Origin of the sequence: Eubacterium ventriosum, from assembly GCF_025150745.1 — a bacterium.
Lineage (GTDB): Bacteria > Bacillota > Clostridia > Lachnospirales > Lachnospiraceae > Eubacterium_G > Eubacterium_G ventriosum.
Map to the genome: position 1 here is coordinate 1,314,901 of NZ_CP102282.1, position 57,671 is coordinate 1,372,571.

Consider the following 57,671-nt stretch of genomic DNA (forward strand, 5'->3'; position numbering starts at 1 on the left):
AAGAAAATGGCAGAGGCAACTAAGAAGAAAGAAAGCCGTATTAAGACTTGGTGGACAGGTGTTAAGGCTGAATTTTCAAGAATTATCTGGCCGGATAAAGCAACAATTATTAGACAGACAGTTGTTGTTGTGGTAATCACAATTATCGTAGGTGTTCTTATTTCTCTCATTGATAGTGTTGTACAATTAGGATTAGATGCTATTATTGGAAGATAAGAATTAAAAATATGAGGTGATTAAATGTCAGAAGCAAATTGGTACGTTGTTCATACTTATTCAGGGTATGAGAATAAAGTTAAGACTACTATTGAACAGACAATTGAGAATAGAAAATTGCACGATCAAATATTAGAAGTATCAGTACCTACACAGGAAGTTGTCGAACTTAAAAACGGCGTAAGAAAAGTTTCTGAGAAAAAACTTTTCCCAGGTTATGTGCTTATAAACATGGTTATGAATGATGATACATGGTATGTTGTAAGAAACACAAGAGGTGTTACAGGGTTTGTAGGTCCTGGATCTAAGCCGGTTCCACTTACTGATACAGAAATGCTTTCTCTTGGAATCAAGAATGAAAAAGTTGAAGTTGATTTTAAAGAAGGCGATATGATTGCAGTCATCGGTGGCGTTTGGTCAGGTACAGCAGGCGTGGTTAAACGTATTGATGAGAACAGACAGACAGTCACAATTAATGTTGACATGTTTGGTAGAGAAACTCCTGTAGAATTAAACTTTACAGAAGTTAAAAAGATGAATTAAGATTCACATTGTGAATTTTAATAATGCACATAAGTGCTAATAGAAGAAGGTTTTGCAATGAATAGCAAGGCCGTGGGAGGGATTCCCGCTAATACCACAAATTTAGGAGGTGCCGAAAGATGGCAAAGAAAGTAGAAGGTTACATTAAATTGCAGATCGAAGCTGGCAAAGCAACACCAGCTCCACCAGTTGGTCCAGCACTTGGACAGCATGGATTAAACATCGTTCAGTTCACAAAGGACTTTAACGCAAGAACAGCTGATCAGCCGGGAATGATTATTCCAGTTGTTATCACTGTTTACCAGGACAAGAGTTTTAGTTTCGTAACAAAAACTCCTCCAGCAGCAGTATTATTAAAGAAAGCTTGCAAGATCCAGAAGGGTGCAGGCAATTCATTAAAAGAAACAGTTGCTACAATCTCAAAGGCTGATTTACAGCAGATCGCTGAAACAAAGATGCAGGATTTAAATGCTGCAAGCATTGAAGCTGCTATGAGCATGATCGCAGGAACAGCTAGAAGTATGGGAATTAAGGTTGAAGACTAATTTTAAAATGAATTGAAAAAAGTGGGAGGTATATCCGCTATTACCACTAGGAGGTTTAAATGAAAAGAGGAAAGAAATATACAGAGGCAGCAAAGTTAATCGATAGAGCTGCACAGTATGACACAGAAGAAGCTATTTCTTTAGTAAAGAAAGCAGCAGTTGCAAAATTTGATGAAACAATAGAATGTCACATCAGAACAGGTTGTGATGGACGTCATGCAGATCAGCAGATCCGTGGTGCTGTAGTATTACCTAACGGTACAGGTAAAACTGTTAAAGTTTTAGTTTTCGCTAAAGGTGCTAAGGCTGATGAAGCTCAGGCAGCAGGCGCTGATTTTGTAGGCGGTGAAGAGTTAATACCAAGAATCCAGAATGATGGATGGTTAGACTTCGACGTTGTTGTTGCTACACCAGACATGATGGGTGTTGTTGGTAGACTTGGTCGTGTACTTGGACCTAAGGGCTTAATGCCAAACCCTAAAGCAGGTACAGTTACAATGGACGTAACAAAAGCTATTGATGATATTAAAGCTGGTAAGATTGAATATAGATTAGACAAGGCTAATATCATTCATGTTCCAGTTGGAAAAGCTTCATTTACAGAAGAACAGTTAGTAGAAAACTTCAATGCACTTATGGGTGCTATTAATAAAGCTAAACCAGCTGCAGTTAAGGGTGCTTACTTAAAGAGCGTTACTCTTACATCAACAATGGGACCTGGAGTAAAGGTTAACCCAACTAAGTTAGTAAACGCTAACGCATAATTTAAGGTTGTTACTGAACAATCAGTTGACAATAAAATAAGAATGTGCTATTATGCACAAGTGGTTTAATACCAATTGCCGAAGACAGTAGGTGCCTACGGGGATTTATCCTTGACAAGGGCGTAAACTTAGTACCTACCGAGGAATGAAGTTATAAGTATGACTGACAATACCTCTCTGTTTCGGCAGAGAGGTTTTTTATACTATTGTATAATATTCGGCGCAATGTTTGGTTGCAGACCTAAATTTTATAAGGAGGCAAAACAATCATGGCAAAAGTAGAGTTAAAGAAACCTGTCGTTGAAGAGATTTCAGAATTACTCAATGGTGCAGCTACAGCAGTTGTTGTAGATTACCGTGGACTTACTGTTGCAGAAGATACAGAACTTCGTAAGCAGTTAAGAGAAGCTGGTGTTGTATACAAAGTATACAAGAACACTATGATTAATTTTGCAATCAAAGATACTGAATTCGCAGATTTAGCTCAGCATCTTGAAGGACCAACAGCTATTGCAGTATGTAAAGATGATGCTACAGCAGCAGCTAGAGTATTAGCAAAATTCGCTAAGACAGCTGAGGCTTTGGAAATCAAAGGTGGCGTAGTTGACGGAATTTACTACGATGCAGTAGGAATCGGTCAGATTGCATCTATCCCATCAAGAGAAGTACTTCTCTCAAAATTACTTGGATCTATGCAGTCACCAGTTACAAACTTCGCTCGTGTTATTAAGCAGATTGCTGAAAAGAACGAAGAAGTTGCATAATCAGGCATAACCTGATAATGAATGCTAAGCATTCACATTAAAGATGGATTTAATAACATCGAAACAATTATAAAGAATTATTAATGGAGGAAATTACAATGACAACAGCAGAAATCATTGAAGTAATCAAAGGATTAACAGTTTTAGAATTAAACGATTTAGTAAAAGCATGTGAAGAAGAATTTGGCGTATCTGCAGCAGCAGGTGTTGTAGTAGCAGCAGCTGGAGCAGAAGGTGGAGCAGCTGAAGAAAAGACAGAATTCGACGTAGAATTAACAGAAGTTGGTGCTAACAAGGTTAAGGTTATCAAGGCTGTTAAGGATGCTACAGGATTAGGATTAAAGGAAGCTAAGGAAGTAGTTGACGGAGCTCCTAAGGTAGTTAAAGAAGGTGCTACAAAGGAAGAAGCAGAAGCATTAAAGGCTCAGTTAGAAGAAGTTGGAGCAGTTGTAACATTAAAATAATCGCGACAAACTTTTCGCAGAGCGTGCGCTCGAACATAAAAAGAGAGACAGGGTTGTGTTTACACAAAACCCTGTCTCTCTTTTTATGTTTGCACGCGTACATTCTACAAATGTACGTGTGCTTTCTTCGATACCAAGCTGATAGTGTTTAAAAATATAACCCCAATAATCAAACAGAAATATTCAATAAAAAAGCCCTTGACACCAATTGTTTCCTATGGTAAAATTCTACTGTTATGCTTAAAAGTAGGCGTAGTGCGCCCTTTTGACAACAATGAAAGTGCTAAAACAGTACAAAAACTTAATTTTATTAAGCAAAAGTAACTAAAAAAGTAATAAAATAAAGACAAGGAGTGAAATGTCAATGGAGAAAAACAGAATTCGCCCTGTGAAATCAGGAAAAGGCATACGTATGAGTTATTCAAGACAAAAAGAAGTTCTTGGAATGCCTAATCTTATTGAAGTTCAGAGAGATTCATATGAGTGGTTCCTGAGTACAGGTCTTAAGGAAGTATTGGAAGATATATCTCCGATTGAAGATTACGCACAAAACTTAAGCCTTGAGTTTGTTGACTTCAAATTATGCGAAGATGAGAAGAAGTACACAATCGAGGAATGTAAGGAAAGAGATGCAACATATTCTGCACCTTTAAAAGTTAAAGTAAGACTTCATAACAAGGAGACAGGTGAATTTACAGAACACGATATTTTCATGGGTGATTTACCACTTATGACTGCAACAGGTACATTCGTTATCAATGGTGCAGAACGTGTTATCGTAAGCCAGTTGGTTCGTTCACCAGGTATCTATTACGTTATCGGTCATGATAAAGTAGGTAAGGAATTATATACATCACAGGTTATTCCTAACAGAGGTGCATGGCTTGAATACGAAACAGATTCAAATGATATTTTCTATGTTCGTGTAGATAGAACAAGAAAGCTTCCTGTAACAGTTCTTATTAGAGCTTTAGGAATTGGAACAAATGCTGAAATCACTGAATTATTCGGTGAAGAAGAAAAACTTACAGCAACATTTGAGAAAGATCCAAGTACAAGCTATGAAGAAGGCCTTTTAGAACTTTACAAAAAGATTCGTCCGGGCGAACCTCTTAGCGTTGACAGTGCTGAATCAATCGTTGCAGGTATGTTCTTTGATGCAAGAAGATATGACCTTGCAAGAGTTGGTCGTTATAAATACAACAAGAAATTGGCTTACAAGAACCGTATTAAAGGTTTACCATTAGCTGAAGATGTTGTAGATATGACAACAGGAGAAGTTTTAGCAGAAGCCGGAACTGTTGTAACAGAAGAACTTGCTATTAAGATTCAGAATGCAGCTGTTCCATCAGTAATGATTCAGACAGATATTAAGAATGAAAAAGTTCTTTCAAACCTTGCTGTAGATATTAATGCATATGTTGACTTTGATTGTAAAGAATTGGGAATTAATGAAGAGGTTTATTACCCTGTTCTTGCTGAAATTCTTGCTGAAAATGAAACAGAAGAAGAATTAAAAGATGCAATTAAGAGAAACGTACACGAATTGATTCCAAAGCATATTACTAAGGAAGATATTTTCGCTACAATCAACTATTGTATGAATATTGAATATGGAATCGGTTCAGAAGATGATATTGACCACTTAGGAAACAGACGTATCCGTGCAGTTGGTGAATTACTTCAGAATCAGTATAGAATCGGTCTTTCAAGAATGGAAAGAGTTGTTCGTGAACGTATGACAACTCAGGATCTTGAAGGAGTTTCTCCACAGACATTAATTAATATAAAACCTGTAACTGCAGCTGTTAAGGAATTCTTCGGAAGTTCACAGTTGTCACAGTTTATGGATCAGAATAACCCATTGGGTGAATTAACACATAAGAGACGTTTATCAGCCTTAGGACCAGGTGGTCTTTCAAGAGATCGTGCCGGATTCGAGGTTCGAGACGTTCACTATACACATTACGGTAGAATGTGTCCTATTGAGACACCTGAAGGTCCTAACATCGGACTTATTAACTCATTTGCATCTTTCGCAAGATTAAATGAGTACGGATTTGTTGAGGCTCCATATAGAGTAGTAGACAAGTCAGATCCTGAAAATCCAAGAGTAACAGATGAAGTTGTTTACCTTACAGCAGATGAAGAAGATAATTACACTGTTGCACAGGCTAATGAACCATTGGATGCAGAAGGACATTTTGTACACAATAACGTATCAGGACGTTATAGAGAAGAAACATCACAGTTTGATAAGAAGAGAATTGACTTAATGGACGTTTCTCCTAGAATGGTATTTTCAGTTGCAACATCAATGATTCCATTCTTACAGAACGACGACTCAAACCGTGCCCTCATGGGATCAAACATGCAGCGTCAGGCCGTTCCACTTATTACAACAGAAGCTCCTGTTGTTGGTACAGGTATGGAAGCAAAGGCAGCTGTTGACTCAGGTGTTTGTGTTGTTGCTAAGCGTGCCGGTGTTATTGAAAGATCAACATCAAAAGAAATTACTATCAGATATGATGATAATGGAGAAAAAGAAACATATAAGCTTCTTAAATTCCAGAGAAGTAACCAGAGTAACTGTTATAACCAGCGTTCAATAGTATTTAAGGGAGACCACGTAGAAGCAGGTGAAGTTATTGCTGATGGTGCATCAACATCTAACGGTGAAATTGCACTTGGTAAGAACCCACTTATCGGTTTCATGACATGGGAAGGTTATAACTACGAAGATGCTGTACTTCTTAGTGAAAGATTAGTTCAGGACGATGTTTATACATCAATTCATATAGAAGAATACGAAACAGAAGCAAGAGATACTAAGCTTGGACCTGAAGAGATTACAAATGATGTTCCTGGCGTAGGTGATGAAGCCCGTAAAGACCTTGATGAAAGAGGTATTATCAGAATCGGTGCTGAAGTTCGTGCCGGAGATATTCTTGTTGGTAAGGTTACACCTAAGGGTGAAACAGAGCTTACACCTGAAGAAAGACTTTTGAGAGCAATCTTCGGTGAAAAGGCAAGAGAGGTAAGAGATACATCACTTAAGGTTCCACACGGTGAACAGGGTATCATTGTTGATGCTAAGGTATTCAAGAGAGAAAATGGAGACGAATTAGCTCCAGGCGTAAACGAATCAGTTCGTATTTACATTGCTCAGAAGAGAAAGATTTCCGTTGGTGATAAGATGGCCGGACGTCATGGTAACAAGGGTGTAGTTTCACGAGTATTACCAGTAGAAGATATGCCATTCCTTCCAAACGGAAGACCACTTGATATCGTACTTAACCCATTGGGCGTACCTTCACGTATGAACATTGGTCAGGTCCTTGAAATTCACTTAAGCCTTGCAGCTAAAGTATTAGGATTTAACATTGCAACACCTGTATTTGACGGTGCTGACGAGTACGACATTATGGATACACTTGAAATGGCAAACGATTATGCCAATACAGAGTGGGAAGATTTCCAGGCAAAATATCAGGATAAATTAAATCCTGAAGTTATGGAATATCTTGGTGAACACCTTGATCATAGAGAAGAATGGAAGGGTGTTCCAATTGCAAGAGATGGTAAGGTTAGACTTAGAGATGGTAGAACAGGTGATTACTTCGATAACCCTGTTACAATCGGATTCATGCATTACCTTAAGTTACATCACTTGGTTGATGATAAGATTCATGCACGTTCAACAGGTCCTTACTCATTAGTAACACAGCAGCCACTTGGTGGTAAAGCTCAGTTCGGTGGACAGAGATTTGGTGAAATGGAAGTTTGGGCACTTGAAGCTTATGGTGCATCATATACATTACAGGAAATCTTAACAGTTAAGTCTGATGACGTTGTAGGACGTGTTAAGACTTATGAAGCAATTATTAAGGGTGAAAACATCCCTCAGCCGGGAATTCCTGAATCATTCAAGGTACTTATTAAGGAACTTCAGTCATTAGCACTTGATGTTAAGGTATTAGATGAAAATGACAACGAAGTAGAATTAAAAGAAAGCATTGATTACGGTGAAACAAACTTTAATGCAATTCTTAATGATAATAAGAACTATAGCCAGAAGAAAGAAGACAGCCAGAGCTTTGAACAGGCTGGTTATAGCACACAGGAATTTGTAGGTGAAGAACTCCAGACTGTTGATGCTCAGGGAAATGTAGTTGAAGATGGAATGGATGAATAATTAAGAAGGGAGATTTGATCATGGCAGATAATAACGTTAGTGAACAGGTATCATTTGACAAAATCAAAATTGGTCTTGCTTCACCTGAAAAAATCAGAGAATGGTCAAGAGGCGAAGTTACAAAGCCTGAGACAATAAATTACAGAACTTTAAAACCTGAAAAAGATGGTTTATTCTGTGAAAAGATTTTCGGACCAAGCAAAGACTGGGAATGTCATTGTGGTAAATACAAGAAAATCAGATATAAAGGTGTAGTCTGCGACAGATGTGGCGTTGAAGTAACAAAAGCCAGCGTACGTAGAGAACGTATGGGTAGTGTTGAACTTGCTACTCCTGTATCACATATTTGGTACTTTAAAGGAATCCCTTCAAGAATGGGATTAATCCTTGATATTTCACCAAGAGTATTAGAAAAAGTATTATACTTTGCTTCATATATCGTGCTTGATCCAATGGAAACAACATTGGATTACAAGCAGGTATTGTCAGAAAAAGAATTCAGAGAAGCATATGAAGAATTCGGCGGAAAATTCCGTGTAGGAATGGGTGCTGAAGCTATCAAAGAATTGCTTATGGACATCGATGTTGAAAAAGAAGCAGAGCAATTAAAATCAGAATTATTTGAAGCAACAGGACAGAAAAAAGCAAAAATCGTTAAGAGATTGGAAGTTTTTGAAGCGTTCAGAAATTCAGGTAACAAGCCTGAATGGATGATTTTAGATGTAATTCCTGTAATTCCACCTGATTTAAGACCTATGGTTCAGTTAGATGGTGGTAGATTTGCTACATCTGATTTAAATGATTTATATAGAAGAATTATTAACAGAAACAATCGTCTTAAGAGACTTCTTGAATTAGGCGCTCCAGAAATTATCGTAAGAAATGAAAAGAGAATGCTTCAGGAAGCTGTAGATGCATTAATTGATAATGGTAGACGTGGTAGACCTGTAACAGGACCTGGTAACAGAGCACTTAAGTCTTTATCAGATATGTTAAAGGGTAAGCAGGGACGTTTCCGTCAGAACTTACTTGGTAAGCGTGTTGACTACTCAGGACGTTCAGTTATCGTAGTAGGACCGGAACTTAAGATTTACCAGTGTGGTCTTCCAAAAGAAATGGCTATTGAATTATTCAAGCCTTTCGTAATGAAAGAATTAGTAGCTAATGGTACAGCTCACAATATTAAGAGTGCGAAGAAGATGGTTGAAAGACTTCAGACAGAAGTTTGGGATGTACTTGAAGATGTAATCAAAGAACATCCTGTTATGTTAAACCGTGCCCCTACACTTCATAGACTTGGTATTCAGGCGTTTGAACCAATTCTTGTAGAAGGTAAGGCTATCAAACTTCATCCATTGGTATGTACAGCGTTCAACGCCGATTTCGACGGTGACCAGATGGCTGTTCATCTTCCACTTTCAGTAGAAGCACAGGCTGAATGTAGATTCCTTTTACTTTCACCTAATAACTTGTTAAAACCATCAGATGGTGCACCTGTAGCAGTTCCTTCACAGGATATGGTACTTGGTATTTACTATTTGACAATGGATAGAATGGTTGATCATTCTAAGGAAGAAGAAATTGCTTCTACAGTAGCTGAAGATGCTCCTATTTATGATACAGATGAAGAAATCAAGGAAGCTTTAGATAAAGGAATTATCGGAGCTCACGATATGATTAAGTATCATGCAGATGATAGAGTTGTAATTTGTGAACCTGTTGATGCATTAGGACATTCATTTAGTGATATTAATCAGGCTATTTTAGCTTATGAAAATAAAGAAATTTCACTTCACCAGAGAATTAAGGTTAAGAGAACTGTATTCAACGGAGAAGGAAAAGAAGTAACAGGTATTATTGACACTACACTTGGACGTTGTTTATTTAACGAAATTCTTCCACAGGATTTAGGATTCGTTAAGAGAGAAACTGATGAAGATTACCTTAAATTGGAAGTTGATTTCCACGTAGGTAAGAAACAGTTAAAGCAGATTCTTGAAAAGGTTATTAATAACCATGGAGCAACTAAGACTGCAGAAGTTCTTGATAACATTAAGGCTATGGGTTATAAGTTCTCAACAAGGGCAGCTATGACAGTTTCAATTTCAGATATGACAGTACCTGAATCAAAGAAACAGATTCTTGCAGATGCAGAACACACAGTTGATGAAATTACAAAGCATTATCGTCGTGGTTTCTTAACTGATGAAGAAAGATACAAAGAAGTTATCGAAACATGGCAGGCAGCCGATAATGAACTTACAACAGCCCTTCTTAGTGGTCTTGATAAGTACAACAACATCTTTATGATGGCCGATTCCGGTGCCCGTGGTTCTGATAAACAGATTAAACAGCTTGCCGGAATGCGTGGTTTGATGGCTGATACAACAGGTAAGACTATCGAACTTCCTATTAAGTCGAACTTCCGTGAGGGTCTTGACGTATTGGAATACTTCATTTCAGCCCATGGTGCTAGAAAGGGTATGTCAGATACTGCCCTTAGAACAGCCGATTCAGGTTACCTTACAAGAAGACTTGTAGACGTTTCACAGGATCTTATTATTAGAGATGTAGATTGTTGTGAAGGTAAGGCTATTCCATTTATGGAAATCGAAGACTTAGTTGATGGAAACGAAGTAATCGAAAGTCTTGAAGAAAGAATCACAGGTAGAACTGCTGCAGAAACAATGTATGATGCAGAAGGCAATATGATTGTTAAAGCTAACCATATGATTACACCAAAGCGTGCAGCAAGAATTGTTGCTACAGGTGTTAAATCAGTTAAGATTAGAACAATTCTTACATGTAAGTCACACGTAGGTGTATGTGCTAAATGTTATGGTGCAAATATGGCAACAGGACAGAGAGTACAGGTTGGTGAGGCAGTAGGTATCATCGCTGCTCAGTCAATCGGTGAACCTGGTACACAGCTTACTATGAGAACATTCCATACTGGTGGTGTAGCCGGTGACGATATTACACAGGGTCTTCCTAGAGTAGAAGAATTATTTGAAGCAAGAAAGCCAAAGGGACTTGCAATTATCGCAGAGTTCGGTGGTGTTGCTGAAATTAAGGAAACAAAGAAGAAACGTGAAATTATCGTAACTAACCCTGAAACTGGCGAATCAAAAGCTTATCTTATCCCTTATGGATCAAAGATTAAGATTCTTGATGGTGCTGTTCTTGAAGCCGGTGACGAACTTACAGAAGGTAGCATTAACCCACATGATTTATTAAAGATTAAGGGACTTCGTGCAGTTCAGGATTATATGATCCGTGAAGTACAGAGAGTTTACCGTCTACAGGGTGTAGAAATCAATGATAAGCACGTTGAAGTTATTGTTCGTCAGATGCTTAAGAAGATTAAGGTTGACACAGCCGGTGATTCAGAATTCTTACCAGGAACAACAGTTGAAGTTCTTGACTTTAACGAAGTTAATGAACAGCTTGAAGCAGAAGGCAAGGAACCTGCAACAGGTACACAGATTATGCTTGGTATCACAAAGGCTTCACTTGCAACAAGCTCATTTTTATCAGCAGCTTCATTCCAGGAAACAACAAGAGTTCTTACAGAAGCAGCTATCAATGGTAAGGTTGATCCACTTGTAGGTCTTAAGGAAAACGTAATTATTGGTAAGTTAATTCCTGCAGGTACAGGTATGAAGAGATACGGAGATGTAAAGTTAAGTACAGATGAACGTATCGCAAGAGAAAAGGAACAGGCAGCATTAGCAGTTTCAGCAGAAGATGTAGAAGATGAAGCAGAAAATGCTAAAGAGAACAGTGATGTAATTGAAGTTTCAGAAGAAACAATTGAAATTACTGAAGAATAAAACATTTGATGGAAATTTATAATAAAGTTTCCATAAAATAATAACAGACAGTTCGTAACCATCCTGTCTATAAACAAAACTAAGGAAGAATCTGCTAGATATAGCAGTTTAAAAAGAGTGTCCTTAGTAGGCACTCTTTTTATTTTATAGGAGAAAAACAATGGTAGAAGGATTTAATCCAATAAGATATTCTGTCATAGAAGACAAGAACCCTAGAGAGATAGTAATGTTAGTTGGAGATGGATGTAAATGGAGAAAATGCAGATTTTGTGATTATCATTTAGATTCAAGCAAAGACATAGAAGCCAATTTTCAGTTGAATAAGCAGGTTTTAAGTAATGTAACAGGAAAATTTGGGGAACTTGAAGTTATAAACTCAGGAAGTTTTGTTGATTTAGATAAAAAAACTATAGAATTGATTAAGAAAATATGTTTGAAAAAAGGTATAAAAGAAATCCATTTTGAATGTCATTATATGCATAAAGATGATGTTCAAAATTTTAAAAATTCTTTTTTGAATATTGGAATTAAACCGATTATAAAGTTAGGTTTAGAAACTTTTGACTATGATTTAAGAGAGAAAGTTTTAGTTAAGGGAATTGAAGAAAAGAGTCCTGAAGTAATTGCAAATTATTTTGATGAAATTAATTTGTTACAGGGAATTTCAGGACAAACAAAGGAATCAATGATTAGTGATATTGAGACAGGTTTAAAATATTTTAGCAGAATATGTGTAAATATTATGGTTGAAAATCAGATGCCGATTAAACCGGATAAAAAGGTTATTGAACAGTTTATGGAATATGTTTATCCTTTGTACAAAGATAATGATAGGGTAGATATATTATTAAATAATACAGATTTTGGTGTAGGATGATTAAAGGAGAAAATAAAAATGTCTAATGAAATATTACTGGTTTTATCAATATTTATAATTTACGGAAGCGTAATAGTAATGTATAAATTATTTGGAAAGCAGGGATTATTCTGCTTTACAAGTATAGCAACAATTGCAGCTAACATAGAAGTTTTAATAATGGTCAAAGCATTTGGAATGGTTATGACATTGGGAAACGTTTTATTTGCGTCGACATTCCTTATAACAGACATTGTAAGTGAAGTATATGGAAAGAAAGATGCAAAAAGAGCAGTACATATTGGAATTACAACATCAATTGTATTTATAATATTTTCACAGTGGTGGCTTTTATACACACCGGACAGCACAGATTTTGCAATGCCTGCAATGCAGACAATTTTTTCAAATACACCAAGACTTATGATTACAAGTATGGTTGTATACGCTATAGTTCAGGAATTTGATGTTTGGGCATACCATAAATGGTGGGATTTTACTAACAAATTAGTAGGAGACAGGGAAAGATTTCTTTGGCTTAGAAACAATGGTTCAACATTAATTTCACAGTTTTTGAATAATATTTTGTATACATTTGGTGCATTCTGGGGCATTCATGATTTTAAGACACTTATAAGTATTGCAATTTCAAGTTATGTAATATTTATAGTAACAAGCCTTGCAGATACACCATTTGTGTACTTGGCAAGAAGAATATCAAAGAAGATAAAAGAATAAGAAAAAGGGGCACACGATTGATTTGGTGTTGCCCCTTGCTTATTATTCAGAGTTTGTATAGATAGAAACTCCGTTGCAAACAATAGGCAACTTTTCGAAATTTTGCGAGTATAATTTAAGGCAAAAATCAACTGTTTGAGCCATAGGCGAGTTTTGATTTTTGTCTTATAATAAATGACGGAGCAAAACAAGAAAAGTAACGTGTTTGAAGCGGAGTTATCTAGCTATACAACGCATAAAATAAGTAAGGGGCAACACCAAACAAAAGTATGTACACAACATGTTTTATGTATTAAATAAGTAATTAAAGAAATAAAAAATCACCAGATGCACAAATGTATCGAGTGATTTTTTAAAATAATTTTATTTATTAAATACAGATATTAAACCGTTTACAATTATGAACAGTGTTACAAGTGGAAGTATCCATTTGCAGTAGAAACGGATTTTTCCAGGAACTTTCAGGCCGTTTCCAGTGTTGACTTCTTTTAGGTAGTTGTCCCAGCCCCACCCGTATTTGCTTGTGCAGAAGAGTGTGTAAATTAGGGAACCAATTGGAAGTATTAGGTTACTTACAAGGAAGTCTTCTAAGTCCATTACATTAGTGCCTTTTCCTAAAGGATGGAAGCCGGATAGGATGTTGAAGCCAAGAACGCAAGGAATTGAGCCTATTATTATTAAAATTGTATTAATGAGGGCTGTCTTTTTTCGTTCCCAGCCCCATAAGTCCATACAAGATGACATTATGTTTTCAAAGACGGCTATTACTGTTGAGAAAGCTGCAAAAGCCATAAAGATGAAGAAGCAGCTTCCAATTATTCTGCCACCGGGCATTTTTATAAATATGTTTGGCAATGTTACAAAAATAAGACTTGGTCCCTGATCAGGATTTACTCCGAAAGCAAAACATGATGGGAATATTATAAGTCCTGAAACTATTGCAACAAAAGTGTCTAAGGCTACTATGTTGATTGATTCACCAAGTAGTGAATGGTCTTTACTTAAGTAGCTTCCGAAAATTGTCATGGAACCCATACCAATACTAAGTGTGAAAAATGCCTGATTCATTGCAGCAACAAGAACATTAATAAGTCCAATATTTTTTATTTGCTGAAAATCAGGTACTAAATAGAAATACAAGCCCTTAGAAGCACCTTTTAGGAAAATGCTGTTTATTGCAAGTACAGCCATAATGACTAAAAGGGCAATCATCATACCTTTTGAAATTTTCTCAACACCATTCTGTAAGCCTAATGAGCAAACAAGAAATCCAATTATAATTACAACAACTGTCCAGAAAATCATTTCCGAAGGTACAGAATTCATATCAGTGAAATGATCCTTAACCTGAGAGGTTGTAGCACTAATAAAATCACCTTTGGCAGTGTCAAAGAAATATTTAAGCATCCATCCTGCAACTGTAGTATAAAACATCATTAATATATAATTGCCGGCCATTCCTATGTAACCATGTAAATGCCAAAACTGACCTTTCTTTTCTAAAGTTGTAAACGCTCTTGCAATACTTTGCTGACTAGCTCTACCAACAGAAAATTCCATTGTCAAAATAGGAAGACCTAGTATAACAAGAAATAAAACATAAAATAATACAAAACATCCGCCACCGTTATTTCCAACTACATAAGGAAAACGCCACACATTACCAATACCAATGGCGCAACCGGCAGAAATAAGTATAAATCCTAAACGGGATTTGAATTTTTCTCTTTCCATATAAATATAAAAACCTCAATTCTAAAATAGTCACTGAATCATATTAAATAATAAAAAACAATTTGTCAATTTAACGTATTAGAGTGATGAAATAAGCAATAAATCGAATATGCTTGTAAATAATGATTAAATGTTGCAATTAATACTACATTTTATTATAATAAAAATATTGCTACTTTAGTACGCTAAAGACTGCATGGCTTATAAATACTCCTTTGGGAGTGAGAAAATATTAACAAAGAAGGATGGAAAAATGAAAGATACTCTTGAAATCAGATGGCACGGTAGAGGTGGACAGGGCGCTAAAACAGCAGCATTATTGTTAGCTGAAGTAGCGTTTAAGACTGGCAAGAATGCTCAGGGATTTCCTGAATATGGTCCGGAAAGAATGGGTGCCCCTATTACTGCATATGACAGAATCAGTGATCAGCCTATTAGAGTTCATTCTAATATTTATGATCCTCAGTATGTTGTGGTTGTTGATGAAACATTGATAGAGATAGTTGATGTAACAAAAGGCTTAAGAGAAGATGGAGCAATCCTTATTAATACAGCCAGACCAAAAGAAGAAATTATTCCACATTTAAAGGGATATAAAGGTAAAGTTTATACAGTAGATGCAAGAAAGATTGCAATGGAAACATTAGGAAAGAATTTCCCTAATACACCAATGCTTGCAGCCATTGTTAAAGTTACCGGAGTTATTGACGATGAAACTTTCCTTAATGAAATGGAAGGTTCTTTTAAGCACAAGTTTGCTAAGAAACCTGAAGTTATTAAAGGTAATATGGATGCGTTAAGAATAGCGTTAAGGGAGGTTAAGTAAATGGCAAAGACAGATATATCGAGATTAGGTCAGGATGTGGCATGGCAGGATGTTACATGCGGTAATACAATTGTAGGTTGTGGTACAACAAAACAGTTTATAACAGGAGACTGGACTAATGTTGCCCCTGTTATTGACGAAGAAAAGTGTAAACAGTGTCTTTTATGTGTGCCTGTTTGCCCGGACAGTGCAATTCCTGTAAAAGAATATAAAAGACAGACTATAGATTACGATCATTGTAAGGGATGTGGTATTTGCGTTAAGGCATGCCCATTTGGAGCAATTAAGATGGAGGTGAAAAAATAATGCCAAAGAGAGTTTTATTATCAGGAAATGAAGCTGTAGCTACAGCTTTAAGACAGATTAATCCGGATGTTTTCCCGGCATTTCCAATTACACCTTCAACAGAAATACCTCAGTATTTTTCTAATTATGTTTCAAACGGATTAGTAGATACTGAATTTATTACAGTAGAAAGTGAACATAGTTCTATGAGTGCGGCTATAGGAGCTTCAGCAGCAGGTGCAAGAGCCCTTACAGCAACATCATCTGCAGGTCTTGCATTTATGTGGGAAGTTTTAGGAGTTGCTGCTTCAAGTAGATTGCCTATTGCATTGACGGCAGTTTGTAGAGCACTTACAGGACCACTTAACATTAACTGTGACCATTCAGACACAATGGGAGCAAAAGACAGTGGTTGGATTCAAATTTATGCTGAAAATAATCAGGAAGCTTACGACAATATGGTTATGGCATATAATATTGCTGAAAACAAAGATGTTAGACTTCCTATTATGATTTGTCAGGATGGTTTTATTACAAGCCATGCTGTAAACGATATGGAAATTTTAGATGATATGACAGTTAAGGATTTTGTAGGCGAATATGAACCTGAAGATTATCTTCTTAATCCAAATGAAACATTTGCTGTTGGCCCTTATGCTGTATCAGATTATTATATGGAATCAAGAAAAGCTCAGGCTCATGCCATGGAAAATGCAAAGCAGGTTATTCTTGATGTGGCAAAGGATTTTGAAAAAATCTCAGGCCGTAAGTATGGTCTTATTGAAGAATATAAGATGGAAGATGCAGAATATGCAGTAGTTATAATCGGTTCTGCAGCAGGAACAACTAAGGATGCTATTGATCATATGAGAGAAAATGGTGAAAAAGTAGGTCTTGTAAAGATTAGATCATTTAGACCATTCCCAGGCAAAGAGATTGCAAAAGCATTAAAGAATTGTAAGGCAGTTGCAGTAATGGATCGTTCAGAGAGCTTTTCAACTAACGGAGGACCTGTTGGTGCTGAAACAATGCAGGCTATGTATATTGAAAAATGTCAGGCACTTGCTATCAACATTATGTATGGTATTGGTGGTAGAGATGTAAGAGTTGAAGATATGATTAATGTATATGAAACATTAAAAGAAATCGCAAGAACAGGTGAGACAGGTGATGTTTACCGTTATATGGGATTAAGAGACAAGGAGGCAAAATAATGGGCTATAATTTTAAAGAAGTAATGAATAAACCTGAAAGATTTGCTCCAGGTCATAGAATGTGTGCAGGTTGTGGAGCAACAATTTGTGCAAGAAACGTGCTTCGTGGACTTCACGAAGGAGACAAGGCTGTTATTGGTTGTGCAACAGGATGTCTTAATGTTTCATCTTTCCAGTATCCATACGTTGCATGGGAAGACAGTTATATTCATAGTGCATTTGAAAATGCCAGCTCAACAATGGCAGGTGTTGAAGGGGCTTACAAGGCTATGAAGCGTAAAGGCAAGATTAAAGAAGATTATAAGTTTATTGTATTTGGCGGTGATGGTGGTACATATGATATTGGTATTCAGTCATTGTCAGGTGCAATGGAACGTGGAACAAATTATACATATGTGTGTTATGACAATGGTGCTTATATGAATACAGGAACACAGCGTTCTTCAGCTACACCTATGTATGCTGATACAACAACAACTCCTGTAGGTACACAGTGCAATGGTAAGGAACAGTACAGAAAAGATCTTGCAGCAATTCTTGCAGCACATGATATTCCTTATGTTGCTCAGACTACATATTTCAATGGAATGAAGGATTTGCATACGAAGGCTGAGAAGGCTATTTATACAGAAGGACCTGCATTTCTTAATGTTATGGCTCCATGTCCAACAGGTTGGAAATATAAAACAGATGAAATTATGGATATTTGCAAATTAGCAGTAGAAACTAATTATTGGCCATTGTTTGAAGTAATTGATGGAAAGTGGATTTTAAACTATGAACCTAAGAACAGACTTCCAATCGAAGATTTCTTGAGAACACAGGGTAGATTTAAGCACTTATTTAAACCAGGTAATGAACATCTTATTGAAAAATTCCAGAAGGAAGTTGATAGAAGATGGGAAGATTTGTTATTTAAGTGTAGCAGATAATATTAATCACAAAAAACGTGACTGGAATGGTGAATTATGAAGAGTTTTAAGTTTAACAGAAAAAAAGAAGATTTGCTTCCTGTAATGAAGGCTAAAGCTGAAAAAGCAAACATTAAAATGACAAAAGAGAAGGACAAGATTTCTCTAATGTTAGAAACCGGAAAGTTTCAAAACGGTGAAGATGCAGTGCCTGTAATCTTTAAAGGGAAAATAACAAACACAGAAACAGGTTGTACATTTGATGGAAAATATACATACGGTTTTTATTTGTATACATTGGTTATAGTTGCAGCAATTCTTATAGTTGCAAGATTTTCCTGGTCGGCATATCAACATCAGATGGATAATATGATACTTTGTGGTATAGTAACAGTATTATTGATTGGATTGATTGTTGTTGTAACAAAAAAATCAAAAGGTGGAAAGAACGTTATAGAGAATCTTCTAAATAATTTGGATTTAAAATAATAAAAACTTGACATAGTCATTGATGTAATTTAATATTAATATAATACCAACGGAGGTAACAGAAATGTTGCCTCCGTTTTTGCGTTGCAAGGCAGGATTGTAGGAGTGCGAAGCAGGTTAAAATCCGTAGAGTTAAGATTTGGGCTTTTGAAACTTAAATCATTATATGCAGAAAAAATGTTGCAGACGCGAATATAATAAAAAGGAAGAGAGGTAGGTTTATGAGTTTGGCAGAAATTGTATCAAAGATGGATGATTTTGTTTGGGGACCTGTAATGGCAATTTTTTATGTGATAGCAGGATTGATTGTTATTTTGATAAATATTAAAAATGTTCCATCAGGGCTTGCAATGATTTTTAAAATGGCATTTAACTTTAATGCAGTAGGTGGCAGATGAAGATTACCTGATTAAAAAAATAGATTGTAATTCATTAACACTGATAAGTAATAACTCAAAAAACGAAACAACAGAACTACAGTTAAGTTATGAAGGAGAAAACACAAACAATAATATAGAAGGAACTTGGTGCGATTCTGCAGGAAATGAATATGTTTTCGACAAAAACGGAAAATATAAATACAAAGAATTAGTTCAGGAGCAACCCAGTCATTACAACTTGTCTGGAACTTCTCGGACATAGCAAATGCACTTATGGCAATACCAAATCTAATCTGCTTGCTTGCAATGAGTGGTGTAATAGCTAAGGAAGTAGAAAGATACCAAAAGGTAATTGAGAAAGAAAAGAACTAGAAAACGGCTGACAGGCGACAAGTTTTTTTACTTGAGCAGCTTGACTATATTTATATGAAAAAAAGAGGGATATGTTTTAGATAATAATTGATTCACAAAATCAATTATTAAGATGCACTGAACAGAGAATTTATCAAAAATTCTCTGTGAATTGCATCGGTTCTAAAATAAATAAACCTCTTTTTTTCATCAATAAATATTCAAGCTGTGAAGTAAAAGACTGTCGCCTGTCAGCCGTTTTCTGGTGAATTTTCGGCAACAGAAAAATTCTTTTTCCTTGATAATAATTAGAAAAATAGATATACTTAATAGCGTATTACTTTTACAAGGGATAAAGTTGGAGGCTATATAATGAATTTAATTGAGATTAAGGATTTGTATGAAAACAAAGAAAATTTTATAGATAAAGAAATCGAGGTTGGCGGCTGGGTTCGTAGCATTAGAGATTCAAAGACTTTTGGATTTATTGTCTTAAATGATGGAACTTGCTTTAAACCATTACAGGTTGTTTACAGCGATAAGCTTGATAACTTTGGCGAAGTTTCTAAGACAAATATTGGTGCTGCATTAATAGTAAAGGGTAAGCTTGTGGCAACTCCTAATGCTAAGCAGCCTTTTGAAATTCAGGCAGATGAAGTATATGTGGAAGGTGAAAGTACACCGGATTATCCATTACAGAAGAAGCGACACAGCTTTGAATACCTTAGAACTATTTCACATTTAAGACCTAGAACAAATACATTCCAGGCAGTTTTCAGAGTGCGCTCACTTTGTGCTTACGCAATTCACAAATTTTTCCAGGAGCAGGGATTTGTTTATGTGCACACACCACTTATAACAGGAAGCGACTGTGAAGGCGCAGGAGAAATGTTTCAGGTTACAACAATGGACTTAAATAATGTGCCAAAAACAGAAGAAGGAAAAGTAGATTATACAGAAGACTTCTTTGGAAAACCAACTAACTTAACAGTTTCAGGTCAGTTAAATGGCGAAACTTATGCAATGGCATTTAAGAAGATTTATACATTTGGGCCAACATTCAGAGCCGAAAATTCTAACACAACAAGACACGCAGCAGAATTTTGGATGATTGAACCTGAAATAGCTTTTGCAGACCTTGCAGATGACATGGAACTTGCAGAAGCAATGATAAAATACGTAATAAAGTATGTTTTGGAAAACGCACCGGAAGAAATGAATTTCTTTAACAGCTTTGTTGACAAAGGATTATTAGATAGATTAAATCACGTAATAAATTCAGAATTTGGTCGTGTTACTTATACAGAGGCAATTAAATTATTGGAAGAACACAATGATAAGTTTGAATACAAAGTAAGCTGGGGTGTAGATCTTCAGACAGAACATGAACGTTACCTTACAGAGCAGATTTTTAAACGCCCTGTATTTGTAACAGATTATCCAAAGGAAATAAAAGCATTCTATATGAAGCTAAACAAAGATGGAAAAACAGTTGCTGCAATGGACTGTTTAGTTCCTGGAATCGGTGAAATCATAGGTGGAAGTCAGAGAGAAGAAAATTATGAAGTATTAACTAAGAGAATGGAAGAATTAGGACTTAACGAAAAAGACTACCAGTTCTATCTTGACCTTAGAAAATATGGAACAGCAAGACATGCCGGTTTTGGATTAGGATTTGAAAGAATGATAATGTATTTAACAGGTATGGGAAATATTCGTGACGTAATCCCATTCCCAAGAACTGTAAATAACTGCGAATTGTAAGAAAACGGCTGACAGGTGGCAAAGTTTTTTACTTGAGCAGCTTGATTCATTTGTATAGAAAAATAGACCTATTTTTTCTATAAACAAATGTTCAAGATGTGAAGTAAAAGACTGCCACCTGTCAGCCGTTTTCGGGGAAAAAAGTAATTTAGAGTTCTTGGAAGGCACATTAAGAATTTCTTAAGAATTGTTGTAAGTTGTTTTTAAAATTTTAACATTAGTATATAGGCATATGATGAAGATGTGTGAAAAACGCAGTGTCATATTTAGATGGAGGGTAATATGTACAATATTTTAGTTTGTGATGATGACAAAGATATAGTGGAGGCTATTGATATTTATTTGTCAAAGGAAGGTTATAACGTTATTAAGGCTTATGACGGAATGGAAGCAATGGAAATTTTGAAGAAGGAAGATATTCAGTTACTTCTTATTGATGTTATGATGCCAAGACTTGACGGTATAAGAGCTACTTTGAAAATAAGAGAAAAAAGCAGTATTCCAATTATTATTTTGTCAGCAAAATCAGAAGATTCAGACAAGATTATAGGACTTGATGTGGGAGCGGATGATTATATCACAAAGCCATTTAATCCATTGGAATTAATTGCAAGAGTTAAGTCTCAGATTAGACGTTACACAAGACTTGGCACAATTGCAGAGCCTAAAAGTAATGTTTATAGCGTAGGCGGTCTTGAAATCGACGACGAGTGTAAAGAAGTAAAAGTTGACGGAGAAATAGTGAAACTTACACCTTTTGAGTATAATATTTTACTTTTCTTAGTTAAGAACCCGGGAAGAGTTTTTACAATCGACCAGATTTATGAGGCCGTTTGGAATGAGGAAGCTGTTGCGGCAGACAATACAGTGGCTGTACATATTAGACATATCCGAGAAAAAATCGAAATTAATCCAAAAGAACCAAGATACTTAAAAGTAGTGTGGGGAGTTGGATACAAAATCGAGAAGCAGTAGAAAGGAAATGAGATATGAAAAAGCAAAGAATATTTTTACATACTTTAATATTAGTGCTTGCAGCAGCCTGCTTTGGAACAGCAGCCTATGGTTGGACTAAATATGCTAATGTAAAAGCTAAAAATGAGTATAGGTGGGAATACCAGGACCAGTATGAGACACTTATAACTGATTCGTTGCAGGATATTGTAGCACAATATTTGTATATAAAGAATTTTTCTGATAATAAAAAAGTTCTTGTTGAAAGTAGTGAGCATGGAAATTTAACAGCAAAAGACATAAAAAAACTTTATAAAAATGAAGATAAAAAAAATGAGTTCTATAATAAGTTATATGATTTAGAAAGCACGAAAAATGATGATGAAATTTTTATGACAGATGAGCAGAATAATCAATATAAATATTATAAGAAAGCAGTGAAATATATAGCTGAATATGAAGATATACAAGATTTTGATGCTGTAAAAAGTATGATTTATGATAAATCTAATATTCCTGAAATTAATTCAGCAAGAGATGGACTGAATTATGAGATAATGTATACTGACGGTGAAAATTCACATAAAATCACTACAAGTAATAATTTGTCCGATAACAATAAATATAGAGATTATTGTATTATTGAAAATGGGGCAATAAATCCACTGGAAAATAAAGGCATAATGGAAAATTTTAATATGTATATTGAAGACATGTTTGAAAATTCCAGTGGCGAGGGAGGATATGAAACGTCAATATATTTAAGTGATAGAGCTGAAGAATTATGGGTAAATTATTATGATGATGTAAAAGATTTTCCAAAAGCTCTTATTGAATGTTCTTTTGCTGTAGATAAGACAGATAGTGGATATTTAAATAAATTGCATGCTAATTATGAAAAGGCACCATCTAATCTTTCAGGTACTAAGAAAAGTTTATCAGTAATTGTATTAATGTGTGGCATATATGTTTTGGTGGCATTTATATTATATTTGTTACTAATGGTTCAGGCGGGCCATAAGGAGAAAGGTGATAAGCCTTTATTAAACAAGTCAGATAAATTGTGGTGGGATGTAGAAGTGTTTGTGGCATTTATTGCTTGTTTCATTGCAATTATTCCGTTGTCACAGAATGTATATTACAATTGGAAGTATGAGGAGAAAACTTTGTTCAAGATTCTTCTGGTAGGCACAGGCATAGCATCACTTGTTGCTGTGGAATTAACAGTTTTGTTAAGTGAAAGTTTTGTCAGAAGAATAAAATGCAAAACATTTTGGAAGACAACTTTAATAGGAAAGATTTTTTATGGAATCAAAAAAATAATTAAATATTTATTGTTAAATGTAAAAACATCAATTCTTGTTATTGCTTTTGGAATAGCCAGTTTTATCTGGTGCAGTATGGCAATATTGGGAGCTTATAATGAATATACATTGTTTGTTCCAACTTTAATGATAATAATTTTAATAGTTGCAGTTTGTGCATTTGTACTTATTTTCTTTAAAGAATATGATTCAATTACAGAAGGAACAAAGAAAATATCAGAAGGTAATTTGGATTATAAGATTGAAGATGAGTATAAATTCAAATTAAACAGAAGTTTGAAAGAATCAATAAATAATATTGGCGACGGATTGAGCAAGGCTGTGGCAGAAAGTGTTAAAAATGAGAGAACTAAAACTGAACTTATTACTAATGTTTCCCACGACCTGAAAACACCACTTACTTCTATTATTAATTATGTAGGGTTGTTAAAAACAGAAGGACTTAAAAGTGATAATGCAGAAAAATATTTGGAGGTAATTGACAGAAAATCCATAAGGCTTAAAAATCTTACAGAAGATTTGGTGGAGGCATCTAAGTTAAATGCAGGGGCAATCAATTTTGAAATGCAGCAGATAGACATAGTTCAATTAGTGAACCAAAGTCTTGGAGAGTATGAAGAAAAATTCGAAGAAAAACATCTTACTGTAATGAAAACAATACAGGAAGAACCATTATATGTAATGGCAGACGGAAGAAAAACATGGAGAGTGTTTGAAAATTTATACGGAAATATTTATAAATATGCAATGGATAATACAAGAGTTTATGTGGATATAACAAGACAAAATGACAAGGTTGTTATATTTATAAGAAACATTTCAGCATCTCCGTTAAACTTTAATGCCAAGGAATTAACGGAAAGATTTGTAAGAGGCGATAAGTCAAGAACTACTGAAGGCAGTGGTCTTGGATTATCAATTGCAAAATCCATCGTCGAAAAACAAAATGGTCAGATGAATATTTATTTAGATGGCGATTTGTTTAAGGTTGAGATAATGATGAACTTAAAACAGGCTTAAAATAAAATTAATATCAGAGTGTACAAAAAGTCTTCTCCACACAGTTATACAGGCGAAAGTGTGAAGAAGGCTTTTTTTAAAAGTAATCAAAAAAGGTGTTGACTTTTGGAAAATGCTCTCATATAATGGAACAGTACGTTTATAGGTTGTAATATGCCTATGCGTAAAATAAATATGTGATTAACACATAATTCTAATAACAGGAGGTGAAAACGGAATGCCTACATTTAACCAGTTAGTAAGAAAAGGACGTCAGTCAGCAGTTAAGAAGTCTACTGCACCAGCATTGTTAAAGAGTTACAACTCACTTAACAAGAAGATGAATGATACAGCTTCTCCACAGAAGCGTGGTGTTTGTACAGCAGTTAAGACAGCTACACCTAAGAAGCCTAACTCAGCTCTTAGAAAGATTGCCAGAGTTCGTCTTTCTAATGGTATCGAAGTAACAAGCTACATCCCAGGTGAAGGACATAACCTTCAGGAACATAGCGTTGTTCTTATCCGTGGTGGTAGAGTAAAAGACTTACCAGGTACAAGATATCATATCATTAGAGGTACTCTTGATACTGCAGGTGTTGCAAATAGACGCCAGGCACGTTCTAAGTATGGTGCTAAGAGACCTAAAGCAGGTAAATAGTAGCAGGATGGCTTAATTAAGCCAATCACGGGTTGAATGAATTTGTGACGGTTATTAGAATTATGCTAGAGATATAGACAGTCTAAAGCCGTGAGCAAGGACACAACTTAAGTGAGTACCTAAGATCTAATCGCATGTATCCACTATATGCGGTTACATGCAAAACGGAATTTCTAAATAAAAGTATAAAAATGGAAATTCTGTCAAAATTGATTAAGGAGGGAAGTAACATGCCACGTAAAGGACATACTCAGAAAAGAGAAGTATTAGCTGATCCAATGTATAACAGCGTAGTAGTTACAAAGCTTATCAACAACATTATGTTAGATGGTAAGAAAGGTGTAGCTCAGAAGATTGTTTACGGAGCATTTGATAAGATTGCTAACCAGACAGGCAAGGATGCTATTGAAGTATTCGAAGAAGCTATGAATAACGTTATGCCAGCTCTTGAAGTTAAGGCTAGACGTATTGGTGGTGCAACATATCAGGTACCTATCGAAGTAAGACCTGAAAGAAGACAGGCTTTAGGACTTCGTTGGATCACATTGTATTCACGTCAGAGAAGTGAAAAGACAATGGAAGAAAGATTAGCTAACGAAATTATGGATGCAGCAAACAACACAGGCTCATCTGTTAAGAAACGTGAAGATATGCACAAGATGGCTGAAGCTAATAAGGCTTTTGCTCATTATCGTTTCTAATATAAAACTGCAATTGTCACAGAACAGGCTGTTATGCAGTTTGTAACTGTGACCGTATGGCAGTGAAGAATTACAAGAAGGTAATTCTTTAATAAGATATTAAATTAAGGAGGAAAAAACCTTGGCTGGAAGAGAATATCCACTAGAGAGAACAAGAAACATTGGTATTATGGCTCATATCGATGCCGGTAAGACTACTTTAACAGAACGTATCTTATATTATACTGGTGTAAACTATAAAATTGGTGAAACTCATGATGGAGCTTCTACAATGGACTGGATGGAACAGGAACAGGAAAGAGGTATCACAATTACTTCTGCCGCTACAACTTGTCACTGGACATTAGAAGATCATCATAAGCCAAAGGCTGGTGCGTTAGAACATCGTATCAACATTATCGATACACCGGGACACGTTGACTTCACAGTAGAAGTAGAACGTTCACTTCGTGTATTAGATGGTGCTGTTGGTGTATTTGATGCTAAGGCTGGTGTTGAACCACAGTCAGAAAACGTATGGCGTCAGGCTGACACATACAATGTACCTCGTATGGCATTCATCAACAAGATGGATAAAATGGGTGCAGATTTCTTTTATTCAGTTCAGACAATTATTGATCGTTTAGGAAAGAATGCTATTCCTGTACAGATCCCAATCGGTAAGGAAGATGATTTCATCGGATTAATCGATTTGTTTGAAATGGAAGCATATTATTATAAAGATGATAAGGGTGAAGACATCGAAATCACAGCTATTCCTGATGACTTAAAGGATCTTGCTAATGAATGGCATGAAAACCTTGTTGAAAAGATTTGTGAATTAGATGATGACCTTATGATGCAGTACCTTGAAGGAGAAGAACCTTCTATCGATGATATGAAGGCTGCTCTTAGAAAAGGAACAATCGCTTGTGAAGCTGTTCCTGTATTCTGTGGTTCTGCTTATAAGAACAAAGGTGTTCAGAAGATGTTAGATGGTGTTATCGAATATATGCCAGCACCAACAGATATCCCTGACATTACAGGTACTGATGAAGATGGTAATGAAGTAGTTCGCCATTCTTCAGATGATGAACCTTTTGCAGCATTAGCTTTCAAGATTATGACTGACCCATTTGTAGGTAAGTTAGCATTCTTCAGAGTTTACTCAGGTACAATGAACTCAGGTTCATATGTTTTAAATGCTACAAAGAATAAGAAAGAACGTGTAGGCCGTATCGTACAGATGCATGCCAACAAGCGTACTGAAATTGATAAAGTATATTCAGGAGATATCGCTGCTGCTGTAGGTTTCAAAATTACTACAACAGGTGATACAATCTGTGATGAACAGCATCCTGTAATTCTTGAATCAATGGAATTCCCAGAACCAGTTATTGAGCTCGCTATTGAGCCTAAGACAAAGAATGACCAGGGTAAGATGGGTGAAGCTTTAGCTAAGTTAGCTGAAGAAGATCCTACATTCCGTGCTCATACAGACACAGAAACAGGTCAGACAATCATCGCTGGTATGGGTGAGCTTCACTTAGATGTAATCGTAGACAGACTTCTTCGTGAATTTAAGGTAGAAGCTAACGTTGGTGCACCTCAGGTTGCATACAAAGAAACATTTACTAAGGCTGTTGATGTTGATAGCAAATATGCTAAGCAGTCAGGTGGTCGTGGACAGTATGGTCACTGTAAAGTTAAATTTGAGCCTATGGATCCAAACGGTGAAGAACAGTTTAAGTTTGAATCTACAGTAGTTGGTGGTAACATTCCTAAGGAATATATCCCAGCTGTTGGTGAAGGTATCGAAGAAGCTGCACAGTCAGGTATTATTGCTGGATTCCCTGTACTTGGTGTACATGCTACAGTATATGATGGATCTTACCATGAAGTCGATTCATCAGAAATGGCTTTCCACATCGCTGGTTCTATGGCATTTAAGGATGCTATGGCTAAGGCAGATCCAGTATTACTTGAGCCTATTATGAAGGTTGAAGTAACAATGCCTGAAGAATATATGGGTGATGTTATCGGAAGCTTAAATTCAAAGCGTGGACAGATCGAAGGTATGGACGATATCGGTGGTGGAAAGATTGTTAAAGCATTTGTTCCATTGTCAGAAATGTTCGGTTACTCAACAGAACTTCGTTCAGCTACTCAGGGACGTGGTAACTATTCAATGTTCTTTGAAAAGTATCAGGCAGCTCCAAAGTCTGTTCAGGATAAGATTGCATCTGCAAGAGCAAAATAATATATGGATTTAACCATTAATTTAATATAAAGGCTTGAAAATCTTCCCATTATAAAATATAATGGGAGATAAGCCTATGTAAAAGACCACAAGGTCTGAAATTTTAATTTTATTATTTTTAGGAGGATTATCAAAATGGCAAAAGCTAAGTTTGAAAGAACAAAACCACATTGTAATATTGGTACAATCGGACATGTCGATCATGGTAAAACAACTTTAACAGCAGCTATTACTAAAGTACTTGCTGAAAGAGTTGAAGGTAATGAAGCTACAGATTTCGAAAATATCGACAAGGCTCCAGAAGAAAGAGAAAGAGGTATCACAATCTCTACAGCTCACGTTGAATATGAAACAAAGAAGAGACATTACGCTCACGTTGACTGCCCAGGCCATGCTGACTATGTAAAGAACATGATCACAGGTGCTGCTCAGATGGACGGTGCTATCCTTGTAGTTGCTGCTACTGATGGTGTTATGGCTCAGACAAAGGAACATATCTTACTTTCACGTCAGGTAGGTGTTCCAAAAATCGTTGTATTCATGAACAAATGTGATATGGTTGATGATGAAGAATTACTTGAATTAGTAGAAATGGACGTTACAGAAATCCTTGAAGAATATGGTTTCGACGGAACTCCAATCATCAAAGGTTCAGCTCTTAAAGCTCTTGAAGATCCATCATCAGAATGGGGCGATAAGATTATGGAATTAATGGATACAGTTGATGATTACTTCCCAGATCCAGAAAGAGATACAGATAAGCCTTTCTTAATGCCAGTAGAAGACGTATTCACAATCACAGGTCGTGGTACAGTTGCTACAGGTAGAGTAGAAAGAGGAACACTTCACTTAAACGATGAAGTTGAAATCGTCGGTGTTAAGGAAGAAACACAGAAGACAGTTATCACAGGTATTGAAATGTTCAGAAAGCTTCTTGATGAAGCTCAGGCTGGTGATAACATCGGTGCTCTTTTAAGAGGTATCAACAGAGACCAGATCGAAAGAGGTCAGGTTCTTGCTAAACCAGGTTCAGTAACATGCCATAAGAAATTTACTGCTCAGGTTTACGTATTAACAAAGGATGAAGGTGGACGTCATACTCCTTTCTTCAACAACTACAGACCACAGTTCTACTTCAGAACAACTGACGTAACAGGTGTTTGTGAATTACCAGATGGTGTAGAAATGTGTATGCCTGGTGATAACGTAGAAATCACAGTTGAACTTATTCACCCAATCGCTATGGAACAGGGTCTTGGATTCGCTATCCGTGAAGGTGGTAGAACAGTAGGATCAGGTAAGGTTGCTACAATTATCGAATAATTAACGTTATCAATGAATAGAGCGCGAGCTCACTATAAATAAAGAAAACCACGGTCGTGTTTACACGAAACCGTGGTTTTCCTTTGTTTATAGGGCTCGCAGGCATTCTATGAATGACGCGAGCTTATTGATTACGGAGTAATCAATAAGATATGCTTGTGCAAAAATATAGGCATTCCCGAAATTTTCGGGGATGCCTTTTTTTCGTACTTATGAAGGATTTTTTGTAAAAGTGTCGTCATAAGTGTCGTCAAAATTCACCTAAAAGTAAGAAAGGGGACTTATATAAGGCTCTATGTCAAGAATGGGATGACGCAAGTTTATAAATTGAGATAGACAAATGTTGACAATGGTAACATTCACTTATATATTTATGAATGTCAGAAATATGTTACTGAAGAATTTACCTTATATTTAAAGTCAAAAGAAGCTGAGAAAAAGAGGAATGCATTGGAGAATATTAGGACACTTTCATACGCTTATATTAATTTTTATATTGAACACCCGACATATTATAGTTTTATGTATCGCAATACATATATAAAAATAGAATTTACAATGGAAAAAAGGAGGAAAATTATCCTCCATATAATGTTTTTCGTGAGCAGTATGGGCGATTGGCAGAAGAAATTGGAATATCGTTTGAGGAGTCACTTACTAGGTTAACAAGATTATGGGCTTTATTGCATGGACTGACAGCTTTTCTTATTTCTGATAACGTACAATGGAACAATGAGTGGCAATCATGCCTGGAAAAAGAATTTAACTAAATGTAATGCAGAAAGAATTAGAAATAATAAGAGAGCGTCGTAAAATGTGGGAACAACGTCTTCCAGATGTTTATGATATATTGTATCAAGGAAGTATGAAAGCTAAAACAGTAGCAGCAAATACACTTGAAGAAGTAAAACATTCTATGAAAATTGATTATTTCGAAAATAAAAATCTTCTAAGTAAAGAAAATGAAAGATAATACATTTTTCTTAGGAAAAAGTGGATTGTTACAGAAATTCCTTTACAAAAAGGCTTACAGTAGTAATAATAATTCAAATAATAGCATTTAAAACGGATAAATGGTATAATTTGAGAATGTATGTTAGAAAACATAATGATTTTTTTTATTATGGATTGCAAGATTCAAGTAGATGAATTGCAAAATAATATTATAAAAAGTATTAAAAGGGAGTTTATAATGAAAAAATTAACAAAGGAAGAGAAGCATAAACAATGTCTTAAAGAGATTAAAGCTACAATGTTAGTTGTGGTCGTATGCTTTTTGTGGCACGTGCTTACAGCATTTTTACTGAATTCTAAAGGAGGCACTTTATTCCATATGCCTTTATGGTTCGTGGTTTCGGTGTTTGGCACAATAATTTTGGCAATTATTGGGGTGTTCTGGTTGTTAAAATTTGTGTTTGTAGATTTCTCTTATGATGAGGAGGAATGCGAAGATGAACAGTAATCAGATTATAATTTTATCAGTTTTTCTGGTCTACTTATTATTTAATGTTATAGTAAGTTTTGTTTATAGCAGAAAGGCAGAAAAGAGTTTGAATACTTCTGAGGAGAAGAAGTATTTTATCGGTGGAAGAAATATGAATGGTATAGTACTAGCCATGACTATTATGGCAACTTATACTTCAGCAAGTTCTTTTATTTCTGGACCGGGAGCAGCAGGACTTACATATGGCTATGCTCAGGCTTGGATTGCAGCAATTCAGGTGCCGGTTACTTTTTTAGTGCTTGGAGTGTTAGGAAATAAGTTGGCGCTGGTTTCAAGAAGAACAGGAGCGGTAACTGTAGTTGGGTATTTTAAGGCAAGATACAAAAGTTCAGCTCTTGTAATTATTACAAGTATTGGTCTTATTGCTTTCTTTATTGCGCAGATGATAAGCCAGTTTACAGGTGGAGCCACACTTATTGCTTCAATAACAGGATTGGACCACGTAACTTCGCTTTTGATTTTTGGAACCGTTGTTGTATTGTACACAGCTGTTGGCGGATTTAGTGCTGTAGTAATTACAGATACAATTCAGGGAATTGTAATGTGTGTGGGAACATTTTTATTTATATTTTTTGTTCTTAAAGCAGGTGGAGGCTTGGCATCAATTGATGCAGGACTTGCCAATAATTTGCCTAATGTTTATAATGATATTTTTTCAAAATACACACCGGGAGGATTACTTAGTTTCTGGATTTTGGTAGGTTTTGGAACATTGGGACTTCCACAGACTGCAGTTCGTGCCATGGGATTTAAGAATACGAAGAGTATGCATCAGGCAATGTGGATTGGTGTATTAACATGTAGCTTTGTAATTGTTGGCATGCATCTTGCAGGAACTTGGGCAGGAGCATTTGTTGATGTGGATAACCTTCCAACATCAGATTATTTTATTCCATATATTGTTCAAAAAATTATGCCAACAGGAGTTGCGGCAATTTTCCTTGCAGCTCCAATGGCTGCAGTAATGTCTACGGCTGATTCGCTTTTGATTCTTGCCACAGCCGCAATTGTAAAGGATTTATGGAAGAATTATGTTGTAAAAGATGATCCTGAAAAAAATAAGTCATACGAGAAAAATGTTAAGTCGATAAGTACAGTTATTACAATTATATTAGGTATAGTAGTTATGGTTCTTACAATTAATCCACCTGATATTATTTTCGTACTTAATATGTTTGCTTTCGGTGGTTTGGAATGCACTTTCTTCTGGCCACTTGTTGGCGGTTTGTTCTGGAAAAAAGGAACAAAGCAGGCGGCAGTTTGTAGTAGCGTAGGCGCAATTGCAACTTATATTTTTGCAACATATTTTATTAATATTGCAGGACTTAACGCAGTTGTTTGGGGACTTCTTGTAGGTGGAATTTTGTATTTTGGAATTGGAATGGTAACAGGAAGAAAAGGTTTGGATCCGGATATTTTGGACAAATGTTTTTAATAAGGCCATAGGAGTTTTGACACTCTAATTAAATAAGAAAAAGCAGGTACAAAAATGAATAAAGTAGTGAAGAGAATTTTAAAGATAGTTGGCATTGCCATAGCAGTAATTGTGGTTGTATTAATTGGATATATTATTTACTTATATGCAAGTTATCATCGCATTGAAGACAATAAGAAATTAAAGGTTGAAAGCCGTATTGAGCAGTCTAAAGCTGGCGAAAAACTTTCTACAGGAAAGGAATATTCAGCACTTACTTATAATATTGGTTTTGGTGCGTACACACCGGATTTCAGTTTCTTTATGGATGGCGGTAAGTCATCATGGGCAAAGAGCAAGAAAAGTGTTATCTCAACTGTTAACGGTGCAGGTGAGCTGGTTAAGTCATATAATCCTGATTTTGCCTTAATCGAGGAAGTGGATTTAAACTCTACCAGAAGTTATCATGTAAATGAGTATTCATTATTAAAAAATGTTATGAAAGATTATGATTGTGTGTTTGCACAAAATTATGATTCAGCATTTTTGTTTTATCCGTTTACCCAGCCTCACGGAAGCAGTAAGTCAGGACTTGCGTTGTTTTCAAAATATAGCATTACGGATTCTTTAAGAAGAAGTTTTCCGGTTTCAACATCTTTTAGCAAGTTTTTTGATTTGGACAGATGCTATAGTATTTCAAGGGTTCCTGTAGACAATGGAAAGGAATTAGTTATTTTTGAACTTCATATGTCTGCTTACGGAAACAGTGATGAAATACGTGAGGGACAGATTAATATGTTGGTTTCTGATTTGGAAAAAGAGTACAAGGCAGGTAATTATGTTTTGTGCGGTGGGGATTTTAACCACGATTTGAAAGCTTCTGAAGATGATTCAGAAAACAGGGAATCATGGGCTTATCCTTTTCCAAGAAAGAAACTTCCAAGTAATTTTTCTTTCTGCATAGATCAGTTATCTGATGAGGAAAAAGACAATCTTTGGAATAGTGCAAGAAATGCAGATATGGAGTATAAACCGGGAGTAACTTATACAGTTACGCTGGATGGTTTTATTATTTCCGACAATATAGAATGTGTAAAATATGATAATATTAACACAGGCTATACTTATTCAGACCATGATCCGGTTTATGTAAAGTTTAAATTGAAATAAAAATAAAAGTTAATAGAAACCTAATTTAAAATAATATCAAAATGATTGGTAAATTTTTAGCGAGATTTTTAAATTAAATAATCTTGACATAGTTAGTGAAAGTTGTATTATATTAACTAGTTTTATATAACTAACTTGATTAGAATATATAAAAACTAAGTTAATTAGGTTCGGCATAGCAGTTTACTTAGTATTATTTGAATATTTGATTATGGAAGGGAGATTAATAATGTCAGAAATTAACAGTATTGATGTGGAAGAAGATCAGTTTGCATATCGTTACGATACACAGCTTCTTATAGATAGAAGAGATGAAGATTTGGATGAAGATGAAATATCAGACTACATTACAGAGCATTTTGAAGGAAACTGTTTAATAGCAGTTGGTGATGAAGATTTGATTAAAATACATTTTCATACAAATGAACCTTGGAAGGTTTTGGAATATTGCAACAGCATAGGCGAGATTTACGATATTGTTGTTGAAGATATGATAAGACAGTCTAATGGATTGCAGGGCTAGAATTACAAGAATAATAAATATACAGAAATTGGAGATGCGTTTGCGTTTCCGATTTCTTTTTTTACGGATTCACATTTTTTCTTTTGAACCATATAAGTTTTTTTACGTATATATATAGTAGAAGATTAAATGGGAGATTAGTTTTATGTGTAAAAATACAAAAATATGGATGAAAGCGGCAATAATGCGAGCAATCAGAACCATAGCCCAGACCTTTGTTGCAACAGTGGGAACAGCAGCAGTTATGTCAGAAGTAAACTGGAAAATTGTAATTTCAGCTACAGTTTTGGCAGGATTTTTGAGCATAGCTACAAGTTTAACAGGATTGCCTGAATGCGAAGAAAAAGAAAAATCTTAAAAAGATTTATATTTGTAAATGAATATTTAGAAAAAAAGTGGTAAAATAAGCAAAGGTGTTATTAAAAAACGAAAGAAGAAAGGATGTAGAATATGAGAAACAAAATCAAACAGATTATAGCTGTGTTTTTTGTTATGGTAGCAACGGCAGTTGTATGGAATGCACCTGTTTGGGCAGGCACAGCAACACAGGCGGAATTAACCGGCACACAGGAAGACATTGAACTTAACAAAGAAGTTACAATTAATTGGGAAAAGAATGGTAGTACAGTTGACTATTACTTTACACCAACAGAAAACAAGAGATATTTATTTGTGTTAACAGATAATGATGACAAATTACCAGGTTTATATCAGGGAGATGACAAGTTAAGTTGGTTTAGTTATTATTCAACAGTAGATGGAAAGATGTATCTTCAGACACCTGTGTTAGAAGCAGGAACAAAATATGATATTTATTTTACATCACGTGAAGGTGAAACAGAAATTCAGTTTGGCTTTTACGATGATATCTGGCATGGAGCAGAAGAAATTGACAATGCTGCAACAGGCATAATGAAAAAAGGATATATTGAAGATGGAAAAAATTATTCACGCGCTAAAATTTATAAAATAACAGTTCCGGAAGATGGAGCATACGAATACAGAGTATCAGGATTAAACCCTACAGGTATTGCAGATGACGACTATGATTTTGATGTGGATATTTATGATGAAGATGGAAATTGGAATAGTAATCAGGACAGTGTACCTAACTGGGGTGGCAGTAGTGATGCATGTGCATTTGCCAACTTAGAAGCAGGAAAAACTTATTATCTTGTTTTGGCAAACTATTCAGTTGACAATGCATATGAGTATACATTATCGAGAACAAATTTAGGCATAGAATTAAATAGTGAAAAAACGTTAAATTGGAATGAAATAGGAGATTATTTCTATTATCATTTTATACCTGAAAAAACACAGTCATATCTTTTTACAGTTTCTGACAATGGTGATAGAGTTCCACAAATTGGAAGAACTGATGAAACATGGAAGAATATGATGTATGATGTAGATGGCAAAATTAGATTGGTAACACCAGTATTAGAAGCAGGAAAGGAATATACACTTTATGTGCCTATTGCAGCAGGTGAAAATAGCGTACGGGTTGGTTTCTATGATAATATATGGGAAGATGTAAATACTCTTGAAACACCTTGTTCAGGTACAATAGGAAAAGGAACGAAAAGATTTGATGGAAAAGCTTGGTATCCAAGTAACAGACTTTACAAAGTAACAGTTCCAACAACTACAAATTATGTATATAAGGTAACTGGTTTCAATAAAGAAAAAGAATATAGTGCTTTACTAAGATTTTTAAATGAAGACCTTTCAGAAGTTGAAGGACAAAGAGAAATAAATGACATTAAGCTTACCGGTTCAATTTATACAACAGTAAAATTAGAAGCAGGAAAGACATACTATTTGCGATTTTCAAATTACACGCTAGATAGTGGAGTTGATTACAAAATAGTTATTAATAATCTTAATATTGAGAACGCAAAAAATTTAGGTGAAAGCGCAGAAGGAAAGTTAAGTGCTTCAAGTGATACAACATACAAATTTGTTGCCACAGAAGATAAGGTATATAACTTCACAGATACAAAAGTATCAGAAGATGTAAAAGAATTTTCAATATATGATAATGATTTAAATAATATATCTACTAATAGTATTAAAAAATCAAAAGTAACATACAATGAAAATAATGAACCTAAAGTAGATTATGTTACTTACAAGATTTATCTTAAAAAAGGAACATATTACATTAATCTTAATAACACTTCTGATAAAGAAACAGAATATAATATTAAAGTAGAAAATGAGGAACTCGTTGATATAGACAGCATTAATTTAGATTCTAATTACATTGAAATTGAAGAAGGCGTAAAGAAAGCTGTTAAGTACACTATAAATCCTGATAATGCTACATTTACAAGTGTTGATTGGAAAGTTTCAGACACTAGCATTGTATCACTTGGATATGTAGGTAATGTTATGAATATTGAAGCTTTAAAAGAAGGCGAATGTGATATTACAGTAACAGCTAAAAATGGCAAAAAAGCAGTTTGTCATATTGTTGTAAAAAAAGCCGGGGACCATAAGTATGACAGCACAATTGAAAAAGCTAGCACATCTAAGGATGGAAAGATAATTGATAAATGTAGCCGTTGTGGAGATGTAAAAGTTGCACAGATTATTTCACATCCAACAAATGTAGTTTTAAATAATAGCAATTTTGTTTATGATGGCAAGGTTAAGACACCAACAGTTACAGTTACAAGTGCAGATGGCAAAACAGTTGATTCTGCTAATTATGATATTTCATATGCTAATGGCAGAAAAGATGCAGGAACATATGATGTGAAAGTTACTTTTAAGGGCAACTACACAGGAAGTTTAACAACTAAGTTTACAATAGCAAAGGCTAACCAGAGTTTAAAAATTAAATCACCTAAGAAGAAAATGAAGGTTGGTGCAAAGGCTAAAATTAAAATAAAAGCTAACAAAGGTCATGGAAAAGTTACATACAAAGTATCTAACAAGAAGATTGCAAAAATCAAGAAAGGTAAGTTAGTAGCCCTTAAAAAGGGAAAAGTAAAATTAACAGTAACTTTAAAGGCAACTAAGAACTATAATCAGAAGAAAGTTACAATAACAATAAAAGTTAAATAGTAATTTAAAGGGTGCCACCTTTCAACACAATTAGTTGACAGGTGGCATTTTTATACCCCCAACAGCCAAATGTTGTGGCATTTCACGTCACATAACAATAAGCACAATGTTACAATCAATATCCAACTACAACTTTTGAACTGTTTTTACTTACAAAATAGAGAAAATGCGAGAGAAGGGAAGGAAAGTGAATTGAAAAAATCGCGTTTCAATGAGAATAAAGCTTGGAATTTACCCCCATAGTATGCATAAACTTGCTTCTATGGGGGAATTACTTATTTGTTACTTGAATTCAACTTGTATATTTACACAGCCTTAAATCCACATTCAAATTTTGTTTTTGCCTCCTGCACTTTTTTTGCTTCAGCGGCAGGTGTAGGATAGTAGCCCATTGTATGCATCTGATTAAAAACATCAACCTGGATATCATGTTCCTTGGCAAGTAAGTCTAACATTGTTTCGCGAAGATTATCGTGAACACATTCGTTAGCTCCAAGGTTATAAAGTGTAGTCGCGTTCTTTTCTGAATTAAGAGCGTCGCCTAAAATTTCTTTTTCTGTATATACTTCATTCATAGTTAAACCTCCTGATTTTCAAAAATCAAATTACTTTACATAAGAATAAATTGAGTTAAAGTGTCCCTGATGTTTCTGTGAAATATCAAGCATTTGCTGTTTTATTGTTTCGTCCTGACTATGCTCAGCAAGCATCTGAAACTTTTTGACCAACAACTCCTCTTCAGTTAATAAATCCTGAATAACTGAAAGTTCTTTTTCTGATAAATCCATTATAAAAATCCTCCTAAATTATTTTTCCTAATTAGTATTAATATAAAGCCTGAAAATAATGCTTTGAAAAATATGGAAAAGGGTAGAATATGATTTTTCAAAAAAATAAATAAAAATGTGATATATTTGCTTTTTGAATTGTTTTATAGATAGAAAGATCTTTCAGAGTAACACGGGAGGAAAACAATGGATACAAACAGGTACGCTGATTTAGTAAATATGTATGCAAACAACGTGTACAAAATTGCAGTTTCCTATTGTAATAACAGGTCGGATGCAGAAGACATTGTGCAGAATGTATTTATTAAATTGCTTAAATCAAAAGAAAAATTTAAGGATGATGAGCATGTTAAAAGATGGCTTATAAGGGTGGCAATTAACGAATCGAAAAATATGAATACATCATTTTGGCGAAAACGAATTGTTCCATTGGAGGACTCAGAACCAATTATTAATACAAGGGACAAATCTGATGAGAAAGCTGTTTTGCTGGGAGCTGTCATGAAACTAAAAGAGAAAAACAGAATAGTGGTGCAGCTTTATTATTATGAAGGGTATTCGGTTAAAGAAATTTCCGAAATACTTAGAATAAAAGAAACGACAGTTCAAACCAGATTAATGAGAGCAAGAAATGCTTTAAGGGAAATTGTAAAGGAGGATTGGTTAAATGAATAATTTATATAAGGAAGCAATGGATGAAATAAATATTTCAGACCAGTGCTTAAGAAAGGTGAAAAGTATGAATAATAATAACAAAAAAATAAAAAAATTCAGATTAAAATACGCAGTTGTTTTTGCAACATTGGTGCTTTCATTTTTTGCATTCAACATTGTGTCATATGCGGCAACGGGGAAAGACTTAACAAGCCATATTTCAAATGTTATAGAGAAGAGTCAGGATAATGATTTTGTTAAGACTAAGAAATATAAAGTTAACGATGATACAGAGGTTGAGGTTGAAGAACATGAGGAAAATCTGGACAAAAACAATCTTAAAGTTAATACCGATACAAGCAAAGATGGTGATGTTGAAGTAGAAATCAGAGAGAAAGATAGTAATAAATAATAACATTATCTAAATGGGCTGTCGCATTAGCGGCAGCCCATTGCTGTTTCGGAAGGAATTACGTGTCATATGAAAGAAACGCTGTGTGGCAAGTAAATTATTGAAGAATTCATGCTGTTTCGGAAGGAATTACGTGTCATATGAAAGAAACGCTGTGTGGCAAGTAAATTATTGAAGAATTCATGCTGTTTCGGAAGGAATTACGTGTCATATGAAAGAAATGCTGTGTGACAAGTAAATTATTGAAGAATTCATGCTGTTTCGGTAGAAATTACGTGTCGTATGGAAGAAATGTTGTGTGACAAGTAAATTATTGAAGAATTATTGCTGTTTCGGTAGAAATTACGTGTCGTATGGAAGAAATGTTGTGTGACACGTAAATTGTTGAAAAAACATTGATGTTCGAATGAAAATTACGTGTCATTGGGCAGAAATACTATATACACACGTAATTCATGGCTATTACGGAATTAGCGAACCGAAACTCTGTAAAATCCGTAAATGTAGGAGTAAAGCTTGTCCATTCGACTAGTTTTACGGATTCTCACAACAAAAATTCCTCAGAATCCATAATTGCTAAAATCATCCTAATTATACTAGAGAACAGGTAAGTTCAGATTGAAATCCAGCAAGTTTAAATTGAGTTCAGGGAAGACCCAGGGCAAGTTTAGGTTGAGTTCAGCTGGAGAAAGTTTATGTCAAGTTCAAGCTAAATTTAAATGACCAAATTGCAGGCCTAGAAAATAGAGTAAAGTTTTTGTTGGTTTAAAGAAAAATAAAAATGAGAAAGGTACTCCTAGAAAAAAATTTTGAAATCTTTCCCCTAAGTATGTTAGAATAATAAAAAGATTTGAAGGTGTAATATGAAAAATTTAAAAAGCAGATTGATTATGTTTGTCCTGCTTGTGGGACTTGTTTTTTCCGGATATAAAATTGTAGATTATTTTTATACTTCATATGATGAGAAGCAGAATTTCAATAATGTGGAGAAGCTTGTTGAAAGTGAGTATGAAGATGAGAAGATTCAATATAATGATTTTGAAATATTAAAGAAGTATAAGAAAGTATACGAGAAGAATAATGACTTAGTGGGCTGGATTAAGATTAAGAATACGAATATTGATTATCCGGTTATGCAGACTAAGGATGATTATTCATATTATTTAAAGAGAAATTTCAATAAGAAGTCTTCCATCTATGGGACGCCTTTTGTAGGAGAGGGGTGTGGCATTAATCCCAATTCTGATAATGTGATTATTTATGGTCATAACATGAAGAATGGAACTATGTTTGCAGATTTGAATAAGTATAAAGACAAGGAGTTTTATGAAAGTCATAAAGAAGTACAGTTTGATACGTTGACGGAAGAGGGGACATACAAGGTTGTGTATGCTTTTGTTACGGAAGTGAATAAGAAGGATTCTTTTAAATATTATGAAAAAATAAATTGGAACAGCAAGGATGAATTTAATGAATATGTGTCAAATTTAGAACAGAGAAAGTTGTATGACACAGGTGAGAAGATTAAAAAGAAAGATAAATTATTAACACTTTCAACTTGCGAGAAGGCCAGCGATAATAGTCGAATGGTAGTAGTGTGTAAAAAAAAGCAAAATCAATGACAGATAACGGACAGGAGGATTTATGAAACAGAAAACAGTTGTAATAACAGGTGCAAGTTCAGGTATAGGAATGGAGTTTGCAAGAGCTTTTTCTAAAATGGGGTGTAGGCTTATTTTGACAGCAAGAAGAAAGGAACGCCTTGAAAAATTAAGAGAAGAGCTTGGAACTCCGTGCAAGATTATTGTTGCGGATTTATCAAGAGAGGGCGAATGCTATCAGTTTTTTGAAAATATAGCAGATGAGCCGGTTGATGTTTTTATTAACAATGCAGGTTTTGGAACTTGCGGAAAGTTTGATGAAACTGATTTAGGAAAAGAAGTCTCTATGATAAATGTTAACATTAAGGCTATGCATATTTTGTTTAAGAAGATGGTTATAAAGATGAAGAAGCAGGGCTATGGAATAATTTTAAATGTGGCTTCATCAGCAGGGCTTCTTCCGGCAGGACCTTATATGGCAACATATTATGCTACAAAATCTTATGTAGTAAGCATTACAAAGGCTGTTGCCGAAGAATTAAAAGAGCAGGGAAGCAATATTTATGTTGGGGCACTTTGTCCGGGACCGGTTGATACGGAATTTAATGAAAATGCAGATGTAATTTTTGCTTTAAGAGGAATTACACCAAGATTTTGTGTAAAAGAAGCAATTCACGGAATGAAAAAGAAGCAGGTAATTATAGTGCCATCACTTAAAATGAAGCTTGCAGTTATGGGACAAAAATTATTGCCTTCAAATATTTTGATGAAAATAGTTGCAAAACAGCAAAAGAAGAAGACTGAAAATTCATAAAATCAGAGTATAAATTTGTAATTTGAAGAAGTATAAATTAAAAATAATGGTGAATATCAACAGGAATAATAAAATAAAGTATGTTTATAATAAAAGCGGGAGTTGCAATTTATGCGACTCCTAATTTTGTATTATAAAATAAGCGAAAATTAGAAAATTGCACTAACTAAGTGAAAATCCGTCATAAATTTCTTGAATGAAATGAATGATAATGATTGACTTTGAATGAGCTTGAAGATAAAATTATATCAACAACAGAAAGAACTATTACAGAAAATAACATACAAAATATCATACAAAATATCATACAAGGAGGAACATTAAATGATTTATACAGTAACATTTAATCCATCACTTGATTACATTGTGTCGGTAGATGATTTTAAATTAGGACTTACCAATCGTACAAGTTCTGAATTAATTTTACCGGGAGGTAAAGGAACTAACGTATCAACAGTTTTAAAGAACTTAGGACTTGAAAGTACAGCCCTTGGTTTTGTGGCAGGTTTTACGGGAAATGAAATCGTTAAGAGATTAAATGACATGGGAATTAAATCTGATTTTATTTCTATTGAAAATGGAATCTCAAGAATTAATCTTAAACTTAAATCTATTGACGGAACAGAGATTAACGGAGCAGGACCTGACATTAGTGAAGAAAAGGTTAACGAGTTAATGGACAAGCTTAATCAGCTTAAAGAAGGAGATGTACTTGTTCTTGCAGGAAGTATTCCTTCATCTATGAGCGACAATATTTATAGAGACATAATGGCAGATTTAAAAGACAGAGGAGTGATGATTGTTGTTGATGCAACAAAGGATTTACTTTTAAATGTTTTAGAGTACCATCCATTTCTCATTAAACCTAACAATCACGAATTAGGCGAAATATTTGATGTTAAGCTTACAACAAGAGAAGAAGTTATTCCTTATGGAAGAAAGCTTCAGGAAAAAGGAGCCAGAAACGTTCTTGTTTCTATGGCAGGAGAAGGGGCAGTTCTTATTGCAGAAGATGGCCAGGTATTTGATGCACCTGCACCAAAAGGAAAACTTATTAATGGCGTAGGCGCAGGAGATTCAATGGTTGCAGGTTTTGTGGCAGGTTGGATCGAAAAACAGGATTACGAATATGCTTTCCATATGGGTGTTGCATCAGGAAGTGCAAGCGCTTTTTCAGAAAATCTTGCAACAAAAGAAGAAATTATAAATGTTTACAATCAGGTTATGGGAAAATAATAAAAGAAAAATAATTATTATAAAATAATGGACAAAAAATAATAACTAACAGAATTTAATTAAAAATTAAAATAAAAAATATGTAATTAATGAAGAAAGATTAATTACGGAAATGGAGGCTATTATGAGAATTACAGATTTACTTGATCCAAGAAGTATTTCCCTTACAGCTACACCTAAGACAAAAAGTGAAGCCTTAGATCAGTTAGTTGATTTAATGTGTGCTAGTGGGAAAATTAATGACAAGGAAGCTTATCGTAAGCAGGTTTATGCAAGAGAGGAAGAAAGTACAACAGGTATAGGACTTGGAATTGGTATTCCTCACGGAAAATGTGATGCAGTTGACAAGCCGGGACTTGCAGCAATGGTAGTTAAGAATGGAGTTGACTTTGAGGCATTAGATGATGCACCGGTAACATTACTTTTCTTAATTGCAGCACCTAACACAGAAGATAATGTACATTTAAGTGTTTTAAGTAAGTTATCGGTTATGATGATGGATCAGAATTTCTCAGACTCATTAAGAAATGCAGGAAGCGTTGAAGAATTTCTGGAAATTATTGATCAGGCCGATGATGAAAAGAAGAGTATTGATGAAAGATTGGCAGACACAGGTGAATCAAAAGAAAATTCAACAAAAATTTTGGCAGTTACATCATGTCCTACAGGAATTGCCCACACATACATGGCAGCAGAAGGTCTTGAAACAGCAGCTAAGGCTAAGGGATGCTTTATAAAAGTTGAAACAAGAGGTTCAGGTGGAGCTAAGAATGTTCTTACAGCTAAAGAAATTGAAGAGGCAGATTGTATTATAGTTGCAGCAGATGCTAAGGTCCCAATGGACAGATTTGCCGGAAAGAAAGTTATTGAATGTCAGGTTTCAGATGGAATCAGTAAGGCAGACCAGCTTATAGACAGAGCAATTGCAGGCAATGCACCTATTTACAAACCAGGCTCTGAAAGTAGCAGTAATACAGAAGTTAGTAAATCCGGCAAAGGTATCGGACATCAGATTTATACACAGCTTATGAACGGTGTATCACACATGCTTCCATTCGTAGTTGGCGGTGGTATACTTATTGCAATAGCATTTCTTATTGATGGTTTAAATGTTGATATTAATTCACTTCCTGCTGATCAGAGAAGTAATTTTGGTACAATTACACCTATGGCAGCAATGTTTAAGAGCATTGGTGGTACAGCATTTGGCTTTATGCTTCCTGTTCTTGCAGGTTATATAGCAATGGCAATAGCAGACAGACCGGCACTTGCAGTTGGTTTTGTAGGTGGTATGATTGCAGCAAACGGTAAGTCAGGTTTCCTTGGAGCATTAGTTGCAGGTTTCGTCGCAGGTTATTTAATAATCGGTTTAAGAAAATTATGCGACAAGCTTCCTGACGCACTTGAAAAAATCGCACCGGTACTTATTTATCCTGTACTTGGAATTTTGATTATCGGAATATTTATGACTTATGTAGTTGAACCTATTATGGGTGGAATTAATACAGGAGTTAACAGTGGACTTGAAGGAATGGCAGGTTCAAGTAAGATATTACTTGGTTTGATTTTAGGTGGAATGATGTCAATCGACATGGGTGGCCCATTCAATAAGGCAGCATACGTTTTCGGTGTTGCACAGATTGCAGCAGGCAACTACGACATTATGGCAACAGTTATGATTGGTGGTATGGTTCCACCTTGCGCAATCGCACTTGCAACATTATTATTTAAAGATAAATTTACAAAAGAAGAAAGAGAAGCAGGACCAACAAACTTTATTATGGGACTTGCATTCATTACAGAAGGTGCAATTCCTTTTGCAGCATCAGATCCATTACATGTATTACCTGCATGTATTATCGGTTCAGGCTTAGCAGGAGCATTATCAATGGTATTTAATTGTACATTGATGGCACCTCATGGTGGAATCTTCGTGTTCCCTGTAGTTGGAAACGGATTAATGTACTTTGTAGCATTAGTTGCGGGCACAATTGTTTCAGCAGTATTACTTGGAGCATTAAAGAAAAAAGTAGCTTAAATTAAAAATATTTGCAGTGCTCAAAATTAACCTTGGGCACTGCTTTTGTGGATTATTTATCCATCACGGAGGAAAAATGTTAACAGAACAAAGGCATAAATTATTATTAGAGTTGGTAAATAAGAAGAAAAGCATTACAGTAACTGAAGCAAAAGAAGTTCTTAATGTATCAGAATCAACTATTAGACGTGATATTATTGCATTGCATAATGCAGGGAAGTTGACAAAAGTTTTCGGTGGTGCAATCGCTCTTGAAGAAACAGTAATCACTGAAGAACCATCGGTTGATCAGAGAGTTGAAAAGAATAAAGATGAAAAAAGCATTATTGCAGAATATGCTGCAAGTCTGGTTGAACAGGGAGACTTTGTATATATAGACGCAGGAACAACAACAGGCTATATGTTAGGTTACTTAAATAACAGCAAATCTGTTTTTGTAACTAATGCAGTAACTCACGCAAAAAAACTTGCGTTGCAGGGAAACAAAGTTATTCTTATTGAGGGAGAATTAAAAGGTTCAACAGAAGCTCTTGTTGGAGGATATGCAGCAGCATCTCTTAAAAAATTTCACTTTTCGAAAGGTTTTTTTGGAACAAATGGTTTAACGAAAAAAGCAGGTTTTACAACTCCTGATACAAGTGAAGCACTTGTAAAAAATAAGGCAATGGAGCAGTGTAAAGAATGCTATGTTTTGGCTGATCAGTCAAAATTTGACAAAATAAGCCCGGTAACATTCCAGCAGTTTGGCAGAGCAATAATAATAACAGAAAGCAAACCTGAAGGCTATATGGAATGTGAAAATATAATAGTTGTTCGGGAAAATTAAAATTTATAGAATGGTTATAAAATAATTAACAGAAATTAAAAAAATTGAAAAGGTAAAGATTATTAAAAATAAATGAAAGGCAGTTTGTAGCTTGATATGCTATGGCTGTCTTTTTTTTGAGACTTAATAAGAAAATTCTTTGAAAATTCCATTAATTAAAATCCAGTTGAGAATTGCAAGCCAAGTTTTGATAAAAAAGTCGAAAAAAGCATGTGACATTTTGCAACTTTTTTGGGAAAGTTTTTCTTTGATTTACTGCATAAAAACTGAATTTTTACAAAAACATCACATAAACAACTAACAACAAAATGTAATAAAGCATAAATAAAGTGTTGACAATAAAAAAATGAGGTGCTAATATCGATTTACCAAAAGAACACAACGTAATATATGAATAAATGAAGCCAGTATAAGTGACATTTTCGTAAAAGTCGTATTATCTTAGACAGTCATAAATTCATTTGTTTATTTTATGTTTGTTCTTAGGAATAAGTTAAGAAAGGAGAAATACAATGGACGTTTTTTTGCAGGAACATGGTAAGACTGTTTTTATAGCAGTTTGTATCTTACTTTTAGTAGGCGTTGCATATGCAATTGGCCCGGTTATTAGCAAGGCAGTACAGGATGTAGTTGGAAGCTACACAACTTCTGTTACATTTGACAGCATTGCAGGAAAGATTCCTACCGCAGGACAGTAGGTAGGTATACATTTGGATGTGTTTATAATTGATTAATTAGACGATGGGGGAAGTAGGAATGAGGAAACTTTCATTGCCAGATAAGGCTTATGGAAATCTTTTAAAATTTATTTTGGATGAGAATATTACGGATATAAATTGGAGTCAGGGATTATGGGTTAATGATTTAAATAAGGGAAGGTATAAAATTAAAGGCTTTACATTAGACGATAATTTTATTCAGCAGTTTTATACAAGAATAAGCAATTTAATGAACGTACAGTTTAATAAGAATAACCCATTACTTGAGGCAGAAACGGATAATTTAAGAATATCAATTTTGCATGACTCAGTAACAAACACGGGGATTAGCATAAGTATCAGAAAGACACCAGCAGTAAGAAGAATTAACAGGGACAGCATCGTTAAAGATGATTACTGTAATGGGGATATAGATACTTTTATGGAGAATGCCATACGAGCTCATTGTACAGTAGTAGTGGGGGGATTACCGGGGGTAGGAAAAACAGAATATGTAAAGTATTTAACCCAGTTTATTCCAGCGTATGAAAGAGTATATACCATAGAAGATAACCTTGAACTAAGATATTCAGCAATTAATCCAGGCAAAGATTGCGTTGAAATTAAAATAAGCGATACATTTGGATATTCAGAAGCATTAAAGGCAAGTAAGAGACAGTTACCTACGTGGGTTTTGCTAGCAGAAGCAAGAGGCGAAGAGGTCCGGTTCCTAATGGAAAATATTTCTGCAGGCGTACATTGCCTGACCACAGTGCATCTTGATGATGTTAGCAAACTCCCTGATCGTTTAAGAAATATGGGACAGACAATTAACGAAAATGATGTGTATTCTTTTATTGACATTGGAGTACAGATACGGTCTGTTGTAAAAGAAGGAGAAAAGATAAAAAGAAAGGTGGCACAGGTTATTTGTCTTTCGAGAGAGGATGAGAAGAATGGAAAGACAATGATATATGAGGATGGAAAGATATTAACTAAAGATTTGCCTCTTGATATAAAGAGAAAATTTGAATTAGCGGGAATTAAGAATCCTTTTTTAAAGGAGAATGAAGAATGAAAAATATAAAAAATTTATTAAAGAGAGTTAGCGTGGTGGCAGTCATATGTTTAGCGTACAGACTTAAACTTATACCGGGGCTGATATGTGTTCTGACAATAGTAGTATGTAATGTTTTTTTAGAGAAGCAGGACAGAATAAAGAAGCAATATTTAGCCAAGTATAATGATGTAGTTTTGTATATGGAACAAATGATTTACTCTTTTAAGAAACAACCAAAGATTAGAATGGCATTATTAGATGCCCAAAAAGTAAGTTCCATAGAGATGAGAGAAGTAATTGAGGAAGCAATAGTAAATATTGATTCTAACAAGTCAGCGAATATTTATGAGGACGCATTGGCAATAATTGAGAAAGAATACAACTGTGGAAGAATTAAATCATTACATAAATTTATTATAAAAATAGAAAATTATGGTGGAAATTATGAAACGTATATAGATATTTTATTGGAGGATATAAAAAATTGGAGTGACAGGACTTTAACATTTATAAGAAATGTGGATAGAACAAGACGAAATGTTTTAATATCCATTGCATCAACACTGATAACCTGTGGATTTATGGCATATTTGATACCTAAGGATTACAAGTTTACCGAGCATGGATTATATCAGGTATGTTCAATGATATTAATAATGGCAATGATATTTACTTATCTTGCAATAACTAAACGATTAAATTTTGACTGGTTAAAAGAAGAAAGGGCTTTGCCCGACAATATGGTTATAAAATACTATGCCTTAGTAGAAAAAGGGTACAATAATATATCAGATTTAAGTTTTATGGAAAGAATAAATTACAAAAAAGCAAAGAAAAGACTGGAACGTGAAATATACAAGATTTTTCCTGATTGGATAAGAGATGTGGCTATTAATCTTCAAAATGATACAGTTCAGTCAGCAATAGAAGGATCATATGAGGATACACCATTTATATTAAAACGACCGGTGAGAAAATTATTAATTGATTTTGAACGATATCCTGTTGGAATTGAGCCATATGATAATGTTTTAAAAGAGTTTGACTTACCGGATGTGAAATCATCAGTAAAGATGTTTTATTCAATAAACGAATTGGGCAGAGAGCAGTCAACTAAGCAGATAGGTGCAATAATAGATAGAAATAATAAGCTGTCAGGTCAGACAGAAGAAATGAAAAACAAAGACCGAATCGGAATAGCGGCAATGTATTCAGTTATACCAATGTTTCTTGGAGTATTAAAGATTATAGTTGATATGTTGTTAATGATTTTAGTGTTTACATCTTCAATTTCGGAGGTGGTGAAATGAAAGAATTATTATCAGAGGCAGGACAGTGTCTGGTATACGGAATAATATTTGTACTATTAATAATGGGATTTTATGGAATATTTGTATCGGTAACCGTTTAATAAGTATATATTAATCAAAATAGCAGACAGGTTTTATGAGAAAAAAACAAGGGGGATATTATGGAACAGTTTATATCAGAACATGGTGGAGTTATTGTAAGCGGAATAGTAACCATAGCATTATTAGGAATAATAATGACAGTAATCTTAGCTGTTGGAAATATGGACGCTTACGAGATTTCAAAAATAATAGGGGGATAGTAGTGGAAGTATTTTTAGAAGAACATGGAGAAAGTATTATATACGGATTAATAGGGCTGGTTATGGTAGTGACCATAACAGCGGTAATAAGCAGAGGCATTGTTAATATAGTTCCGGATTACAAAAAAGAACTTAGCAGGAACAACAGTTATCAGATAGAAAAGAATGAATACAAATATCCCACAATAATAGCAGATGAGGTTATATATGCAGATTATGGAGATACCACTTTTAATTATATGGACTACATAAGAGCAAGAGATTACAGAGGAGGCAATATAACCGATAAAGTGAAAGTATATGGAAAGGTAGATGTTAACCAAAAGGGCGTGTACAGATTAAGATGTACAGTAATATCATATTTTAATCTGGCATGTACTAAGTACATAAATATTATAGTGGAATAGAGATAAGAAAGAGGGGGAATATATGAGATTGGCAATAGAATTATTTGCTATGGCAATAACCATTACATTAGGATGTCTGTTATTATCATCTATGATTACCAGTGGAAATCAGGTGGCTGACGCAAGAGATTATTATAACGTGGTAGTTAACAGAATTGAGGATAGTTATTGTAACGAAGATGTTATAAGAGAATGCATTAACGAGGCGGAAAACAAAGGTTATCAATTATCAGTAAAGGATGTAACAATGTATAATGACAACCCAAGTAAGCTTGTTGTTTTATCTTATAATGTAACCTTTCCAATTCTTAATATGTTTAACAAAGATAATAAAAAACAGGCGGTGATAGAAGGATATGCGAGATAAAATTAAAGTATTAATCATAACGTCAATAATATGTTTATTTTACTGTGGAGTTGCCTTTGGATATACGGGAGGTGGCACAAAGGGTAATCCTTACATAGTGTCAAATGTAGACGAACTAACAACAATTCTTAATGAGAAAGGAAGTAACGATTGGGTATACATATCATTAAAATCTAATATAAAAATTAAGAAAACAATAACTGTTAGAACAGGTTATTTTGTTATAAATGCAACAAACGGTGATAAAACAATTAAACGTAGTACATCTTTAAAAGATTCCATTAATGATCAAAGTAATCCGGGATATTGTTTTAGAATATTAAATACTTCATATGTAATATTTGGATTAGGTGGAAATATGCTTACATTAGATGGAAGTTGGAAGGATTTAGGAAATGCAAATATGTCAGGCTGGATAAATGTAGAACCAGGCGGACGGCTTTATATAGAAAGATTTGCACGTTTGATAAACACATTTAACAACGAAAAAAAATCCGGAGCTCCAATTATGACATATGGAGATACGCAGATTAATTGTGAAATTGGCAGATGTAAAGGATACAATGGTGGAGCAATTAAAAATATAAAAGGAACTTTAAAAGTATATGGAGATACAAAAATACATGATTGTGTATCTGTAACCGAAGGTGGGGCAATACATAATTCACAAAAAGGAACACTAAGTATAGAAGATTCGGAAATTTGGAATTGCGAAGCATTAGAAGAAGGTGGAGCGATTTTTTCAAAAGATGCAGATAGTTTGTGTGTTATTTATTCAGGGAAGATACATAATAACAAATCAGGTGAAAGTGCCGGAGCAGTTTTCTCAGGATATGGAGCGACGCTTGTTGTAGGAAGGTCAACATCGGGACCTGAAATATTTGAAAATACTTCAGGAGGAAGCGGAGGTGGAGTAAGATGCAACGGAGGAACAGGTACAGATGCAGGTGGAATAACAACATTTATAAGAGGGACAATAACAAATAATACTTCAGGTAAGCATGGTGGAGGCATTGCCTGTGGAGAAGCAGGAGAAAATGGTCAGTCAAAACTTTATATGTCAGATATGACTATTAGTAATAATACTTGTACAGAGTCAGGTGGTGGAATTTGGACACCAAACAATATACAGGGAACAGGAACAGAATATGCAATTATTCAAAACAGCCGGATTACATCCAATACTTGTCATAAATATGGTGGAGGTATATCTGTCCATGGAAAGGTTTATGTATCAAACTGTTCAATAGAACATAATTTTACAGGTGACAGGGGAGCAGGAATCCATATAACAGAAGGAGGTACGTTAAAATATGATATGGGAACAATTTCTGACAATAAAACCTTAGACAGTATTACAGGAACGGGAATATATGTAAATGGTCAGCTTAAAATTAATGAATCGGCAAGAATAGCTGAAAATAATGTAGTTTACCTGCCAAAAGGAAAATATATAGAAGTAACAGGTGAACTTTATAAAAATTATTCAAGTATTGCAAAAATAGAATCGGAAGACAAAAGTAATGGAACAAAATTAGTATATATAAATTATGAAAATGGAACAGGCGAGAAAGAACTGTATTATAAAGGAACTTCCAGTGATGAATATGAAGGAAAAGAAGTGCAAAAGAAATATAGTTGTGTTGGAATAAGTTCGCAACAATTACTAAGAACGGGAGAAAATGTTTCAGGCATCGGGAAAAATTGGATTATTATAAGTGAAAAATACTTAATAAAATATGATTCAAATACAACTGATGAAGTTAAAAATATGCCTTCAGATCAAGTAAAATTTTGGAATGAAAATATTAAATTAAGCAGTGAAGGTCCTAAAAGAGAAAAATATATAATTGATACTAAAAAACATTGGAATTACTCAAAAGATGGAAGAGGAACAAGAATTTCAGCGGGAGCTTATTTTTATGCCAATGAATCAAGAGTTCTATATGCTCAGTGGAAGAAACGTCCACCTAAGGAAATATATATAAATGCTAAGGACAGATATTATTTTAAAGGACAAGGCATAGTTATAAATAGAGAAGAATTGCTGAAAAAAGTTACAGTAACTGACGATGTTGATAACGGAAATGAGTATTATGTTAGAATAATAGAAATAACCCGAACCAGTGATAATCTTGTCAATAATGATAGTAGTGACGATAAAAATGATAGCAGCAGTAACAAGAACGATAGTACTAACGATAAAAATGATAGCAGCAGTAATAAGAGCGATAGTGCTAGTAATAAAAGTGACAGCAGCAGTAACAAGAGCGATAGTACTGACAATAAAAGTGATAGTAAAAACAATAACAGTAGCAATAAAAGTGACAGTGGCAGTAAAGGTAATTACAAAGACAACAATTTATTAGCGACGGGATCAAACCTTGTTCCTGAAAAGTACATTAATACGTCAAAGGTTAGTGTATATAAAATAAAGATATACACTGAAACAGAAACAGCAAGTGTAAATGCAACAGCAACGTTTAAAATTTATGTATTAGATAATGAAACAGCTATTGGTTCTGTAAGATTTATAAGCAGTAAATATATTTATACATTATCAGATACTTCAAAATGGAATAAAAAGCGAAATGAGACTTTGAATACAAGGTTAACTAATGCGTTAAAAGATTCAAATCCAATGCTCAAAGTTGCGTATACAAGTGATGAAATTGAGCAGATAAGAAAGACTGTAAAAGGAAAAGGCTATAGAATAACCAATAGTCTTAATAAAAATATTACAAAGGAATGGTAGTGTATGAAACAGATAATAATTATTGTGGGAACCATAGTTATAATTTTCATAGCTGCAATGACAATAGTATCTGTGGAAAGTAAGGACTTAAGAACAGACGAATTAAACAGAGCAGTTTCTGCATCAATTAAGAAAACAGTTTCAGACAGTCAGATTGAAAATCAGTCGACTATATTGTCTAATAAGGAAATGGTAGCATATTTTATTCAGTTGTTAAGTGTTAACATGAAAGGCAAGGGAGATGTTACCGTTGAAGTATATGATGCAGACTATAAAGAGGGACTTTTGTCTGTTGCAGTAACTGAAAAATTTAAATATGTAAATGGAAAAAATGGAGAAATAACAGTTAGAAAGTCAGCAATAGCTGAATAAAAATCAGATGTGTCCTAAAGTCATTATCCCACCATTGTGCAGGCACAGGTGGAATAAGACAATTTAACTTATAATCTATAGTATTATATTATTTTTGAATTTTAGTGCTGACTTCGCCGGAGTTTAGCCATTCTTCAGAACCGTCTTCATAACGAACTTTAAGATGGCATTCCTTGTCTATTTCAAGAGCCAGTGCATTTCTTGAAGTTCCGTTAGAAAGTACGCTGATAGGTTGCCCAATTATCATTGAACGGCTAATATATTCGTCAAGATAAGCTCTTTTGTCAAAGGATTCATAGTATTCCATAAAATAGTTTAAAAGGTGACCAACAAGTATGCTTCGCTTATTTACGGCATCACTGCTTTTTTCAAAAATAGCAGTTGCAATTTCTGAAATATCTTCAGGAAAACCGTCTTCAGGTGGGCATACGTTAATGCCAATTCCTACTATGGCATAATCCAACTTTGATGTTTCAATATTAAAGGCAGCTTCGGTAAGAATGCCACAAACTTTTTTACCTTCAATATAAATGTCATTAACCCATTTAATGTCAGCTTTTTTGTTAGAAACATCTTCAATGGCTTTGGCTGTTGCCACAGCAGCAGAAGTTGTTAAGAATAAAGCCTGATCAGCAGGAATATCAGGTCTTACTAATATGCTAATGTACAGGCCTGTGTTTGATGGAGAGTAGAATTTCTTACCCATTCGTCCTCTGCCAAGTGTCTGTTCTGTGGCGATAAGGACTGTGCCGTGTGGCGCACTCTGTTCGGCTTTTTCTTTTAAAACTGTATTGGTAGATGTAATGGTTTTGTATACAGACAAATCAAGTGGATAATTTAAATATTGTTCAATGCTTTGTGGTGAAAGAATGTCATTGTCAGGCTCTAAGCAATATCCTTTGTTAGGAATTGCATTTATTGAATAGCCATCTTTTTCAAGAGTTTTAATGGCTTTCCAGATAGAGTTACGGCTTACGTTAAGATTAGTTGCAAGCTGACCTCCTGAAATGTATTCACCTTTATTTTCTTCAAGCTGTTTTAAAACTTCGTCTTTTATGCTCATGGTAACAGAAACCTTTCTTAATTAGTATGATTATGCAATAAAGAGTTATGCAATAGAAGTACATAACAAAATTCATTTTATGCAATGAAAATATAATGTCAAAAATATGACATAAAAAAGTATAACATCAAAAATATGTTTATTCAACAAAACAAAGTGAATGAATAATAAAATGTTAGCTAAAAAATAAAATGGGTTGACAATCGAAAAACGTTGTCTTACAATGGTGACGTTGGAGTGCGCATATTCAGAGAATATTTAGAAGGGACATAGGCATAAATTTAATTACTCAATTGATGCCTTTTATAAAAAATGAATAATAAGAAATTTTTAACTGTTCAGGATATGGTTCTTATAGCTGTATTTGTAGCAATAATAACTGTATGTTCATTTATACAGATTTCAGTAGGACCTGTACCATTTACATTACAGACATTTGGTGTTTTTGTAACAGCAGGCATACTTGGAACTAAGAGAGGAACATTAGCAGTTATAGTTTATATTTTGCTTGGTATTATTGGTGTACCTGTATTTTGTGGTGCAGGCGGACCGGGAGTTATTGTTGGAACAACAGGTGGTTACATAACAGGATTTGTTTTTACTGCACTTATTATTGGCATAATCACTCATTTCTTTGAAAAGAGTTCTACATGGTTAAAACTTGGAGCTACAGTTGTAGCTATGATTTTAGGTGATGTTGTATGTTTTGTTATTGGAACAATTCAGTTTATGTTTGTAATGAAGACTTCATTGACAGTGGCATTGGGATACTGTGTAATACCATTTATTATTCCTGATTTAGTTAAAATATTAGTAGCAACAATTATTGTTAATAGGATGAAGAAATATGTCAAAATACTTAATTAGACCACATCATATGTTGTGTATGCAGTTCTTTGAGGGCAAGGGATACAGCGATGGATTTGTTGCATCTATGGCAGCAATAAAAGAAAAACTTGAAAAAGAAGATCCTCAGGTTGAGATTGTTGAAGGAACAGATGATGTATGTAAGAATTGCCCACATAATATGGGTGGGGCATGTGAGAATGAAGATTCTGTAAGACAACATGACAAGAGAGTGTATGACAAAGTAATTGAAACTGTAGGAAACAGTGCCAAATGGTCAAATATTACCAAAGCCATAAGAGAGAACATTATAGACTCAGGTAAGATGAGAGAAACTTGTGGTAAGTGTCAGTGGTCAGATATTTGTTTTAAAAATTAGAATAATAAATATATATATTTCAAACAACCAAAGGGTGCGTGGCTTTATGCTATGCACCTTTTGTGTTATATGCGATTAGACTTGATATTTGCGATAGCTAAACAACACAGGTATAAATCTGCAACTAAACAATATAGGTATAAATCTAGATAGAAGAACCAAAATATGTTAGTATATAATGTATTAGATTTAATTTTGGAGGAAGCAATGACTTTAGAGGCAAAGAATTTAAATGAGCAGATAAGCAATTTAAAAGAATATGAAGTGATTCTTCATAAAAATATAGAAGAAGTTGATTCAGAAGGATGGTTTCTGAAACATAAGAAAACAGGAGCAAGAATAGTACTTCTGGCTAATGATGATGATAACAAGGTATTTAATATAGGATTTAGAACACCTGTTAATAATGATACGGGAGTTCCGCACATTATCGAGCATACAGTACTTTGTGGTTCGAAGAAGTATCCTGTTAAGGATCCTTTTATGGAATTAGTTAAGGGGTCACTTAACACATTTTTAAATGCAATGACATATCCGGATAAGACAATTTATCCTGTGGCAAGTTATAATGACAAGGATTTTAAGAATCTTATGGAAACGTATATGGATGCAGTTTTTAATCCTAATATATATGATGAAAAGAAGATTTTTCTTCAGGAGGGATGGCATTACGAACTTGAAAACAAGGATGGAGAATTAACTTACAACGGAGTTGTATACAATGAAATGAAAGGCGTTTATTCATCAGTGGACGGCGTAATGGATAGAGCAACATTACATTCATTGTATCCGGACACATCTTACAGTTATGAGTCAGGTGGAAATCCTGACAATATACCGGAATTATCATATGAAGAATATTTGGATTTTCATAGAAAATACTATCATCCGTCTAACAGCTACATTTATCTTTATGGAGATATGGATATGGTTGAAAGACTTCAGTGGATTGACAAGGAATATCTTGGCAAGTATGATATGTTGAAAATTGATTCAGAAGTAAAGAAACAGCCTGCTTTTTCACAGTTAAAGGAAGAAAAAGTGGCTTATGCAATTACAGACAGTGAATCATTGGAAGACAACACAGTTCTTACAGTTAATTATGTAATTGGCGATAGCAGTGACGTAGAATTAAATACTGCAATTCAGGTTTTGGAATACGTTCTTATGGAAATGCCTGGAGCTTTTCTTAAGCAGGCTTTAATTGATGCAAAAATCGGGAAAGATGTTTATAGTCAGTATGAGGACGATATTTGCCAGCCTATGTACAGCATTGTTGCAAAATATGCCAATGAATCAGACAAAGAAAAATTTATTACAATAATAAATGAAACACTTGAAAAATTAGCAAAGGAAGGTCTTGATAAAAAGGCACTTTTGGCAGGATTAAACAGCCTTGAATTTAAAGTGAGAGAATCAGATTTTGGCAGAATACCAAAGGGATTAATCTTTGGAATAAATATGCTTTCAAGCTGGTTATATGATGACAGCAATCCTTTTGTTTTATTAGAAACAAACAAGGTTTTTGAAAAACTTAGAAAGATGATTGACACAGATTATTTTGAAAAATTAATCACAGAATATTTTATAAAAAATACTCACAAATCAGTGGTAATATTAACACCTGAAAAAGGATTGACTGAAAAGAAAGAACAGCAGTTAAAAGATTCATTGGAAGCTAAGAAAGGTACAATGACAGATGAAGAAATTGAAAATATAATAAAAGAAACAAAGGAACTAAAAGAATATCAGACAACATCTTCTTCACCTGAAAATTTAGCAAAAATTCCTTTACTTGAAATCGAGGATATAGGAAAAGAACCACGAAAAATCATTGGACAACCGGAAGCTAAAGAAGGCATAACAATGCTTTACAACGACCTGTTTACTAATGGAATAGGATACCTTGACATAGTATTCGACTGTACAGATTTGCCTGAAAAATATCAAAGTTATATGGGACTTTTGAAACCTGTGTTAAGTTACATGGATACTGAAAAGCATTCTTATACAGAACTTAATACTGAAATTGATTTGGATTTAGGCGGTTTTGCTTTTGATTCAGGAATTTATGTTAATAAGAAAACAGGAGAACCAATGCTTACAGGCGAGGTTCACGCAAAGATGCTTTATGACAAGATTCCAAAGACTTTTGATTTGATTAAAGAAGTTGTTTTGGAAACTAAGTTTGATGACTATAAGCGTTTAAAAGAAATTCTTGAAGAATTAAAATCAAGAGTGAAATCTTCAATAATAAAGACAGGTGACAGTGCTGCAATGCTTAGAGCAATGTCTTATTATTCAAAATCATATTATTTAAAAGAACAGTCAACAGGACTTGCATTCTATCAGTTCTTAAGTGATATTTTAGATAATTATGAAGAAAAGAAAGAAGATTTCGCAAAGAAATTGAAATATACAATTGAATATGTGTTCAGCAATCAGAAAATGTATTTGAATTATGCCGGAGATAAGGAAAGTTATGAACTTGTGAAAAAGCTTGTTATTGACTTAAAGAACAGTGTTTATAATGTTCCAAGAAATAAGGATTTGTGGCAGTTTAAACCTGAAAAGAAAAATGAAGCAATAAAAACATCAGGTCAGGTTCAATACGTTGCAAGAACAGGTAACTACAACAAGGATAATGACAAGGTATTTAGTGGAAGCTTTATGGTTCTTGGAAATATTATGAGAAGTAAATATCTTTGGAATAACATTAGAGAATTAGGTGGAGCTTATGGATGTAACGCTTCATTTACAAGAAATGGTGATGTAATGTTTACTTCATACAGAGATCCAAACCTTGGAAAAACTAATCAGGTATATTTAAAAGCAGCAGATTTTATTGAAAATTTTAATGTAGATGAAAGAGAAATGCGTAAATATATTATAGGAACAATTAGCGGAATTGATACACCACTTAATGCGGCAGACAGAAGTGGAAGAGAGTTTAGCTGTTTTATTACAGACACAGATTATGAAACAT

General features: G+C 34.4%; 54 protein-coding genes and 1 other annotated feature (1 of these 55 running past the window's edge). Of the genes, 50 read left to right on the top strand and 4 right to left on the bottom strand.

Translation table 11 applies throughout. The features are described 5' to 3' along the window. Positions 1-6: 6 nt before the first annotated feature. From secE to NQ558_RS05985, 10 genes are all read left to right on the top strand, one after another. Positions 7-216: a preprotein translocase subunit SecE gene (secE, locus tag NQ558_RS05940; protein ID WP_040447301.1), complete on the top strand. Its 210-nt coding sequence runs from the start codon at positions 7-9 to the stop codon at positions 214-216. 24 nt (positions 217-240) lie between these two features. Beyond that, positions 241-759 (top strand): transcription termination/antitermination protein NusG, encoded by a 519-nt coding sequence (nusG, locus tag NQ558_RS05945; protein ID WP_005363475.1) that lies wholly within the window; start codon positions 241-243, stop codon positions 757-759. Between the two features lie 119 nt (positions 760-878). Further along, on the top strand, positions 879-1,304 hold the full coding sequence (rplK, locus tag NQ558_RS05950) for a 50S ribosomal protein L11 (protein ID WP_005363477.1): 426 nt from the start codon (positions 879-881) through the stop codon (positions 1,302-1,304). A gap of 59 nt (positions 1,305-1,363) precedes the next feature. Beyond that, positions 1,364-2,068 carry a 50S ribosomal protein L1 gene (rplA, locus tag NQ558_RS05955; RefSeq protein WP_005363480.1) on the top strand — a complete coding sequence of 235 codons (705 nt, stop codon included), beginning with the start codon at positions 1,364-1,366 and terminating at the stop codon, positions 2,066-2,068. Positions 2,069-2,128: 60 nt separating this feature from the next. Continuing rightward, positions 2,129-2,278, top strand: a sequence feature (ribosomal protein L10 leader region). 59 nt (positions 2,279-2,337) lie between these two features. After that, positions 2,338-2,832 (top strand): 50S ribosomal protein L10, encoded by a 495-nt coding sequence (gene rplJ / locus NQ558_RS05960; RefSeq protein ID WP_005363482.1) that lies wholly within the window; start codon positions 2,338-2,340, stop codon positions 2,830-2,832. A gap of 98 nt (positions 2,833-2,930) precedes the next feature. Beyond that, positions 2,931-3,296, top strand: a complete 366-nt coding sequence (rplL, locus tag NQ558_RS05965) for a 50S ribosomal protein L7/L12 (RefSeq protein ID WP_040447304.1) — start codon at positions 2,931-2,933, stop codon at positions 3,294-3,296. Between the two features lie 364 nt (positions 3,297-3,660). Beyond that, positions 3,661-7,491 carry a DNA-directed RNA polymerase subunit beta gene (gene rpoB, locus NQ558_RS05970; protein ID WP_005363486.1) on the top strand — a complete coding sequence of 1,277 codons (3,831 nt, stop codon included), beginning with the start codon at positions 3,661-3,663 and terminating at the stop codon, positions 7,489-7,491. A 20-nt stretch (positions 7,492-7,511) separates the two neighbouring features. Then, complete coding sequence (rpoC, locus tag NQ558_RS05975) at positions 7,512-11,324, top strand: DNA-directed RNA polymerase subunit beta' (protein ID WP_005363488.1); 3,813 nt, start codon at positions 7,512-7,514, stop codon at positions 11,322-11,324. 160 nt (positions 11,325-11,484) lie between these two features. Next, the gene (locus NQ558_RS05980) at positions 11,485-12,201 is read left to right on the top strand and encodes a hypothetical protein (RefSeq protein WP_005363490.1); all 717 of its coding nucleotides are present in this window, start codon (positions 11,485-11,487) and stop codon (positions 12,199-12,201) included. Positions 12,202-12,219: 18 nt separating this feature from the next. Next, positions 12,220-12,918: a queuosine precursor transporter gene (locus NQ558_RS05985; protein WP_005363492.1), complete on the top strand. Its 699-nt coding sequence runs from the start codon at positions 12,220-12,222 to the stop codon at positions 12,916-12,918. Between the two features lie 363 nt (positions 12,919-13,281). Here the strand turns inward: NQ558_RS05985 and NQ558_RS05990 are convergent, their stop codons facing one another. Beyond that, positions 13,282-14,652: a sodium-dependent transporter gene (locus tag NQ558_RS05990; protein WP_005363494.1), complete on the bottom strand. Its 1,371-nt coding sequence runs from the start codon at positions 14,650-14,652 to the stop codon at positions 13,282-13,284. A 253-nt stretch (positions 14,653-14,905) separates the two neighbouring features. Between NQ558_RS05990 and NQ558_RS05995 the strand changes: the two genes are divergently transcribed. From NQ558_RS05995 to NQ558_RS06100, 22 genes are all read left to right on the top strand, one after another. Then, positions 14,906-15,478 (top strand): 2-oxoacid:acceptor oxidoreductase family protein, encoded by a 573-nt coding sequence (locus NQ558_RS05995; RefSeq protein ID WP_040447307.1) that lies wholly within the window; start codon positions 14,906-14,908, stop codon positions 15,476-15,478. Beyond that, a complete protein-coding gene (locus tag NQ558_RS06000) occupies positions 15,479-15,784 on the top strand; it encodes a 4Fe-4S binding protein (protein ID WP_005363496.1) in 306 nt (101 codons plus the stop codon). It abuts the gene before it with no gap. Then, positions 15,784-16,977, top strand: a complete 1,194-nt coding sequence (gene porA / locus NQ558_RS06005; protein ID WP_005363497.1) for a 2-ketoisovalerate ferredoxin oxidoreductase subunit alpha — start codon at positions 15,784-15,786, stop codon at positions 16,975-16,977. Before NQ558_RS06000 ends, porA begins: the two co-directional genes overlap by 1 nt. Further along, positions 16,977-17,909: a thiamine pyrophosphate-dependent enzyme gene (locus NQ558_RS06010; RefSeq protein WP_005363501.1), complete on the top strand. Its 933-nt coding sequence runs from the start codon at positions 16,977-16,979 to the stop codon at positions 17,907-17,909. The genes porA and NQ558_RS06010 overlap by 1 nt, the downstream gene beginning before the upstream one ends. Before the next feature lie 36 nt (positions 17,910-17,945). Then, on the top strand, positions 17,946-18,377 hold the full coding sequence (locus tag NQ558_RS06015) for a hypothetical protein (RefSeq protein WP_005363503.1): 432 nt from the start codon (positions 17,946-17,948) through the stop codon (positions 18,375-18,377). Positions 18,378-18,598: 221 nt separating this feature from the next. Further along, positions 18,599-18,775, top strand: coding sequence for an alanine:cation symporter family protein (locus tag NQ558_RS06020; RefSeq protein WP_005363505.1), 177 nt, complete (start codon positions 18,599-18,601; stop codon positions 18,773-18,775). After that, the gene (locus tag NQ558_RS06025) at positions 18,765-19,019 is read left to right on the top strand and encodes a hypothetical protein (RefSeq protein WP_040447309.1); all 255 of its coding nucleotides are present in this window, start codon (positions 18,765-18,767) and stop codon (positions 19,017-19,019) included. Before NQ558_RS06020 ends, NQ558_RS06025 begins: the two co-directional genes overlap by 11 nt. Next, the gene (locus NQ558_RS06030) at positions 19,016-19,129 is read left to right on the top strand and encodes a hypothetical protein (RefSeq protein ID WP_341271143.1); all 114 of its coding nucleotides are present in this window, start codon (positions 19,016-19,018) and stop codon (positions 19,127-19,129) included. The genes NQ558_RS06025 and NQ558_RS06030 overlap by 4 nt, the downstream gene beginning before the upstream one ends. A 351-nt stretch (positions 19,130-19,480) precedes the next feature. Continuing rightward, entirely contained in the window at positions 19,481-20,872 is a 1,392-nt protein-coding gene (gene asnS / locus NQ558_RS06035) for an asparagine--tRNA ligase (RefSeq protein WP_005363508.1), read from the top strand. Between the two features lie 282 nt (positions 20,873-21,154). Next, entirely contained in the window at positions 21,155-21,847 is a 693-nt protein-coding gene (locus NQ558_RS06040) for a response regulator transcription factor (RefSeq protein ID WP_040447311.1), read from the top strand. A gap of 14 nt (positions 21,848-21,861) precedes the next feature. Further along, the gene (locus NQ558_RS06045) at positions 21,862-24,171 is read left to right on the top strand and encodes a sensor histidine kinase (RefSeq protein ID WP_005363512.1); all 2,310 of its coding nucleotides are present in this window, start codon (positions 21,862-21,864) and stop codon (positions 24,169-24,171) included. Between the two features lie 217 nt (positions 24,172-24,388). Beyond that, positions 24,389-24,808: a 30S ribosomal protein S12 gene (rpsL, locus tag NQ558_RS06050; protein WP_005363514.1), complete on the top strand. Its 420-nt coding sequence runs from the start codon at positions 24,389-24,391 to the stop codon at positions 24,806-24,808. A gap of 230 nt (positions 24,809-25,038) precedes the next feature. Further along, positions 25,039-25,509 (top strand): 30S ribosomal protein S7, encoded by a 471-nt coding sequence (rpsG, locus tag NQ558_RS06055; protein ID WP_040447313.1) that lies wholly within the window; start codon positions 25,039-25,041, stop codon positions 25,507-25,509. A 121-nt stretch (positions 25,510-25,630) separates the two neighbouring features. Continuing rightward, positions 25,631-27,748: an elongation factor G gene (gene fusA, locus NQ558_RS06060; protein WP_084812576.1), complete on the top strand. Its 2,118-nt coding sequence runs from the start codon at positions 25,631-25,633 to the stop codon at positions 27,746-27,748. A 135-nt stretch (positions 27,749-27,883) separates the two neighbouring features. Further along, on the top strand, positions 27,884-29,071 hold the full coding sequence (gene tuf / locus NQ558_RS06065) for an elongation factor Tu (RefSeq protein ID WP_005363519.1): 1,188 nt from the start codon (positions 27,884-27,886) through the stop codon (positions 29,069-29,071). A 775-nt stretch (positions 29,072-29,846) separates the two neighbouring features. Beyond that, on the top strand, positions 29,847-30,044 hold the full coding sequence (locus tag NQ558_RS06070; protein WP_005363521.1) for a hypothetical protein: 198 nt from the start codon (positions 29,847-29,849) through the stop codon (positions 30,042-30,044). Between the two features lie 219 nt (positions 30,045-30,263). Continuing rightward, complete coding sequence (locus NQ558_RS06075) at positions 30,264-30,533, top strand: YhdT family protein (protein ID WP_040447416.1); 270 nt, start codon at positions 30,264-30,266, stop codon at positions 30,531-30,533. Then, the gene (panF, locus tag NQ558_RS06080; protein WP_005363525.1) at positions 30,523-32,010 is read left to right on the top strand and encodes a sodium/pantothenate symporter; all 1,488 of its coding nucleotides are present in this window, start codon (positions 30,523-30,525) and stop codon (positions 32,008-32,010) included. Before NQ558_RS06075 ends, panF begins: the two co-directional genes overlap by 11 nt. Before the next feature lie 54 nt (positions 32,011-32,064). Then, the gene (locus tag NQ558_RS06085) at positions 32,065-33,159 is read left to right on the top strand and encodes an endonuclease/exonuclease/phosphatase family protein (protein ID WP_005363526.1); all 1,095 of its coding nucleotides are present in this window, start codon (positions 32,065-32,067) and stop codon (positions 33,157-33,159) included. A gap of 229 nt (positions 33,160-33,388) precedes the next feature. Continuing rightward, the gene (locus NQ558_RS06090; protein WP_117901531.1) at positions 33,389-33,682 is read left to right on the top strand and encodes a hypothetical protein; all 294 of its coding nucleotides are present in this window, start codon (positions 33,389-33,391) and stop codon (positions 33,680-33,682) included. Between the two features lie 145 nt (positions 33,683-33,827). After that, the gene (locus NQ558_RS06095; protein ID WP_005363529.1) at positions 33,828-34,040 is read left to right on the top strand and encodes a holin; all 213 of its coding nucleotides are present in this window, start codon (positions 33,828-33,830) and stop codon (positions 34,038-34,040) included. A gap of 92 nt (positions 34,041-34,132) precedes the next feature. Then, on the top strand, positions 34,133-36,757 hold the full coding sequence (locus tag NQ558_RS06100; RefSeq protein WP_005363531.1) for an Ig-like domain-containing protein: 2,625 nt from the start codon (positions 34,133-34,135) through the stop codon (positions 36,755-36,757). Positions 36,758-37,062: 305 nt separating this feature from the next. On the opposite strand, the gene NQ558_RS06105 is transcribed toward NQ558_RS06100, so the two are convergent. Both NQ558_RS06105 and NQ558_RS06110 read right to left on the bottom strand, forming a co-directional pair. Next, positions 37,063-37,332: a spore coat protein gene (locus NQ558_RS06105; RefSeq protein ID WP_005363533.1), complete on the bottom strand. Its 270-nt coding sequence runs from the start codon at positions 37,330-37,332 to the stop codon at positions 37,063-37,065. Positions 37,333-37,362: 30 nt separating this feature from the next. Then, positions 37,363-37,545: a hypothetical protein gene (locus NQ558_RS06110; RefSeq protein WP_005363535.1), complete on the bottom strand. Its 183-nt coding sequence runs from the start codon at positions 37,543-37,545 to the stop codon at positions 37,363-37,365. 186 nt (positions 37,546-37,731) lie between these two features. Between NQ558_RS06110 and NQ558_RS06115 the strand changes: the two genes are divergently transcribed. From NQ558_RS06115 to NQ558_RS06185, 15 genes are all read left to right on the top strand, one after another. Further along, positions 37,732-38,220, top strand: a complete 489-nt coding sequence (locus NQ558_RS06115; RefSeq protein ID WP_005363536.1) for an RNA polymerase sigma factor — start codon at positions 37,732-37,734, stop codon at positions 38,218-38,220. Further along, positions 38,213-38,611, top strand: a complete 399-nt coding sequence (locus tag NQ558_RS06120) for a hypothetical protein (protein ID WP_005363537.1) — start codon at positions 38,213-38,215, stop codon at positions 38,609-38,611. Before NQ558_RS06115 ends, NQ558_RS06120 begins: the two co-directional genes overlap by 8 nt. An 863-nt stretch (positions 38,612-39,474) precedes the next feature. After that, positions 39,475-40,233: a class B sortase gene (gene srtB, locus NQ558_RS06125; protein WP_005363539.1), complete on the top strand. Its 759-nt coding sequence runs from the start codon at positions 39,475-39,477 to the stop codon at positions 40,231-40,233. A gap of 22 nt (positions 40,234-40,255) precedes the next feature. Then, on the top strand, positions 40,256-41,026 hold the full coding sequence (locus tag NQ558_RS06130) for an SDR family NAD(P)-dependent oxidoreductase (RefSeq protein ID WP_005363540.1): 771 nt from the start codon (positions 40,256-40,258) through the stop codon (positions 41,024-41,026). 324 nt (positions 41,027-41,350) lie between these two features. Beyond that, positions 41,351-42,262: a 1-phosphofructokinase gene (pfkB, locus tag NQ558_RS06135; protein ID WP_005363542.1), complete on the top strand. Its 912-nt coding sequence runs from the start codon at positions 41,351-41,353 to the stop codon at positions 42,260-42,262. A gap of 124 nt (positions 42,263-42,386) precedes the next feature. Next, positions 42,387-44,300 carry a PTS fructose transporter subunit IIABC gene (locus NQ558_RS06140; protein WP_040447316.1) on the top strand — a complete coding sequence of 638 codons (1,914 nt, stop codon included), beginning with the start codon at positions 42,387-42,389 and terminating at the stop codon, positions 44,298-44,300. Positions 44,301-44,376: 76 nt separating this feature from the next. Further along, positions 44,377-45,126 carry a DeoR/GlpR family DNA-binding transcription regulator gene (locus NQ558_RS06145; protein ID WP_005363544.1) on the top strand — a complete coding sequence of 250 codons (750 nt, stop codon included), beginning with the start codon at positions 44,377-44,379 and terminating at the stop codon, positions 45,124-45,126. Positions 45,127-45,638: 512 nt separating this feature from the next. Continuing rightward, on the top strand, positions 45,639-45,824 hold the full coding sequence (locus NQ558_RS06150; RefSeq protein ID WP_005363545.1) for a hypothetical protein: 186 nt from the start codon (positions 45,639-45,641) through the stop codon (positions 45,822-45,824). A gap of 58 nt (positions 45,825-45,882) precedes the next feature. After that, the gene (locus tag NQ558_RS06155; RefSeq protein ID WP_040447318.1) at positions 45,883-46,902 is read left to right on the top strand and encodes an ATPase, T2SS/T4P/T4SS family; all 1,020 of its coding nucleotides are present in this window, start codon (positions 45,883-45,885) and stop codon (positions 46,900-46,902) included. After that, a complete protein-coding gene (locus NQ558_RS06160; protein WP_005363548.1) occupies positions 46,899-48,194 on the top strand; it encodes a hypothetical protein in 1,296 nt (431 codons plus the stop codon). The genes NQ558_RS06155 and NQ558_RS06160 overlap by 4 nt, the downstream gene beginning before the upstream one ends. A 161-nt stretch (positions 48,195-48,355) precedes the next feature. Continuing rightward, positions 48,356-48,496: a hypothetical protein gene (locus NQ558_RS06165; protein WP_156775005.1), complete on the top strand. Its 141-nt coding sequence runs from the start codon at positions 48,356-48,358 to the stop codon at positions 48,494-48,496. Positions 48,497-48,498: 2 nt separating this feature from the next. After that, the gene (locus NQ558_RS06170) at positions 48,499-48,903 is read left to right on the top strand and encodes a DUF5011/hyalin repeat domain-containing protein (RefSeq protein ID WP_040447320.1); all 405 of its coding nucleotides are present in this window, start codon (positions 48,499-48,501) and stop codon (positions 48,901-48,903) included. A gap of 22 nt (positions 48,904-48,925) precedes the next feature. Then, positions 48,926-49,270 (top strand): hypothetical protein, encoded by a 345-nt coding sequence (locus tag NQ558_RS06175; protein WP_005363550.1) that lies wholly within the window; start codon positions 48,926-48,928, stop codon positions 49,268-49,270. Continuing rightward, positions 49,260-52,025 carry a hypothetical protein gene (locus tag NQ558_RS06180; protein ID WP_005363554.1) on the top strand — a complete coding sequence of 922 codons (2,766 nt, stop codon included), beginning with the start codon at positions 49,260-49,262 and terminating at the stop codon, positions 52,023-52,025. The genes NQ558_RS06175 and NQ558_RS06180 overlap by 11 nt, the downstream gene beginning before the upstream one ends. Before the next feature lie 3 nt (positions 52,026-52,028). Next, positions 52,029-52,397 (top strand): hypothetical protein, encoded by a 369-nt coding sequence (locus tag NQ558_RS06185; RefSeq protein ID WP_005363556.1) that lies wholly within the window; start codon positions 52,029-52,031, stop codon positions 52,395-52,397. Between the two features lie 88 nt (positions 52,398-52,485). Here the strand turns inward: NQ558_RS06185 and NQ558_RS06190 are convergent, their stop codons facing one another. Further along, complete coding sequence (locus NQ558_RS06190; protein ID WP_005363558.1) at positions 52,486-53,460, bottom strand: biotin--[acetyl-CoA-carboxylase] ligase; 975 nt, start codon at positions 53,458-53,460, stop codon at positions 52,486-52,488. A gap of 312 nt (positions 53,461-53,772) precedes the next feature. On the opposite strand from NQ558_RS06190, the gene NQ558_RS06195 reads away from it, so the two are divergent. The 3 genes from NQ558_RS06195 to NQ558_RS06205 form a co-directional block, all read left to right on the top strand. After that, positions 53,773-54,327 carry a biotin transporter BioY gene (locus NQ558_RS06195; RefSeq protein ID WP_005363559.1) on the top strand — a complete coding sequence of 185 codons (555 nt, stop codon included), beginning with the start codon at positions 53,773-53,775 and terminating at the stop codon, positions 54,325-54,327. Further along, on the top strand, positions 54,308-54,685 hold the full coding sequence (locus NQ558_RS06200) for a DUF1284 domain-containing protein (protein ID WP_005363561.1): 378 nt from the start codon (positions 54,308-54,310) through the stop codon (positions 54,683-54,685). Before NQ558_RS06195 ends, NQ558_RS06200 begins: the two co-directional genes overlap by 20 nt. Positions 54,686-54,850: 165 nt before the next feature. After that, a protein-coding gene (locus NQ558_RS06205) for an insulinase family protein (protein ID WP_005363562.1) crosses the window boundary here: on the top strand, positions 54,851-57,671 show its 5' portion. Its footprint extends 167 nt past the window's final position; the window shows 2,821 of its 2,988 coding nt (coding positions 1-2,821); it begins with the start codon at positions 54,851-54,853; its stop codon lies off the right edge, out of view.

Bases quoted from the DNA above. Each gene is read 5' to 3' on its own strand.
- secE (WP_040447301.1), top strand. From the start codon at position 7: ATGGCAGAGGCAACTAAGAAGAAAGAAAGCCGTATTAAGACTTGGTGG.
- nusG (WP_005363475.1), top strand. From the start codon at position 241: ATGTCAGAAGCAAATTGGTACGTTGTTCATACTTATTCAGGGTATGAG.
- rplK (WP_005363477.1), top strand. From the start codon at position 879: ATGGCAAAGAAAGTAGAAGGTTACATTAAATTGCAGATCGAAGCTGGC.
- rplA (WP_005363480.1), top strand. From the start codon at position 1,364: ATGAAAAGAGGAAAGAAATATACAGAGGCAGCAAAGTTAATCGATAGA.
- rplJ (WP_005363482.1), top strand. From the start codon at position 2,338: ATGGCAAAAGTAGAGTTAAAGAAACCTGTCGTTGAAGAGATTTCAGAA.
- rplL (WP_040447304.1), top strand. From the start codon at position 2,931: ATGACAACAGCAGAAATCATTGAAGTAATCAAAGGATTAACAGTTTTA.
- rpoB (WP_005363486.1), top strand. From the start codon at position 3,661: ATGGAGAAAAACAGAATTCGCCCTGTGAAATCAGGAAAAGGCATACGT.
- rpoC (WP_005363488.1), top strand. From the start codon at position 7,512: ATGGCAGATAATAACGTTAGTGAACAGGTATCATTTGACAAAATCAAA.
- NQ558_RS05980 (WP_005363490.1), top strand. From the start codon at position 11,485: ATGGTAGAAGGATTTAATCCAATAAGATATTCTGTCATAGAAGACAAG.
- NQ558_RS05985 (WP_005363492.1), top strand. From the start codon at position 12,220: ATGTCTAATGAAATATTACTGGTTTTATCAATATTTATAATTTACGGA.
- NQ558_RS05990 (WP_005363494.1), bottom strand. From the start codon at position 14,652: ATGGAAAGAGAAAAATTCAAATCCCGTTTAGGATTTATACTTATTTCT.
- NQ558_RS05995 (WP_040447307.1), top strand. From the start codon at position 14,906: ATGAAAGATACTCTTGAAATCAGATGGCACGGTAGAGGTGGACAGGGC.
- NQ558_RS06000 (WP_005363496.1), top strand. From the start codon at position 15,479: ATGGCAAAGACAGATATATCGAGATTAGGTCAGGATGTGGCATGGCAG.
- porA (WP_005363497.1), top strand. From the start codon at position 15,784: ATGCCAAAGAGAGTTTTATTATCAGGAAATGAAGCTGTAGCTACAGCT.
- NQ558_RS06010 (WP_005363501.1), top strand. From the start codon at position 16,977: ATGGGCTATAATTTTAAAGAAGTAATGAATAAACCTGAAAGATTTGCT.
- NQ558_RS06015 (WP_005363503.1), top strand. From the start codon at position 17,946: ATGAAGAGTTTTAAGTTTAACAGAAAAAAAGAAGATTTGCTTCCTGTA.
- NQ558_RS06020 (WP_005363505.1), top strand. From the start codon at position 18,599: ATGAGTTTGGCAGAAATTGTATCAAAGATGGATGATTTTGTTTGGGGA.
- asnS (WP_005363508.1), top strand. From the start codon at position 19,481: ATGAATTTAATTGAGATTAAGGATTTGTATGAAAACAAAGAAAATTTT.
- NQ558_RS06040 (WP_040447311.1), top strand. From the start codon at position 21,155: ATGTACAATATTTTAGTTTGTGATGATGACAAAGATATAGTGGAGGCT.
- NQ558_RS06045 (WP_005363512.1), top strand. From the start codon at position 21,862: ATGAAAAAGCAAAGAATATTTTTACATACTTTAATATTAGTGCTTGCA.
- rpsL (WP_005363514.1), top strand. From the start codon at position 24,389: ATGCCTACATTTAACCAGTTAGTAAGAAAAGGACGTCAGTCAGCAGTT.
- rpsG (WP_040447313.1), top strand. From the start codon at position 25,039: ATGCCACGTAAAGGACATACTCAGAAAAGAGAAGTATTAGCTGATCCA.
- tuf (WP_005363519.1), top strand. From the start codon at position 27,884: ATGGCAAAAGCTAAGTTTGAAAGAACAAAACCACATTGTAATATTGGT.
- NQ558_RS06070 (WP_005363521.1), top strand. From the start codon at position 29,847: ATGCAGAAAGAATTAGAAATAATAAGAGAGCGTCGTAAAATGTGGGAA.
- NQ558_RS06075 (WP_040447416.1), top strand. From the start codon at position 30,264: ATGAAAAAATTAACAAAGGAAGAGAAGCATAAACAATGTCTTAAAGAG.
- panF (WP_005363525.1), top strand. From the start codon at position 30,523: ATGAACAGTAATCAGATTATAATTTTATCAGTTTTTCTGGTCTACTTA.
- NQ558_RS06085 (WP_005363526.1), top strand. From the start codon at position 32,065: ATGAATAAAGTAGTGAAGAGAATTTTAAAGATAGTTGGCATTGCCATA.
- NQ558_RS06090 (WP_117901531.1), top strand. From the start codon at position 33,389: ATGTCAGAAATTAACAGTATTGATGTGGAAGAAGATCAGTTTGCATAT.
- NQ558_RS06095 (WP_005363529.1), top strand. From the start codon at position 33,828: ATGTGTAAAAATACAAAAATATGGATGAAAGCGGCAATAATGCGAGCA.
- NQ558_RS06100 (WP_005363531.1), top strand. From the start codon at position 34,133: ATGAGAAACAAAATCAAACAGATTATAGCTGTGTTTTTTGTTATGGTA.
- NQ558_RS06105 (WP_005363533.1), bottom strand. From the start codon at position 37,332: ATGAATGAAGTATATACAGAAAAAGAAATTTTAGGCGACGCTCTTAAT.
- NQ558_RS06110 (WP_005363535.1), bottom strand. From the start codon at position 37,545: ATGGATTTATCAGAAAAAGAACTTTCAGTTATTCAGGATTTATTAACT.
- NQ558_RS06115 (WP_005363536.1), top strand. From the start codon at position 37,732: ATGGATACAAACAGGTACGCTGATTTAGTAAATATGTATGCAAACAAC.
- NQ558_RS06120 (WP_005363537.1), top strand. From the start codon at position 38,213: ATGAATAATTTATATAAGGAAGCAATGGATGAAATAAATATTTCAGAC.
- srtB (WP_005363539.1), top strand. From the start codon at position 39,475: ATGAAAAATTTAAAAAGCAGATTGATTATGTTTGTCCTGCTTGTGGGA.
- NQ558_RS06130 (WP_005363540.1), top strand. From the start codon at position 40,256: ATGAAACAGAAAACAGTTGTAATAACAGGTGCAAGTTCAGGTATAGGA.
- pfkB (WP_005363542.1), top strand. From the start codon at position 41,351: ATGATTTATACAGTAACATTTAATCCATCACTTGATTACATTGTGTCG.
- NQ558_RS06140 (WP_040447316.1), top strand. From the start codon at position 42,387: ATGAGAATTACAGATTTACTTGATCCAAGAAGTATTTCCCTTACAGCT.
- NQ558_RS06145 (WP_005363544.1), top strand. From the start codon at position 44,377: ATGTTAACAGAACAAAGGCATAAATTATTATTAGAGTTGGTAAATAAG.
- NQ558_RS06150 (WP_005363545.1), top strand. From the start codon at position 45,639: ATGGACGTTTTTTTGCAGGAACATGGTAAGACTGTTTTTATAGCAGTT.
- NQ558_RS06155 (WP_040447318.1), top strand. From the start codon at position 45,883: ATGAGGAAACTTTCATTGCCAGATAAGGCTTATGGAAATCTTTTAAAA.
- NQ558_RS06160 (WP_005363548.1), top strand. From the start codon at position 46,899: ATGAAAAATATAAAAAATTTATTAAAGAGAGTTAGCGTGGTGGCAGTC.
- NQ558_RS06165 (WP_156775005.1), top strand. From the start codon at position 48,356: ATGGAACAGTTTATATCAGAACATGGTGGAGTTATTGTAAGCGGAATA.
- NQ558_RS06175 (WP_005363550.1), top strand. From the start codon at position 48,926: ATGAGATTGGCAATAGAATTATTTGCTATGGCAATAACCATTACATTA.
- NQ558_RS06180 (WP_005363554.1), top strand. From the start codon at position 49,260: ATGCGAGATAAAATTAAAGTATTAATCATAACGTCAATAATATGTTTA.
- NQ558_RS06185 (WP_005363556.1), top strand. From the start codon at position 52,029: ATGAAACAGATAATAATTATTGTGGGAACCATAGTTATAATTTTCATA.
- NQ558_RS06190 (WP_005363558.1), bottom strand. From the start codon at position 53,460: ATGAGCATAAAAGACGAAGTTTTAAAACAGCTTGAAGAAAATAAAGGT.
- NQ558_RS06195 (WP_005363559.1), top strand. From the start codon at position 53,773: ATGAATAATAAGAAATTTTTAACTGTTCAGGATATGGTTCTTATAGCT.
- NQ558_RS06200 (WP_005363561.1), top strand. From the start codon at position 54,308: ATGTCAAAATACTTAATTAGACCACATCATATGTTGTGTATGCAGTTC.